Consider the following 57220-nt stretch of genomic DNA (forward strand, 5'->3'; position numbering starts at 1 on the left):
TAGGTAAAGCTGCGTTCACCGTCCGCGGATGTAGTGATTGCGTATAATCCAGGAGAGGCGTTCGGAATGATGCGGATGCCGGATGTCCCGATGCGATGGCTGTCGATGAAGTCCGCGATGCGCCCCGAAAACGGGTCGTCACCCAGACATGTCACATATTCCACCTGCAGGTCAGGCGCTGCGCGGCGCATGTAGATGGCTGTGTTCAGCGTATCCCCCGCGACGCCTACCTGTGCGCCGGTTTCCAGCATGGACAATTCGATCATTGCTTCGCCGATGCAGGCAATTCGCGTCATTTCTTTTCTCTTTTCCAGATGATGAGACCGGCGACCATGATCAGCGCAGCTCCTGCCAACGTGAATGCATCCGGTACCGTGTTAAAGAACAGATAGCCCCAAATCGCAACATAGACTAGGAACGAATAGGTGAATGGCATCAACTGGTTGGCCGTTCCGAACCGATGCGCGTTCGTCAGCAGTTGATGCCCGCCCCAGCCAAAGACGCCAAGGCCGATCAGGACAATCAGGCTCCAGGTGTTTTCCGGCTGGACCCAGAACCAGAGGGCGAAGGGTAACAGAACCACAGTCCCGGTAAGCCCGAGGTAGAATTGCATGGTGTCCACCGCAACAACTCCGGACAGCCTGCGAGTCATGATCGAGTACAGGGCCAACGCCGTGGCGTTGTAGACGATCAGCAACATGGTTGGATGAAAGGCCGAACCAAACGGCCGCACGACAACCAACACCCCCAGAAAGCCCAGGATGATGGCCGCCCAACGCCATGGGCCCACGCTTTCTTTCAACACGAAGACGGACAGGAAGCACACGATGACCGGGCTGGAAAACATGATTGCCGATACGACGGTCAGAGGCAAAAACCGCAGGGCATAAAAGTTGAAAACAGTCGCCGAGATCAGCAGCAAGGCCCGGCTTATCACCTGCCATGGGTGGTCCGTCTTGAACCGGCCAGCCTCGATCCCGCCCTTGGCGATCACGCCCACCGAGATCACGAAGTGCCCCGCATAACGCATGAACGCCAACTGAAATGCCGGCACGCCGGCCAACGCCAGCCACTTGGCCCCAAGGTCCACCAGCGAAAAGAACAGCCACGCCATCAGCATCAGCACGATGCCAAGGCGCGGCAGGTCCGCAGTGGGGTTGGCGGTGACGCCCATCGATCAGGTGTCGAAACGCTTGACGTAGTAGTCAACCATCTGGCTGACCATGTCATCCGCCTGACCGTGGTCGCGCGCGTCGTTCAGCGCCGAAAGCGCCCCCTGCGACATCACACTTTTAACGCCTGCCTCGCGCGCCATTCGATCATAGTAACCAAGGTCTTTTGCAGCGTTCTTGATGGCAAAGGCCAGCTGGTTTGGGTCATTCTCGACACCGTAGGCCTTGACGAAATCCATCATTCCGGAATGCAGCGGCCCTGCGGCCATTACGTCATACAGCTGCTTGCGGTCAACGCCGGTGATATCAGCCATGGCAAAGGCTTCGGCCATCGCGTTCGCAACGGTCATTCCGAAGAAGTTGTTGATCAGTTTGATGGTATGTCCCGATCCGACCGGGCCAAGGTAAAAGACGTTCTCGCCCAGGTCCTTTAGTGTCGGCTCGGCCTTGTCAAAGGCCTCCTTGTCGCCGGAAGTCATGATGTTGAGCTTGCCTTCCAGCGCGTGCGAGGGCGTCCGGCCAAGCGGAGCATCAAGATAGCTTCCGCCGGCTGCGGCAACCTCCTTGGCCAGCGCGCGCGTGCTGCCCGGAAGTGAGGTGCCAAAGTCGATGAGGATCGCCCCGGGTTTCAATCCCGCGATCACTCCATCAGCACCGCGCATACGGCCTTCGACCTGTTCAGAGGTTCCCATGCACAGCATCACGATGTCGCTGGCCTGAGCCAGCTCCCGGGCGTTTTGCGCCTCGCGGGCGCCCCGGTCAATGGCGACGTCCAGATGTGTGCGGTCTCGGTTTCCCAGCACGGTGACCGAGTATCCCTGGTCCAACAGCCGGCTCACCATGGCTCCGCCCATGAGACCCAGGCCGATAAACCCGATTGATGGTTTGCTCATTGGTTTCCCTTTCCGTGAATGTGTCTGGTTTTCATTCTTGTGTCTGGCGTGTGCGGTTTCGCGGTTTGGATGCTAATTCGCCCCGGAGGACAATCGCTGGTTCTTGAGTGGCAGGTATATTGCCGGACCGCATGTACATCAGGCCGGCGCCCGCATTCGAGCTGATCGCGCCTTAAGCTCCATTTCGATCCTTGATGTGACTTCGAGCGTCCGGGCCGCATCCTCGACGTCGATCAGTGGAGACGCGCCGTCGATCACGTCAAGAAAGTGATCCAGTTGCGCCTCCAGCGGTGCGCGTTGCTGTTCCGTTCGTGTAAGTTGGTTTTTTTGGGCCGCAGTGCTCCAATCATTTCCGCGCCACAGGGTCATGGAGGGAAAACTGACAGCGCCGCTGGTTCCCGTGATCCACATCATGTCCTGGTGGGTCGTGCCGATGTTCGGATTTTCGCCGGTTCCGGCTTCAAACCCCCAGGGACTGGGCGCGGTGTCAGCAAAGCTGATGGCGCCCGTCGCGCCGTTTTCGAACGCAATCGCGACCGCGCCGCTTTCTATCCGATCCGATCCGCGGATCGACGCGCCGGGCAGGGCGACGACATCCGAGATTTCTCCGATCACAAAGCGCAGAACATCGATATCATGCACCAGGTTGATCATGACCGGGCTGCCATCCGAAGTCCGCCAGTTCTGTTCAAAATAGCTTTCGGGCTTGCGCATGGCCCACAACAACGAGACGTTGATGACTTGTCCGATCGTACCGTTCTCGATCACTTTTTTCAGGTGCTGCAAGGTGCTGTGATACCGCCGGTGGTGCCCCACCAGGCTGCGGATCTCGGCTTGACGAACGGCCGTCTTCAGGCGCAGGGCATCCTCCACCGACGCGGCAACCGGCTTTTCGATCAGCATGTGCCAACCGCGGGATGCCGCCAGAATGCCATGTTCGGCATGCAGGCGGGTCGGCGTTGCAATGATGACGCCATCCACCGGGTCCCGCACCTCATCCATGCTGACAAAACGCGGCGCGTCGATCTGGATCGAACCGTCCGGATCGGCCAACCCGACCAACATGCAGCCGGGATGCTCAATCACGGCGCGCACGTGGCGGATACCTATCAATCCGCCGCCGGCTACAAGGATCCGTTTCACATCACCGCTCCGATCTGCCATGGAACGAATTCGTAATCACCCAAGCCCTGCGCCTCGGACTTGGTCCGCGCGCCAGAGGCGACTTGGAGCAGCCGTCGGTATATTTCCTGTCCTTTTTCTTCGACGCTGGCGCCTTTGGTCAGAATGTCGCCCGCATCCACGTCCATGTCTTCGGGCATGCGTGCTGCCAATTCAGAGTTGGTAGCGATTTTCAGCGTGGGTGCCGGTTTGGACCCAAATGCAGAGCCGCGTCCCGTGGTGAAGCACACAAGGTTGCACCCAGCCGCGATCTGCCCGGTCACCGAGGCCGGATCATATCCGGGGCTGTCCATGAAGGTGAAGCCTTTGGCGGTGATGGGTTCGGCGTATCTGAATACACCGGTCAAAGGGGTGGTGCCGCCCTTCGCCGCTGCCCCCAGCGACTTCTCTAGGATGGTCGTCAGACCCCCTTGCTTGTTGCCGGGGCTTGGGTTGTTGTCCATCGAACCGTGATTGCGAGCGGTATAGTCCTGCCACCAATCGATCAGTCCGATCAGTTTTTCTCCAGTTGTGCGACTAAGGGCGCGGCGAGTCAAAAGGTGTTCGGCTCCGTAAATTTCGGGTGTTTCCGCAAGGACACCTGTGCCGCCTTGCGCAACCAACAGGTCGCAGGCATGTCCGAGCGCCGGGTTCGCGGTCACGCCGGACCAAGCGTCCGAGCCACCGCATTGCAGCGCAACCATCAGTTCGGACGCCGGGGCTTCGCTGCGCCGCGCCTCATTGGCAATGGGCAGCATCTGGTTGATCTTGCTGATGCCCATTTCCACGGTCCGGCGCAATCCGGCGACGTTCTGGATGTTCATCGTCTGGAAGGTGGGACTTTGCTTCAGCCCATACGCGTCCAGCAGCCAGTCGATCTGGTTCATCTCGCAGCCCAGACCGACCATCAGAACGGCAGCGTGATTGGGATGTTTGGCAAACCCCCACATGACCCGTTGAAGAGCTTCGAAACCGTCGCCTGAATCGGCCATTCCGCAGCCTGTTCCGTGGACAAAAGCCACCACGCCGTCGACATTTGGATACTCGGCCAGCTTGTCCGGCGTGAAGTGATTGGCGATCATGCGAGCCGCCGTCGCCGAACAGTTCACGGTGGTCAGAACCGCGATGTAATTGCGCGTACCGACCCGACCGTTGTCCCGGTGGTAGCCCATGAACGTATCAACCGAAGCGGCGGGTCTCATAGGCCTGTGATCCGTCGCAAACTCATAGTCCACGCTGGTGTTGCGGAACTCGACATTGTGGGTATGCACATGATCGCCGGGGTGGATCATTTGGGTCGCGTAACCGATGATCTGGGCATATTTTCTTACCGGATCGCCCGGTACAATCATCTGCGTGGCGACCTTGTGGCCCGAGGGGATGCGCGCATTGGTCGTGACATCCTCGACCAAACTGCCGGCCTCCAGAGGCCGAGTTGCAACCACCACCCTATCCGTTCGATCTAAACGTACAAAAGTCATAATCAGCTTTCCTGGGAGCCGAGTCTAAGCGCAAAAGGGCGAGTCCGATGTCCACCGGTGAATATCTATGTGCGGCTGCCCGGACAGCCTTGCCCGCGCCGCCTCCCAATTTGACTTGCAGACACGCCAATCACGCAGCTCGGTTTCGGGGCGCGATCTGGACCTCGCGATGAAGCTTGGTAAATGGTCTCGACCGGTGGGTTGGCCTGCTGGACTGAAGCGGATGTCGAACGACCAGCGGAACCGGTCCGTTTCATTGACCAGCGACGCATGTGGTGTCAGAGGGTGAAACAGGATGATCCCGCCTGCCTTGACAGGCAGGGGCAGGGCGCGGTCTTCGTCAATGAACCCGTCGGCAATGCCTGTCTGCGTCCGCGCGCAATGCGGCAGGATGGATTGGTCCTGTGCCTTCGGCAGCACTTGCAGGCAGCCGTTTTCGACCGTTGCATCGTTGACGGCAATCCAGACCGTGACCATGTCGGTCTGGTCCGCATCCTCCAACGCAACTGCCCGGTCCTGATGCCAGTCCGTTGCGGTGATATGCGCCCGCACCTCGTCCTTGGACAGCTTGAGGGCAGGGGGCTTCAGCCGAACATGCTGGATCGGATTGCTGACCAACTCTGGCCCGATCAACTGCTCGACGATGTCCAGCATGGGTTGGGCCGTCAGCAAGTCGAACACGGCGGGCCCAATATGGAAAGGTGTGTCCGCCATGATCCGGTCGCCGGGCAATGAGATGTCCAGCGGCTGGAAATAGTCGCAACCGGCCTGATAGGCGGACAGGAGTTTGTCCCAGAAGGACATCCCGGATGGCTCGTCCTTGACCAGCCCTTTTTCGTACCAACCGTCATATAGCCGGCTCAGGACATCCGAGTATTCGGACTGCACCCGATCCAGGACATCGCCGGGAATTACATCCTCGACCACGAGGTATCCATCGGTCTGGAACTTGCCAATCTGATCTTGTGTCAGCATGTGTGCAACCTCACAAAAGCAGCGCGATGATGCCCGGCCAGATCAGAAGAACGGAAAGTGCCAACAACTGGATCCCGATGAACGGCAGGAAGCCGCGGAAGATATCCGTCAGGCTGATATGCGGCGGAGCTACAGATTTCAGATAGAACGCAGCCGGGCCGAACGGGGGGGACAGGAAGCTGACCTGCATGTTCATACAGAACACGACGCCAAACCAGATCGCGACATGACTCGGTTGCAACTCGCCAATGAGACCGATTTCCTCGATAGGAAGGCGCAGGACGATCGGCAGAAAGACCGGAATAATTAGCAGCACGATGCCGACCCAATCCATAAACGCGCCCATGAACAGCAGGATCAGCATCATCACCAGAATGACCAGCATCGTCGGCAGGTCCTGCCCGACGATCAGATCGGCAACGTATTGGGGCCCGCCGGCAATGGTGTAGGCACCCGCCAGCGCGGCGGCCCCGATGGTGACCCATATGATGGTGCCTGTGGATTTGAGCGTCCGCATCAAGCTGTCCCAAACCAGCTCGAACGATCCTTCGCCCCGCAGGATGGCGATGATTAGAACGGCGAAGGCGCCCATGCCTGCAGCCTCGGTGATGCCGGTGATCCCGCCATAGATCGAGCCGAGTACGACGCCGATGACGACCAGCGGCGCGACGAGACCTTTGCCCATTTCCCACCCGATTTTGGCGCGCTGTCTGCCAAAGACGAAGAAGATCAGCAGTAGCGCGATGATCGTGATGCCGGCAAACCAGGGCAGGTAGTCAGCCGTACCCAACCGTGCGGGCTCGCCCTGGCTGGCAGCGTTCGAGCCGGAAAGCTCGAAAAACGCGGCCCGGATAAAAAGAACAGTAGAAAACCCAGCGACGACGATGCTCATGAAGGCCGCAAACAGTTTGCGCTTTTCGGCCGGTTCGGGGTCGCTCGGGTCCGGTTCCGGCAGCGGCGCGTGGTGAGGATTCAGCTGCGTGCGAATGATGATGTACAGGATGATCATCGAGGCCAGCATGAAGCCTGGAATGAAAGACGCGGTGAACAGCGACTTGATCGAGGTTTCGGTGATCAGCCCATAGATGATCAGAACGATCGAGGGCGGGATCATGGTCCCCAGCGACCCCGAGGCGCAGATGACGCCGATGGCGAGGTTCTGATCGTAGCCGAGGCGCAGCATCTGGGGCAGGGCGATCAGGCCCAGCAGGACCACCTCACCGCCGATGATGCCGGACATGGCCGCCATGATCACTGCCATGATCGAGGTCACGATCGCGATACCGCCACGCGTTCTGGACAGCCAGACATTCAGCGACGAATACATGTCGCGCGCGATCCCGGACCGCTCTAGCAGCGACGCCATGAAGATGAACAAAGGCACGGAAATAAGCACGTAGTCCGTTAAGAGCCCGTATATCTTTTGCGCGAGGATATAGAGCGGCCCAGTGCCTGGCCGCCCGGTGAGAATCCCGTCGCCGAATGAAAACGGGTTCAAAAGGAGTGTCGGTTCGAACTTCAGGACAAGAACCAGAACCGCAAGCGAAGCCGAGGCCAGACCCAGGGGCATCCCGATCGCCAGGAGAATGATCAGGGCGACCATCAGGATGAGTGAGATTGTTCCAATATCCATCAGTCTTGTCCCACCGCCCTTTTGATCATTTCAATTTCGTCTTCGTCCGGTTCATCTGTATGGATTTCCGGTTCTTTGTTCCAATCCGCAACCAAGTTCAAAATTGCCTGCATTGCGACGAGCGTAATCACGATCAGTACCATCGGCTGCAACGTCGCCGGGATCGGAGGATTGAAGGCGGAGCCGTAAAGCTCCCATTTATAGAGCTTGTTGACGAACACCTGTTTGTAACTGCCGTAGACCAGAAAGAAGGCAAACAGGACGATCAGTATTGTTGAAACCGTGTCAAAAACGCGCTGAAGCCAACGTGGAACTGCGTCGTAAAGCAGGAATATTCGTATGTGACTGCGTTGCTGCATGGCATAGTAGCCAGACATCAAAAACACAAAGCTGGCGAACCACAGTGTCATTTCGTTGGCCCACTCGGTCGGCTTCTCAAGGATATAGCGCATGAAGACTTCGTAGAGCATGACGACAGTCATGATTGCGATCATCATCATCGTAACTCGGCCGATGAACAGGGCGAAACGATCCATAACCGTCGAGCCTTCGAACTCCATCGTCGCCGGGCGCACGGTCTTTGTACCAATCACTGCAAGAAACGGCAGAAGGACGAGCGCAGCCACGTCGATGATGTCGACAAACCCCCCGAACACACCAGGCAATTCGGGCGTGACGTCGCTGCGTAGATATATTTCCGTTACCTGACTTTTGAGGGATTCAGAGGTGTAAGGCAGCCAATCCAACAGGAATGCTGGAAGATGCCAAACAAGCCAACTGGCAGTCGCGACGAAGGCCAACGGTATGAGCCATTCAATTGGTCCGCCTGAATTCTTGTGCATCGCGTAACCCTCGTCCCTATCCTTCGATCCTGTAGTGATCGATAAAGTCTCGATCCGGCTCGACACCCAGTCCGGGGCCAGTCGGGATCATGACACGGCCGTTATTGGCCTTGACCTGATTTTGAATTTCCAACGGTACGGTCAGCAGATCGTCCCGAAACTTGTTGTCCGTTGTGTCGAACTCCAGCATCGGCTCCCATGGATGCAAACCGCCTGGAATTGCTGGCATGGCCGCCAGTAGGTGCAGATTAGTTGCGACGGCGATGGCGCTGCCCCAGACGTGATTTACGACCGGAGTGAAATGTGCGTGGCATAGGGCCAGTACCCTGAGATACTCTGAAACACCGCCCAAAGCGCATACTTCTGGCTGCGCTATATCAATGCCGCGATTTTCAAGAAGACTGCGCCAGGCCCAGCGATTGAATACCGCCTCTCCGCCCGAGATGCTGACTTTAAGCGAGGTGCGCAGTTCGCGGTACCCGTCAATGTCTTCTGGCGCGACCGGTTCTTCGAACCAATATGCGTCCAGCTCTTCCAGCGCCCGACCGACAAAAAACGCGTCCGAAGTCGTATAGGCATGGTTCGCATCGACCATAAAAGGAAAGTCGTCACCAACTCCGCGTCGAACTGCTTCGCACAGCTTCACATCAGGCTTCGGGCCAAAGCCCGTTTTCATTTTGGTGGCGGTAAATCCCATTGCCTTGATCTTTGCGGCTTCATCCTCAAAACGGCTGGCCAGATGAGAAATCGGTTCATCCCGGAGCATCATGCCGTAGCCGTAGCAAGGAACGCTTGTGCGATGCGCGCCCCCGACAAGTCTATGGAGGGGGAGGCCAGAGATTTTTCCGGTGATGTCCCAAAGTGCGATGTCCACCCCGGACAAAGCCTGTATTGGCATTCCGCCTTGGCCATGGTCTCGCAAAAGGTTGTACACCTTGTGCCAGATCACGTCTTTGTCCAAGGGGTCCAAGCCGAGGACCATTGGTTGGATTACCTTTTCGACGATGGACTTGTTGGCTATGGCTACGTTTCCGGGACCAAAGCACTCGCCCCAACCGGTTACCCCTTCATCTGTCTGAATCTCGACCAGATGGGTTGTGCGCCTGTCATAATACTGTTGCGAGTAGCCCAGAACTTCCGGCATGTCGTACTGCAGTACATGACTTATAATTCTGGTAATTTTCATGAAGTTCTGAACCCTGGCGCAGATGCGGAGAGGCCGCTGATGCGGCCTTTCCGAGTGTCCTAATGCGGTCGAAGCCTGATTACTGCATTGCGCCCAGGTCACGCAGGAAGTTGATGTGGCTTTCCAAAAGCGCCTGTGCCTCAGGAGTCGTTGCGAACTCAGTCCAACCAACCTGAACGGCCGCGCGATACGCTGCCAGGTCTTCAGGCGACCATTCGTACAACTGAACACCTTTTGCCTTCAGGTCTTTTGCAGTCTGAGCGTTCTGCACTTCATTGATTGTCGCATTGTGCAATGCCAGGCTATCCATTGCGACTTCCATGATCTTCTTGTGGTGCGCAGGCATCGCTTCCCAGACGTCTTTGCGACAGGCCAGATGATCTGCGGGCATCGAGTGGAAACCGGGATAGTTTGTATGACCTGCGATCTCGTACAGACCGAGGCCCACGTTGTTAGTCAGGTTCGCAGCATCCGCACCATCAATGATGCCGGTTTCCAAAGCCGTAAAGATTTCGTTGAAGTCCATCACGATCGGAGAAGCCCCAAGTTCCGCGAACACTTTGGTTGCAAGGCCCGGAGGCGAGCGGAATTTCCAATCCTTGAAGTCTTCCACTTTTGCAATCGGCTTGGTCGAAGAAAGCGACTCCGGCCCGGGAATCCACCATCCGATGAACTCCATGTCGTAGCCGTTGTATAGATCGTTTACAGCTTCTCTTCCGCCGCCATGAAGAAGCCAAGCCATTTGCTGGTATGGGTTCTGATATCCGCCGAGCAGGTCACCCGCAAACTGGAAGGCCGGGTTTTTCCCGGTCTGATAGCCGCCGCCCGTCATGTCGCAATCCAGAATTCCCGTGGCTGCGGCATCGAAGGTTTCAACTGATTTGACCACCGAAGAGGAATAGAACATTTCAACTTCGATTTCGCCGTTCGACATTTCCTGAATGTCTTCAACGAATTTTGCAGCCATCTGGCCAGACAGAGTTTCGGGCGAAAAATGGGTTTGAATTCTAAGCTTCGTTGTTTCGGCCATCGCGAAACCGGCTGCCATTGTCGTGGCTACGGCCGCCACGGCCGCTGTCTTGACTATTTTCATATTGTCCTCCCAGACGTTGTGCGTTGCGCGGTGTGGAAGATCTTGCCGCCTCCTTTGCTGTCACGCAGGTAAACGTTAAGCCGACGAATCGAATGCAACAAGAAAAAATTGAAATTTCTAAAAATTTCGAGATTCTTGCGATAATTCGAAAATAAGGTTAGGACGCTACTTGGACAAAACTTTAAGGTGCATGCTGGGATGAACGAAGAAATAGATATTTATCAAGACCTTAAAATGCGCCTGATCTCTAATGGATTCGTGCATGGAGCCAAGGTGCGGGCCGAAGAACTACGTAAAGTGTATGGCTGTTCCGCAAGTGCGGTTCGTGAAGTCCTTTTTCGTTTGGCTGCTGTTGGTTTGGTGGACTTTCAGGAACAAAAAGGTTTCCGCGTACCAATGCGTTCACCGCAGAAGCTTATCGAATTGACACATGTCCGTGTTCTGTTAGAGGCCGAAGGCACCGCAATGTCGATCCGAAATGGCGGGGTGGATTGGGAAGCAAGACTTACGGCTGCACATCACAAACTCAGCCATATCGAAAAACGCATTCACGCCACGGACGACCCAAGCGACCTTGTCGAGATCTGGTTTGCCTCGGAGAAGGAGTTTCACCAGACGCTTATTTCTGCCTGTGGCTCGGAAACCTTAAAACAATTGCATAGCCGGATTTACGCGCAATTCAGACAACAGTTGATGGTGGCAGACCGGAACTTTGAGTTCATTTCTCAGAACATAAGGCATCATGCAGATATACTTGAAGCGGCATTGTCGGGGGATGAGCAGTTAACACGAGAGAAAATCCACAATCATCTGAAACGCCATCTAACCGGAAAGACGATGGGCGATTAAGGCGGAAAATCGTCTTCCAAATAGACCTGAATGATTTCATCAAAACTTGATTCCGCCTCAAACCCCAGCTTCAGAGCGCGATCTGTTTGAAAGTCGCGCGGCCAATTCTTGACAATTCCTTCAATTGCCTTGTCTGGTTTTCGCCTGATTAGGCCAACTGCGTCTTGACCGGCGACATTGCGCAGAGCTTCGATTTGTTCGGCGACGGTGCAACTGACACCTGGCATGTTCAAGGCGCGTCGGTCATTCAAAAGCTGCGTGTCCAATGTTGCGGCGTGGGTCAAAAAAGTCGCAGCGGCGCGGGGGCTAGCGTGCCAGTGTCGAACAGTTTCGGCAACTGGCAAGACAGCCTCATCCCCATTCAATGGCTCGCGGATTATTCCTGAAAAAAAGGACGAAGCGGCAGCGTTGGCCTTGCCCGGGCGCACACACAATGTGGGTAAGCGCAAGGAAACACCGTCGATATATCCTTTCCTGCTGAAATCAGTGATCATCAGTTCAGACGCCGCTTTCTGCGCTCCGTAACTGGTCAAAGGTGCCGAAAGGAACTCATCGGTTATCTTTTCAGGGAACGGTGACCCGAACACCGCTATGGATGAGGCAAAAACCAGGCGAGGAGTGTACTCCCTTCCTGATGCCTCGTGCTCATCCTTAAGCGCATTCAGCAGTACCCACGTCGCCATAAGGTTTACATCCCAGCCCAACGCAAAGTCTGTCTCGGCTTGGCCAGAAACGATCGCTGCAAGATGGAAAATGACATCCGGTCGCTGCGCGGCAAAAGACTTAGCCATGCCTGACGCGGTGAAGTCCCCTACAATTTGATTACCTGCCGCACTATCGGTCAGGAACGAGAGATCGAACAGTGAAACTTGGGCATCCGCTCCAAAAGTTTCATGGGTCGAAATGCGATGGGCCAGTTTCTGACCCAGCATTCCTCCACCGCCTATGACAAGGATCCGCGTCATAGCAATCCGTTCCGTTTTTTGAGTTCCAGATACAAAGCTGAATGATCCAGTTCGGCCCCATCCATTTCGTCTATCAGATATTCGAAACGGTCGCGCACAGATTGGGTGCTAGGTAGCTCAACGCCAAGGCTTCGCGCTTCCTCCAGCGTGTTGTCCAAATCCTTCAACTGAAACTTGGACAAACCTCCGGGTACAAAATTTCCGTCAGACATGCGTTCGCCATGTTGTTGCAAGATAATGCTATCAGCGAATCCCCCCTTCAGTGCGGCCCTCAACGCGGCAGGGTGAGCCCCGCCTCGCTGAGCCAGTAAAGTCGCTTCGGCGACAGCCGATATAGTCACAGCGACAATCGTCTGATTGGCCAATTTGCACAATTGACCAGAACCACTTGGGCCTACATGCACAGGGCGGCCCATTGCTGACAGAACCGGTCGCACGCGCTCCATAACGTCCTGATCACCACCGACCATGATCGCAAGCGTGGCAGCTTCGGCACCTTTGGTGCCGCCGGAAACCGGGGCATCCAGATGCTGCAACCCCATCGAAGACAATTGCGCGGATTGTTCACGGGCGTGTTCGGGTTTGGCGCTGGACATATCAATCCAGATCATCCCGGGTTTGAGTTGTTTGCAGAAAGCCTCGTCAGAAAGTAGCGCGCCGGTCGCGTATCCATCCGACAGCATGGTTACTATTACGTCTGCACCCGAAACCGCCAGCGGGGCAGTTTCCGCCAATGTCGCGCCTTCCGCCGTCAACGGTTTTGCCTTATCCAAGCTGCGGTTCCATACAGTTAACGGAAATTCGGCGCGCAAAATATTCCTCGCCATAGGAGCGCCCATCAGGCCGGTTCCCAATAGAGCTACTTTGAACTGCTCGCTCATAATCCTCTGTCCTTCCGAAGATGCGCCACGCATGGTTATGGCCAAACCAAAATCTCTGTCATACGCTAACGGCTCTGGGCCCACATGCCAGAAGTCGTTGCAAATCCACCAAGGTTTCTTTGCTTCTCGGTTGATCTGTGGGACGAAGCAACACTTGTCCAGTCGCCACTTTTAGGGTCGGAAAATATATATGTCAGAGAGACTTACGGGAAAAAACGTGCTGGTTACAGCCGCCGCACAAGGGATCGGACTTGCAAGCGCAATCGCAATGGCAAGAGAGGGTGCGAAAGTCTATGCGACGGATATTAACCCTGAAAAACTAAATTTGATTCGCGATCGGAATCTCGAAAATCTCGAAATTTTCGAGATGGATGTGACAAATAATGACAGTATTCATGATGGGGTCGCGCGAGCGAAGCCGGATGTTTTGTTCAACTGCGCCGGGTTCGTGCATCACGGAACTATTCTGGATGCAACCGACGAAGAATGGGACTTCGCCATGGACCTGAATGTGCGCTCAATGGTGCGCACGACAAAGGCTGTATTGCCGGGGATGCTAGAGCGCGGAGGAGGCTCGATTATCAACATGTCTTCTGCACTGGGTTCCATAATCGGTGCGCCAAATCGTTTTGTATATGGAACGACTAAGGCTGCCGTTGTTGGGCTGACGAAATCGGTAGCCGTGGACTTCATAACACAAGGAATTCGGTGCAATTGCATTTGTCCGGGAACAGTCGACAGTCCCAGTTGGCGTGACCGCGTAGATGCGTTGGGCGAGCAACTGGGCAGCAGAGAGGAAGCCCTTGCACAATTTGTGGCGCGTCAGCCCATGGGGCGTGTAGCGAAGGCAGAAGAGATTGCTGCATTGGTCGTCTATTTGGCGAGCGATGAAAGTGCATTCACCACGGGACACACGCACATAATTGATGGGGGATGGTCAGGCCAATGACTAAAATATCAAAAAATGATCTGCGATCTCGCAAGTGGTTCATGAATTCTGAGAACCTTGAGATGACGGCATTGTATCTTGAGAGATACCTGAATTACGGATTGACCCGCGCTGAACTGCAATCGGGCAAGCCGATCATTGGGATTGCTCAGACCGGGAGTGATTTGAGCCCCTGCAACCGGCATCATATCGAGTTGTCCAAACGCGTTCGCGACGGGATCATCGCCGCCGGGGGAACGTGCATCGAAATACCGGTCCACCCGATACAAGAGACCGGTAAACGGCCAACGGCCTCTCTCGATCGCAATCTGGCTTATCTGTCCCTGGTTGAGAGTCTATTCGGGTATCCGATTGATGGCGTTGTTCTGAACATTGGTTGCGACAAGACCACGCCCGCACTTCTTATGGCCGCTGCGACCGTCAACATCCCAGCGATTGCCCTGTCGGTCGGCCCAATGCTCAACGGCTGGTGGAAAGGTGAGCGCGCCGGATCAGGAACGGTTATTTGGAAAGCGCGCGAAGACCTTGCGGCTGATGAAATCGACACCGATGAGTTCATGGAGATCGCAGCCGCCGCGGCACCTTCGGTGGGGTATTGCAATACGATGGGAACAGCAACGACCATGAATTCGCTTGCTGAAGCCTTGGGTATGCAATTGCCAGGATCAGCAGCCATACCAGCCCCGTACAGAGAGCGCGGTCAAATCAGCTATGAAACGGGTAAACGCATTGTGGACATGGTCTGGGAGGATTTACGCCCCAGTGATGTGATGACACGTCAGGCTTTTGAGAATGCGATTGTCATAAACTCGGCGATCGGTGGATCGACGAACGCGCCGATACACCTGAATGCGATCGCCCGGCATCTTGGTGTTCCATTGAACAACGATGATTGGCAGAAACTTGGCCACGACGTTCCTCTGTTGGTTAACATGCAGCCTGCGGGTAAATATCTGGGCGAAGATTACCAACAGGCCGGGGGTGTTCCCGCAGTTGTCGGAGAGCTTCTTGATGCTGGATTGCTGCCGCATCCCGATGCGATAACGGTGAACGGTAAGACGATAGGCAAAAATTGCTCGACGCGCCGGTCTCAGAATAGCGACGTAATCAAGCCTGTCAGTAGCCCGGTTAAGCCACAGGCGGGGTTCATCAACCTCTCAGGCAACTTGTTCGAGAGTGCGATTATGAAGACATCTGTGATTTCGCAGGCGTTTCGAGAGACCTACTTGTCGAACCCGGATGATCCTAATGCATTTGAAGGCAGGGCGGTTGTGTTTGATGGGCCCGAGGATTTTCACCATCGGATCGATGATCCCGCCGAAAAAATCGATGCAAACTGTATTCTGATTATGCGCGGAGCAGGACCAAAAGGGTACCCGGGTGCCGCAGAGGTCGTGAACATGCGTCCGCCTGCATATTTGTTGAAACAAGGCATCGAAGCCCTTCCTTGCATCGGTGATGGCCGGCAATCCGGCACATCAGGAAGCCCGTCTATCCTGAATGCTTCACCAGAAGCTGCAGAGGGCGGTGGGCTGGCCTTGGTGCGAACTGGCGACCGACTGCGCATCGATCTTGGCAAAGGCACAGCAGATATGCTGGTTTCGCTTGAAGAACTGCATGAACGCGCCCGCGATCTGGAGGCAAAGGGTGGGTATACAATGCCGCCCAATCAATCCCCATGGCAGGAAATATTCCGCGAAAAAGTAGATCGGTTGGATCGCGGTATGACGTTCAAGGGTGCCGAAAACTACCGCGATATCGCGCGAGGCTTCATGCCACGCGACAATCACTAAAAGGAACAGAAATGAAACTTGTTCGTTACGGAGCCGAGGGCTCGGAAAAGCCTGCTTTGGTCGATTCCCAGGGTCAATTGCGGGATTTGTCCGCCCACATCAATGATGTTACGGGCGATGTTCTGGATGACGGAACGCTTGATAATCTGCGCTCATTGGATCCAAATAACCTGCCAATTGTCGAGGGGGATCTTCGTATTGCACCGTGTGTCGGCGGCATCGGAAAATTTCTTTGCATCGGTTTGAATTACTCGGACCATGCCGCAGAAACCGGCGCAGATATTCCAGAGCATCCGATACTTTTTTTCAAGGCAAACTCAGCCGTCATTGGTGCCTATGATGATGTTGTCATGCCGCGCGGATCTACTCACACCGACTGGGAATGCGAACTGGGCGTCGTCATCGGCAAAACGGCCAAATACGTGTCCAAGGCTGATGCGCTCGAATACGTTGCCGGTTATTGCATCGTGAACGATGTGTCTGAAAGGCACTTTCAAACTCAATTGACCGGTCAATGGACCAAAGGCAAGTCTTGCGACACATTTGGACCCACAGGTCCTTGGCTAGTGACCCGGGATGAGGTGCCGGATCCTCAAAGTCTTGGTATGTCACTGGATGTAAACGGTCAGCGCATGCAAACCGGGAATACTTCTACGATGATCTTTTCCGTTGCCGAGATCATTGAACATCTAAGCCAACTTTTCACACTGCACCCCGGTGACGTCATTTCAACTGGAACACCGCCCGGCGTCGGAATGGGGATCAAACCGGAACCAGTTTACCTGAAAAAAGGCGACGTAATGGAGCTTCGCATCGATGGGCTTGGTGTTCAGCGGCAAACGGTCGGCCAAGATGACTGACTTATTGCAAATCGGCGGGATCACTGAACGGATGCGAGAACGCCTGTCCGCAGCGTTCGACATTCATCAATTGGACGATTTCAACGCGGATAGTATTACGCATATCGTAACGAACGGGCACGATGGTGTTCCGCATGACCTGATGACATCACTCAGTAATCTGAAGATGATCAGTGTCTATGGGGTCGGTTACGACGCCGTCGACGCCAGTGCTGCGGCTAAGCGCGGAATTGTTGTGACACACACACCCGATGTTTTGAACAAAGAAGTCGCAACCACCGCCGTTCTGCTATTGCTGTCATGTTACCGAGAGCTTTTACGTGACGACAATTACGTTCGGTCCGGACGGTGGGAGGTTGAAGGCAATGCCCCTTTGACCCGATCAGCAGACAATCAAAAGATAGGCATTCTTGGTCTTGGTCGCATTGGTCAGGCGATCGTTGATAAGTTAGAGCCGTGGGCCCCCGAAATCTCTTATCATACCCGCAATCAAAAGGATGTCCCGTACCGCTATTTCGACAATTTGGTTGAAATGGCTGAACATGTTGACGTCCTCATATGCATCACGCCCGGCGGTCCGTCGACCAATAGGCTGGTCAACGCTGAGGTGCTTCGCGCGTTGGGGGCGGGCGGCACTCTGATAAACGTTAGTCGAGGTTCGGTCGTCGACGAAACTGCCCTTATCAACGCATTGCAAAACGGCGAGCTTGGGTGGGCGGGGCTTGATGTTTTCGAGGACGAACCGCGTGTTCCAAAAGCGTTGCGCGAGATGTCCAATGTCGTTCTGCTCCCTCACGCTGGTAGCGCGACTATTGAGACGCGTGCAGCTATGGGTGACCTAACCGTCGACAATCTTCTGCAACACCTTAAGGACGGATCTGTGATCACAGCTGTGCCAGAATGCAGAGATCTGTAAAAGGCCAATCTGAAGAGTGTTTGAGTTTGCTGTCGCGGTTTTCTTTCTGCTGATTACGCCGGGCCCAGGTGTTCTAACAACTGCGGGTATTGGATCAGCATTTGGTTTTCGAGCGGGTCTCGCCTTCGTGGCTGGTTTGATGCTGGGCGGGTTCATCAATATGATGTTGGTTGTCTCTGGAGTCGCTGCGGTAGCTTTGGCTACACCGGCGCTCAGAACTTTGCTGCTATTCGCCTCAGTCGGGTATTTGGTATTTCTGGCCTGGCGAATTGCCAGCGCTGGCTCAAAGGTCGGGTTTTCTCCAGCGGTTTCGCCACTTGGTTTTGCGAATGGGCTGACACTTCAGTTCATTAATCCCAAGGCTTACGTGGTCAGCACAGCATTGTTTTCAGGGTTTGCCTTTTTGCCCGATGCGCCCGTTTGCGAGGTTGTCATAAAAATCCTTGTTTTCAATATGATATGGGTGCCAGTGCACATGATCTGGCTGGGTGCTGGCGCAAAACTGGGCAGCCTTGATTTAAGCCAAAGATCGCATCGAAGGATCAACTTTGCGATGGCGGCTTCCTTGATTGTTGTTGTGGTGATTGCTTTGGCGTCGGCGCTGTAAACGATATCTACGGTCAGTCGCATTTAGCAGAGGATTGAAAGCCACAAATCAAAGTGACGCCGTTATTCCACCATCGACATAGAGAGTATGTCCATTGACGAAACTGGATGCAGGGGACGCAAGGAATATGGCGGCACCGACAAGTTCTTCTACACTTCCCCAGCGACCGGCTGGAGTACGTTTCTCGAGCCATGCACTAAACGCTGGGTCGGCAACCAAGGCGGCGTTCAAAGGTGTATCGAAATATCCGGGCGCAATGGCATTGCAGTTCAGACCATACTTGGCCCAATCAGTTGCCATGCCTTTTGTAAGGTTGGTCACGGCACCTTTTGTTGCCGTATAAGGCGCAATGCCCGGTCTTGCCAATGCGGATTGAACCGACGCAATGTTAATGATCTTGCCAGACTTTCTTTCAATCATGTGTCGTGCCACTGCCTGACCGACATGAAAGACGGAAGCCACATTTGTCTGTAGTAGGCGCTCGAAGGCATCAGCGGGGAAATCCTGTAACTCCGTCCTGTGTTGCATTCCGGCGTTGTTTATCAGGATGTCTATCGGGCCAACCTTTTCTTCAAAGTCGTCCACAGCAGATCGGACGCCTTCATGATCGGTCGCATCGAACGCAAGTTCCCGTACCGAGGCGCCTGTTTCACTTAGTTCGGAGGCTGCTGCCGCCAGTTTTGTGGTGTTGCGCCCGTTCAAAACGACCTGCGCACCGGCAGCAGCCAAGCCACGAGCCAACGCAAATCCAATGCCTTGGCTAGAGCCTGTTATCATCGCCCGAGTTCCATTTAGGCTGAACATTTCAAGCGTCATGCAAAAATCCCTTGGTTGTCGGCACCGACTATCCGTATCTTTTGGCGATGTGTATAGGGAGTCTGCGCAATGTCGTCGGCCAGTGTTGCTGTTGTTATCCATGCTGCGAAAGATCTGAGGTTGGAAAACCGGGATGTGCGCGACCTGGGACAAGACGAAGTTTTAATTGCATTGCGTGTGGGTGGGATTTGCGGCTCTGACCTGCATTATTACAACCACGGTGGCTTCGGCGCCATCAAGTTGCTTCAACCGATGGTGCTTGGACACGAAGTGTCCGGGGAAATCGTAGAATTCGGGTCAAGTGTGCAGGGGCTTAACCTAGGTCAATTGGTTGCAGTTTCCCCATCCCGCCCCTGCCAAGCCTGCTACTATTGTCTGAACGGGCAGCAAAACCATTGTCTTGATATGAAATTCTATGGCAGCGCAATGCCGTTCCCGCATATCCAAGGCGCTTTTCGGAGCAAACTCGTGGCGAAAGCCAGTCAATGTGTTCCGGCAGACGGGTTGAGCCCTGCACAGGCCGCTATGGCAGAACCGCTGGCGGTTTGTTTGCACGCGGTTAAACAAGCTGGAAGCCTGGTAGGTAAAACGGTGCTTATCACCGGATGCGGCCCGATCGGCTGCCTTACGACCTTGGTGGCACGTCGTTCTGGGGCGGCCAGAATAGTCGCGACAGATATCTCGGACCAGACCCTAGCCATAGCGCGTGAATGCGGGGCAGACGATGTCATCAACACCTACACTGATCCGCAAATGTTGGAACGGTTTGAAAAGGACAAGGGCCAGATTGACGTCCAACTGGAATGTTCCGGGGCTCAATCGGCCCTGGCTTCTGGCGTCGCATGCTTGCGCCCGCGTGGAACTTTGGTTCAGCTTGGCCTGGGCGGAGACATGACAGTGCCGATGCAGGCGTTGACTGCAAAAGAGATTGCACTTCGCGGATCTTTCCGTTTCCATTCCGAGTTCGCGGTCGCTGTCGAAATGATGCGAAACGGACTACTAAACGTCGACCATCTGGTGACGCATTCCTTCGAAGTTGGGGAGGCTGTCACTGCTTTCGAGGTTGCGTCTGATCGAAGCCGATCAATGAAGGTGCAGTTAACATTTCCGGATAATAACAATGGTTAAACGAATGCCTGATATAGCGAAGACTTATGAAAGAGATGGTTTCGTGGCTCCGCTGGATATTCTGACAGTTTCCGAGGTTCAAACGCTGCGCGATGATTTTGAGAAAGCAGAGCGCACCCTCAGAGATGACCCAGAGAAACTCAAGCTTCTATACTCGTATCCGGACAGGCTGATACCATCATTCGATGCACTTCTCCGCCATTCGAAGCTGATTGAGGCTGCTTCAACGGTGTTGGGGCCGGACCTCATGGTTTGGAGCGGTGCACTTTTCGTAAAAGAGGCGCGATCATCGAAAATCGTCTCGTGGCACCAGGACTTGACCTATTGGGGATTGGACGATGCAGAAGAGGTTACTTGTTGGGTTGCGATTTCAGAAGCGTCTGAGCAAAGCGGGTGTATGAAGTTTGTTCCCGGCAGCCATAAAAACCGTATCGTGCCTCACGTAGACACCTTCAGCAAAAACAATCTGTTATCACGCGGGCAGGAAATCGCAGTCGATGTGAACGAACAAGATGCAGTGGCTGCGGAATTGCGTGCAGGGCAGGCATCCATGCATCACGGGCATCTCTTTCACGCATCGGGACCCAATAACACAGACGACAGACGCATTGGCGCGGCGTTGCGTTTCATAAAGCCCTCAATGAAACAGAAAAACGGCGTGAAAACTTTGGTTGCGCTAGTCGCAGGGCGAGATTATTTTGGACATTTCTTAGTTGCGCCTTCCCCTCGGGGCTTTTTACATGAGAACGATTTCGATTTGTGTCAAAGGGATGCAGACCGCAAGAAACAAGTACTTTTCGCCGGAGTGCAATGATTTCCTTCGCAAGCTCTGAACCATTATTGCACCAACCCCAAAGCAGACCTGAATTGCGAAAACAGGTGGATATCTAAAAGGGTCTTGTCAGAAGAACTCGGGTTGAAACGGGCAGGGGCTTTCGAAGCCTCCACCTATGACCAACTCAAGCCCATTCAAGGAATTCAAGACCAATCCCAGGATCATTCGTCGGGCCGTGATACTGTACCTTCTGTTTCCTGTGCCTTTTACAATGTCGAAGACCTGATGAATGAGCGTAGGATAAACGAACACGCACCTTCGCTCTTGCCGGGCCGCGCGAACTTGGTGTGACAAAAAGGGCAGCTATACTGGCTTAGCAGAGACTGGTTCCAATTTGTCTTACAGCACCGCCATTTGTATCCGTTTCGCATCATTTCCATTCGACGATCTGGATTCATGCTGCAATTTTCGCGCGTTGCATAGCGTGATTCCGAGCACAGGTTGGTCTGATCACGTCCGACGAATGCCAAAAGAACTCCGGCGACGTGTAAGTGTCGGATCAATTGGGCCACTTATTCCTGCGGGCATTTTCCTTTTTGGCCAGCAAAGAGGGTGCCGCCATCCAGCACTTCTACGTAAACCCCCATATCCATATGGCCCAGATGGGTTCGAAGTAAGAACGGAATGTTCAAGTCTCGTAGGGCCGTCTCAGGATTCACCTCGGTAGCGGCGCATCTTTTCGTCCGCGAGAGTATCCGCAGCCTGACATCGCCAAACACAAAGGTGGAACCGACAGAGTTCAGCTCGGAAAACGGTGGCAATCCGTCAATTTCGATATTCGCCCGAAATCTGTCCGGGTGAATGTCTGTGCGCAACTTTCTGCTTAACGCATCAACAGAGCTTAAGTTGAGAACTGATATCGCATTCATCATCTTCGGTGAAACGACTGAAACATCCGTGAAACGATGCGGGTGCGAAGACACGAATCTAGGCGGTTCAGGATCCTGTAGTTCCAGCGTATCGTAGAGGAGTCTGGCGGCATCCGTTTTTCCTTGGGGCTCGCTCATGCGGAAGCAGTGGGTGCGGCCGTCCACATCAATTTCCAACTGCTGAGTTGTTGCGTCGAAACGTGTCCTGAGACCCGCAAGCCCAGCTTCTTTCAGCAAAACAACAAAGCGGTCTTTAGGAAGTGGCTTTGGGTCAGTCGGGTCAAAGCCGGAATTGTAGCGAGCAAAGCCGAAAAGGCGATCACCAGGTACACCCTCACCCGCGCTCAGGTTGACTGTGTTCAGCGGCTCCGGACTCAGACCCTTGATAGGGTAACGCTTCATTCTGACAATGGTGAGTTCGCTCATGCGTTGGTTTCCGATCCGTCGTGTATAGCCGAATTTGGCTCGTCTTGCGTCTTCTGGGCCATCGATTTCCACGCGTTCGGGCGGGGGGCGGAAAGCCGAAAATCCAGCAATGCAGGGCCTTTGAGAACTGGCTATCCAAAGCTGCCAGCAGGTCAGTTTCAAAGAACTGTTTTGAGACTAGCGGTTTTTCCAGTGGATTGTTGCAAAGTATGCAGAAGGAGATGACGCGCCGTAAATTTCGTAAAAACAAAGGAATAGGGGATTAATTTAAAGTCACATGGGGCATTTTGAGGTACGAACCTCAAAATTTTCTAGACTTGAGGTGCGTACCTCAAATAGCCTTGGAACTATGCCGCGATTCGCACATCCTCGATTGACGGCGTTAAAAAGGGAGGAATGGATGACTTACTCAAAACTGGCGTCTGCCAGCGCAATAGTCCTTGCCGCTACTACTCTTTCTACCAAGGCAAATGCTGAAGACCTGACACTGTGTTGGGCGGCATGGGACCCGGCCAACGCGCTGGTTGAGCTATCCAAAGAATTCGAGGCCGAGTCTGGCCACACAATGAACTTCGAGTTTGTGCCCTGGCCGAACTTTGCGGACCGCATGCTGAACGAGCTGAATTCCGGAGGGAAGCTTTGTGACCTGCTGATCGGGGACAGCCAATGGATTGGCGGCGGAGCTGAGAACGGTCACTATGTAAAGCTGAATGACTTCTTTGATGCTGAAGGCATCAGTATGGATGATTTCGCGCCGGCAACTGTGTACGCTTATTCGACTTGGCCAAAGGGCACGCCAAATTACTATGCGCTGCCTGCAATGGGTGATGCGAACGGTTGGTTCTATCGCAAGGACTGGTTCGAAGATCCCGATATCCAAGCCGCTTATAAAGAAGCAACCGGTCAAGATTTGCGTGAACCGGAATCCCAGAAAGAGCTGTTGCAGATTGCGCAATTTTTCCAAGGTCGCGAGATCGACGGAAAAACCGTGTACGGCGCTGCGATCTTTACCGAGCGCGGTTCGGAAGGGATAACAATGGGTGTGACGAGTGCGCTTTACCCATGGGGGTTCAAGTATGAAAATACGCCGGGCTCGTATGACATGGAAGGCGCCGTGAATTCACCCGAAGCCGTCGAAGCGCTGGAATTCTACAAAGAGTTCTACAAAACAGCGACACCTCCGGGGTACACAAACTCTTACATGGGTGAAAGCCTGGACGCCTTTAAGTCAGGTCAGGTCGCCATGGCCATGAATTGGTTTGCATTCTTCCCGGGCCTCTATGCCGATCCCAATACCGGTGGCGACAAGATCGACTTCTTCGTGAACCCGCCGCAAAATCAGGCAGGTTCAACGTTGGGCGGGCAAGGGATTTCTGTCGTCAGCTATTCTGACAAACAGGATGCCGCGCTTGAGTACATCAAATGGTTCGCGCAACCCGAAGTTCAGGCCAAATGGTGGGAACTGGGCGGTTATTCAGCACATAATTCCGTGCTGGAAGACCCCGGCTTCGTGGACAGCCAACCCTTTGCCGGTGACTTTCTGGAAGCCATGGCAGGTGTGCAGGACTTCTGGCAGGAGCCTGCCTATGCGGAACTGCTGTTGGCCATGCAGAAACGTATCCATGACTACGTTGTCGCTGATCAAGGCACCGCCCAGGAAGCGCTTGATCTTTTGATCGAGGATTGGACCGAAGTCTTCGAAGACGAAGGCAAGCTTTAATCCGGAAGCAGGGCAGGAGCGGGTTCAAGCCCGCTCCACCATGACCCGTGTGTCCCAAACCGACAAGAACTGGCAAAGAAATGTCTGACAGGACCATAGATCGCGTTGCGCAGGCAACGCCCACGCGAGTTGCGCGCAAAATCAGAGGGTTATCCGATCGAGCAATTGCTTGGATATTCATTTCCCCGACGATCTTCCTGCTGCTTGCAATCAACATTTTTCCGTTGATTTGGACAATCCAGCTTAGCTTTACCAACTACAAAGCCAATCGGATAGGGCGCGAGGTCAAGGATGTCGGGTTCAGGAATTACGAGCGTATCCTGACGGATTCCGACACCTGGTTGAATATGCAGGCGACGGCGCATTTTCTGTTCTGGACGATCTTTTTTCAGGTTCTGATCGGGTTCACCTTGGCGTGGCTAATCAACAAGAAGTTTAAGGGAAACGACCTTTGGACCACGATTATTGTCTTGCCAATGATGCTGTCCCCTGCTGTCGTCGGGAACTTTTGGAAGTTTCTCTATCAGCCTCAGATCGGCCTGTTCAACTATATCGTTTCGTGGTTCACCGGCAAAGACCCGTCAAGTTTTGAGATGCTGGGTTCTGTGACGTTGGCGCCCTGGGCCATCGTCATCGTCGACACTTGGATGTGGACGCCGTTTGTGATGCTGATCTGCCTGGCCGGGCTGCGCAGTATTCCCGATTACATCTACGAGGCGGCCGAGATCGACAGGGCCAGCAAGCTGCGGCAGTTCTTTACGATTACGATCCCGATGGTGCTGCCATTCCTGATGCTGGCGGTGCTGTTTCGAGGGATCGAGAACTTCAAAATGTTTGATCTGGTGGTGCAGTTGACCGGCGGTGGGCCGGGGTCCGTTACGGAACTCACTTCGATCAATCTCAAGCGGGAGGCTTTTGAAAAGTGGCGTACGGGCTACGCGTCAGCCTATGCGATCATCCTTTTCGTCACCGTGTTCGGCCTTGCGTCGATCTACGTCAAAGCCCTGAACAAGGTGAAACAGAGATGAGTAGCTTTTCCGTCACTGAACCTTCGAACCGGTCCAAGTGGATCGCAGGAATCCTGGTCATCACTTATGCGCTGATCACAATGATCCCGCTGGTGTGGATTTTGCTGACCGGGTTCAAATCCCCTGCCGACGCGATCAGCTACCCGCCCAAAGTGGTCTTTGACCCAACGCTCGAAGGTTACGTCAATCTTTTCACCACGCGCACCAGGCAGACGCAGGAGTTTCTGGAAGCCAACCCGCCGCAGAACTGGGCCGATGAGATCGTCCGCCAATATGACATGGTGATCGTTGGGCCCTCCAAGTTCGGCGAGCGTTTCATGAATTCGGTCATCATCGGATTTGGCTCCACGTTCTTGAGTATCTTCCTCGGCACGCTGGCCGCCTATGCGTTCAGCAGGTTCAAGGTACCGCTCAAAGACGACCTTCTGTTCTTCATTCTTAGTACAAGGATGATGCCTCCGGTCGCTGTCGCCATCCCGATCTTCCTGATGTTCAGAAACCTTGGGCTGAGCGACACGCATCTGGGAATGATCCTCCTGTATACGGGCGTGAATATCTCTCTGGCGGTCTGGTTGCTGAAAGGGTTCATCGACGAAATTCCAAGAGAGTACGAGGAAGCCGCCCTTATAGATGGCTACACGAGGTTTCAGGCCTTCTACAAAGTGGTGCTGCCGCAAGCCGCCACAGGCATTGCGTCAACTGCGATCTTCTGCCTGATCTTCGCATGGAATGAATATGCTTTCGCCGTGCTGCTGACTTCGGCCAACGCACAGACAGCGCCCCCGTTCATCCCCACCATCATCGGTATTGGCGGTCTGGATTGGCCTGCGGTTGCGGCTGGTGCGACGATCTTCCTGATCCCCGTCATGATTTTCACCATCCTGATGCGCAAACACCTGCTGCGCGGGATCACATTCGGAGCCGTACGCAAATGAGCGAGTTTCTTACCGGATTGATGCGGCTCCGCCGCGGCCCGTGGGAGATGGTCGCCACCATCCTGATCGCACTAGGTGTCTTCATGCTGATGCAGCCCTTTGTCCTTTGGGCGTTCACCTATTCCTTCATCGTCACGCTGATCGGAACCGTCATGTTCATCATCGTCAGCCATTTTCCGGAGTAGAAATGGCCCAAATCATAGTCAAAAACGTAAAGAAGATGTTCGGCGATTTCACTGCTGTGCGCGAAAGCTCTTTTACAATTGAGGACGGTGAGTTTTTCATGCTGCTTGGGCCGTCGGGATGTGGAAAGACGACAACGCTCAGGATGATTGCGGGGCTGGAACTTCCGACTTCCGGCGAAATCTATCTGGATGGTGAGGAAATCAGCCAAAAGCCGCCTTCAGAACGTGACATAGCGTTCGTTTTCCAGATGTTCGCGCTGTATCCGCACATGAATGTTCGCAAGAACATCAGCTATCCACTGATTTCACAAGGCATGTCACGTGCAGCCGTCAAAGCCAAAGTCGAAGAAGTTGCCGGAATTCTGGGGATAACTGACATTCTGGAAAGCCCGGTGGGGGGGCTTTCGGGTGGCGACAGGCAGCGCGTTGCACTTGGGCGGGCGATCGTTCGCGAGCCCAAGGCGTTCATGATGGACGAACCTCTTGGCGCTTTGGACGCCGAATTTCGCGAGCATATGGCCGAAGAGTTGCGCGCGCTTCACGATCGAATGGGAGCGACAACGGTTTACGTCACACACGATCAGCTAGAGGCCATGCAGATGGGCGACAAGATTGTTGTCATGAATAACGCAGTGATCGAACAATTCGGAACGCCGCAAGAAATCTACGACAAACCTGCGACCATGTTTGTGGCGGATTTCATAGGATCTCCGTCAATGAACTTCTTGCCGTTTCAGGGAAAAGTGGCACCCGGCTCTGAAAGGGTCAGGCTGAACGGCCATGACGAAGCGGTCCCGAAGCTGATGGAGGGGGCGGAAGGGGAACTGGTCTTCGGTGTCCGGCCGGAACATGTATTTTTGTCCGACGACAGTGACTATCGGGCCAAAGTTCTGGCAGCTGAATACCTGGGGACAACCCAGATCGTGACATTGCAAAGCCCGAACGGTGAGTTGAAGGCCCGCATCGGCGCAGGTGAAAAGGTTGCGCCGGGTGAAACCGTGGGATTGGATTTCCGTTCGACAACGGTGACTCTTTTTGAGCGCTCCACGGGCCGGGCGCTGAAATCCGCCCTGAACGAAGAGGTGCTGAGCAATGGCTGAAGTCATTTTGCAGAACATCTCGAAGTCATTCGGAACTGTTCAAGCCGTCGACGGTATCTCGATGACAATTCCCGATGGCGCCTTCGTCGTGCTTTTGGGTCCGACAGGTGCGGGAAAAACGACAACGCTTCGATTGATTTCCGGACTCGAGAAGATGGACTCGGGATCGGTACGCATCGCCGGCCGAGATGTTGGCCTGGAAACGCCTGCCCAACGCGATGTGGCGATGGTTTTTCAGCAATATTCGCTGTACCCGCATATGACGGTGCGCGAGAATTTGTCGTTTCCACTGCGTTCGCCGATCCTGAAAACTCCTGAGGATCAGATCACGCAGAAGGTGAACGAAGTCGCGGAAATCCTGCAAATCCCGCACAAGCTGGACAACAAGGCCACGGAATTGTCCGGCGGAGAGATGCAGCGTGTTTCGATTGGCCGCGCATTGGTGCGGGATCCCCAAATTTTCTTGATGGACGAGCCGCTCAGTTCACTGGATGCCAAGCTGAGAGCGGATCTGCGCGTTGAGCTCAAGAGAATTCAGGCCGACCTTGGGTCCACGCTTTTGTATGTGACTCATGATCAGGTTGAGGCCATGACAATGGCAACGCATATCGGAGTTCTGGAAGAGGGCAGGCTGGTTCAGTACGGCACGCCAAGGGACATCTATGAAAACCCGTGCAGTGTTTATGTTGCCAGTCGATTGGGTCTGCCGCGGATAAATATCCTTCCGTCGGAATTGTTCGGAGGAGATCACAAGGGCCCGCAGATTGGTCTTCGCCCGGAAAACATCATTGAAGGCGAAGGCAGTGATGCGCGCGTGATACGTGCCGAACACCTGGGTGACCAAACCCGACTTCATCTGGACTTGAATGGCCATCCGGTCGTGACGCTGATCGATGTCCATCAAGATTACCCCGCAGGTAAGACTATCAAAATTAGCCCACGAAACCCGTTGTATTTTGACGCGTCCGGCGCGCGCGTGAATTAAGGAGCAAAAGCATGGCCCAGTTCCTCAACACAAAAGAAACCCTCGTGACCGAGGCGATAGATGGTCTTCTTGCATCCTCAGGTGGGGCACTGACCAGATTGGATGGGTACCCTCATATCAAGGTTGTCTACAGATCGGATTGGGACAAATCGAAAGTCGCCCTGGTTTCGGGCGGAGGTTCCGGCCACGAACCTGCCCATGCCGGGTTTGTGGGCGCCGGAATGTTAACTGCGGCCGTATGCGGAGAGGTTTTCGCTTCCCCATCGGTAGAAGCTGTCCTGGCGGGCATTCTGGCCGTGACCGGTGAGGCGGGGTGTTTGCTGATCGTCAAGAATTATACTGGCGACCGGCTGAATTTTGGACTGGCGGCCGAGCGCGCCCGCGCATTGGGGCGCAAGGTGGAAATGGTGGTGGTCGATGATGACATCGCCCTTCCTGACCTTCCGCAACCGCGTGGCGTGGCAGGGACCTTGTTCGTGCACAAGATTGCCGGAGCATTGGCAGAACGTGGGGCTGATCTGGAAACTGTAACCAAGGCCGCTAAGAACGTAGTCGAGAAAGTAGTCAGTATCGGGATGAGTTTGGACACCTGCACCGTTCCGGGTTCCCCGAAAGAAGACAGGATTGCCCCCGGCAAAGCAGAGCTCGGGTTGGGTATTCACGGTGAGCCAGGTGTTGAGCAGGTGGAGTTCGCAAATGCCGTGACCGCAATGTCCACCGTCGTGGAAAAGTTGAAGCAGCGAGTGGGGGCGGGTGACTGCGTGGCGCTGTTAAACAACTTGGGGTCTACAACACCGCTTGAGATGTCTGTTTTGACGCACGCCTTGTCCGAAACCGGTATCGCGGGACATATTATCGGTCCGGCACCGATGATGACTTCGCTGGACATGCATGGATTTTCTGTGTCGATTCTGCCGGTTGATCCGAATGACTTGTTGGCGCTGGAAGAACCGGTCGAGTTGGCGGCATGGCCAGGGGTCAAAACGATAAAGTCGGTTCGAATTGCCCCTTTGCCAGATGGTTTGACCCCGATTGACCCCATCCCGTCGAACAATCCGGCGACCAAGGAAACAATAAATCGCTTGGCAGAGCTGCTGATCCAAGCCGAGAAAGACCTGAACGAATTGGACGCGAAATCCGGAGATGGAGATACGGGCAGTACCTTGGCGACAGCGGCCAGATCTTTGCAGGGAAGCCTGGATCGAATGCCTCTTGCGGACCTGACGCAATTGTTTCCCGCGCTGGGCAACGAACTGAGCCAGACCATGGGGGGATCTTCCGGTGTGATCCTGGCGATCTTTTTCAATGCCGCCGGAGATGCCTGTGCCAGTGGCGCTTCTATATCAAAGTCTTTGGTCGAAGGCCTGAACCGGGTCAGCCAGGTAGGTGGGGCCAAAGTTGGCGACAGGACAATGATTGATGCTCTGGCACCTGCGCTTGAGGCGCTGCCTTCAGGGCTGGTGCAAGCCGCGAAAGCCGCGCGCGAAGGTGCTGACAAAACCGCAAATATTCACCGTGCCAAGGCAGGCCGCGCAGCCTATGTTCCCGAAGAAAACCTGATCGGACATAACGACCCGGGTGCAGAAGCTGTTGCATTGTTGTTCGAAGGCTTGGCACGGGAGATTGAGGGCTGAAAGACACGTGGAAGACCAAAAGCAAAAACTAGAATTGGTGAAAAAGCCAACCGTAAACGACATCGCGCGCGTTGCGGGTGTCAGTCTGGCGACTGTTGACCGGGTCTTGAACAGGCGTCCCGGTGTGCGGGCGGTCACCGTGCAGAAAGTGCAAAAGGCGATTGATGAGCTTGGGTATGTGCGCGACACCGCTGCCGCCAACCTCGCGCGGAACCGTGTCTACAATTTCGTCTTTATTCTGCCGGATGCCGGCAATGAATTTGTCGAGGCCATATGCGATCAGATAGCTGAACAATCGCGCGATCAGTTCATAGAAAGAACGCGGGTCACGATAAAAAAGGTCGCTCCGTTCGAGCCTCAGGACATTGTCAACATTCTGGATGGGGTCGACCACCTGAGCGTCGACGGGGTGGCCGTATTCGGGCCGGAAACGCCTTCGGTCCGCGACGCTGTGAAGAGGGTCAGGGATAAAGGCATTCCAGTGGTTGCATTGGTGTCGGACTTGCCAAGCTCGGACAGAGATCATTTTGTCGGGATCGATAACGTTTCGGCCGGGCGAACCGCAGCTCAGTTGATGGGGCGCTTTGTGCATCGTCCGGGTAAGGTTTTGGTTCTGACGGGTTCACGTTTGGCACGTGATCATCTGGAGCGGCGCCAGGGATTTGATCTTGTTGTCGCTGAAGAATTCCCTCATCTCGAAGTCGTGGCGTCTGTCGAGGGCAGGGATGACCCGGATCTGATCTACAAGATGATGCCTGGGATATTTGAGACCTACCCCGACCTGGTCGGAATATACTCTTCCGCCGCGGGCAATGCGGGTTTGGTTCAATTTCTGTCAGAGAGCAGGATCAGCAAGGATCTGGTCATTATCGCGCATGAACTCACGCCGCTTAGTCGTGATGCGCTTCGCCGTGGCACCTTTGACGCGCTGATCTCGCAGGACTCCGGGCATCTGGTGCGGTCCGCCGTGCGTCTGTTGCGTGCAACATCGGACAAAGTCCCGTTCAACAAATCACAGGAACGCATCCGCATCGACATCTATCTGAAGGAAAACTTGCCGCCATAGAGGCATTGGTTTCGGGGAGGAAACTGAATGAAGACGATCAAAGGGCCTGCATTATTTCTTGCACAATTTGCCGGTGACGAAGCGCCGTTCAATTCATGGGACGCCATAACCAAATGGGCGGCGGATTGCGGATACAGGGGCGTTCAAGTGCCCAGTTGGGACGGGCGGTTGTTCGACCTTGAAACGGCCGCGACAAGCAAAGACTATTGCGATGACTTCAAGGGCAAAGCCCAAGAGAACGGCGTTGAAGTCACGGAATTATCGACGCACCTGCAAGGCCAACTTGTCGCTGTTCACCCGGCCTATGATACGGCGTTTGATGGTTTTGCGGCCGAAAGCGTCAGGGGAGATCCCAAAGCCCGGCAGGAATGGGCCGTTGATCAGGTCAAGAAAGCGCTTTCAGCTTCTCGGAATTTGGGAATCTCGGCTCATGCAACATTCTCTGGCGCGCTGGCCTGGCCTTACGTGTATCCTTGGCCCCAACGTCCTGCTGGTCTGATTGAAACCGCATTTGATGAGCTTGCCCGTCGTTGGGTGCCGATTTTGGACCACGCCGAAGACTGTGGCGTTGATGTTTGCTATGAAATCCACCCCGGCGAGGATCTTCATGACGGGGTGACATACGAAATGTTCCTTGAACGAACAGGCAACCATGCGCGGGCGTGCATGCTGTACGACCCGTCGCATTATGTCCTGCAATGCCTCGATTACCTTGACAATATCGACATCTATAAAGACCGCATCCGGATGTTTCACGTAAAGGATGCCGAGTTCAATCCGACCGGAAGGCAAGGTGTCTATTCCGGCTATCAAAGCTGGGTCGATCGGGCAGGGCGGTTTAGGTCACTTGGCGATGGACAGGTGGATTTCGGGGCTGTCTTTTCCAAGATGGCGGCAAACGACTTTGATGGCTGGGCCGTGGTCGAATGGGAATGCTGCCTGAAACATCCCGAGGACGGCGCGCGTGAAGGTGCGCAGTTCGTTTCTGATCATATTATTCGCGTGACCGAGAAGGCCTTTGACGACTTTGCCGACGGCGGCACCGACGAAGCGGCCAATCGGAAAATGCTGGGGATAGGCTGATGGTAACAGGACGCAACGAAGAAAGAGCGGGGCGCATTCGCCTTGGTATGGTCGGCGGCGGAAACGATGCTTTCATCGGCGGTGTCCACCGCATAGCCGCGCGACTGGATGACAAGTTCGAGCTGGTTGCAGGCGCGTTGTCCTCGACGCCCGAAAAATCCCGGGATAGTGGCGAGGCGCTGGGCCTCGAGCGGGTTTACGATGACTTCAAGCAGATGGCGATGCGAGAAGCGCGTTTGAAATCCGGGATCGAAGCGGTTTCGATCGTCACGCCAAATCACGTTCACTATGCTGCCGCGCGTGAGTTTCTGAAACGCGGCATTCACGTGATTTGCGATAAGCCGCTTACGTCGACCCTTGGTGATGCGAAGAAACTGGTCAAAACCGCTGAAAACTCAAACGCGCTGTTCATCCTTACCCACAACTACACGGGCTATCCAATGGTTCGGCAAGCGCGTGAGATGGTTGCCAACGGGGATATCGGCAAAATCCGCGTGGTTCAGGTTGAGTATCCGCAAGACTGGCTGACAGAGCCGCAGGATTTCAAGCAGGCCGAGTGGAGGACTGATCCGGAACGCTCCGGTGCCGGAGGATCAACCGGTGATATCGGAACTCATGCGTATAATATTGCCTGCTTTGTAACCGGATTGAGGGCAGAAAGCCTTGCGGCGGATTTGCAGGCTTTTGTGCCGGGTCGTCAGGTCGACGATAACGCGCATGTGTTGCTGAGGTTCCAAGGCGGAGCCCGTGGCATGCTGTGGTCTTCGCAGGTTGCGCCCGGTAACGAAAACGCTCTGCGATTGCGTGTTTACGGCGAAAAGGGCGGCATCGAGTGGGCTCAGGAAGACCCGAACTATCTTTGGTTTACTCCTTACGGAGAGCCAAAGCGTCTGATCACCCGAAATGGGGCTGCGGCAGGGGATGCGGCCAATCGGCTCAGCAGAGTGCCCCCGGGACACCCCGAAGGTTACCTGGAAGGGTTCGCCAATATCTATGGCGAAGCAGCCGAAGCCATTCTGGCGTTCAGAAACAGAAGTTCACCTGACGCATCCGTTGTCTATCCAACGGTCCAGGATGGGCTTGAAGGCGTCAGGTTTGTGGCCGCATGCGTGCAAAGCTCTGCCAGAAATTCGGCCTGGGTCAAGCTGGAGTGAGGCTTTCTGCTTTGCGGGTTGAATTGTAGGCCTTGAATGAAAAACCGGGTTGAGGCGGGCAGGCGCCTCATCAATCGACGCGGCCATTCTGTATAAGCAAACTTAGGCCGTGTCACAAACAACGTGCTGTTAGCGTTTCCACGGCGTCATCAAAGGTTTGGGCGCTCTTCTCGGCCCGCGCCGTCAGATGAGCGCCTTCCAGCAAGGCCAATGCCGCGCGTGCCTCTGCTTTCGGATCCTCAACGCCCGTGATCGAATGATCGGCTTTGCCAAGCGCAAAGACATTCTCGATCCACCGGGTCATCATGCGCCGGAACTCGCGGATTTTGTCGGTGACCTCATTCGACAAGCTTTCCCGGCTGATGATCAGCGACACACATAAGCACAGGGTTTTCCCGTCGTTCAAAGCCGCGCGATACAGCGCGATCAATGCACGCATGCGCCCGCCCGCCGTGTCACAAGTTTCCTCGATCTCGTCGCAGCGCGCGGTAAATTCGGAATGGTAGCGTGTCATCAAAGCGGCAGAAAGCGCGGCTTTGGTCGGGAAGTGATAGTGGATCGATGCCTTGCGGATGCCCACATCATTGGCAAGGTCAGCATAGCTGAAGCCGTCGAAGCCTTTGCTGCGTACGGCAAATTCGGCAGAATTCAGCAAAGCGGTTTTTGTATCTATTTCCATGCCACGTTCATCTTATTTGCGCTCAACAATGCCGCTGTGTTTTCTGCTGCTTCCAATGCACCTTCCAGATATCCCCCAAATTGCGCGGCTGTTTCGGTGCCACTGAAAATGATCCGGTCTTCCCAGATCCGTGTCATGGCCTTCGGCATGCCGTACTGCGGATGGGCATATACGGGCTGAAGGTCTAGGTCGGTCGCTGTGAAGCGATCAAACGCCCAGTCTTTTAGCAAAAGCGCGCTGGGGCTGGTCGCCTTGCGCCCGAACAAGCGCCCCAGCTGAGCCAGAACCTGCTGCCGCAAATCCCCTTCATCCCGGCGCGCTTGCGCAGGGATGCCGATGAAACCGAACAGCGCGAAGGAACCACCGCTGGCAGGCGACGCGTCGTGGATTTCCACCATGGGACCGCGCCGGCTCATTGCATCCCCTGACAGTCCGTCTTCGCGCCAGAACGGAGTGTCATAGACCGCAACCGCTTTGGCCTGGCCGGCCATCCAGGTCGCGATGTGCCGCATGGCTGACAACGTGCCATCGGGCAGGGCGGGCTCATAGATCAACTCGGCCGCGATGCGTGGGGGCATGGCAAGTACCACACGGTTCGCCAAAATATGCTGCCCAGATTGCGTGGTGACCCGAACCCCGCCTTCGGTGCGGGCCAAGGCGGTGATCTGCGTGGACAGGTGAATTGCCCCATCCGGCAACCGTGCCGACAGCGCATCTGTCAAAGCAGCGAGCCCCCCGACCAGACGATATGACCCTTCCATGGATGAAAACCCGCGGCCCCGCTCAACACGGCCCTGTTCATCTTCGAAACTCAGTGCGCCGGAACTGAATTGGTCAAACCGGTGCAGGCCCAGCCGGTCTGTCAGCGCTGCGATACGTGGCTGGCCGGGCCAGAACCAAGCCGGACCCACGTCCAGGTGAGCGTTCCCCTGAATCTCGGTCAGAATGCGTCCGCCCAGACGGCTGCGCGCCTCAACAACCAGTACTTCCTGACCCTGATCCACAAGCTGTGTCGCCAGGCTGAGCCCTGAAAGCCCGCCGCCGATGATGAGCGTATCGGTGCGCATGGATCAGAACCCCTCAGTTGAAGGACGCAGGTCCAGCTCTTGGGTCCAAGTCGACCGGGGTTGTTGCGCCAGTTGCCAATATACATCGGCAATATCTTCGGGCTTCATCATTTTGGCTGGGTCCAGACTGTGCCGGTCGCGTGACCGGGCCGTGTCGATTATGCCGTCCAGAATGACATGCGTGATATGCACGCCCGCCGGTTGAAACTCTCGTGCAAGCGATTGTGTCAGCCCGCGCAGGGCAAACTTGGCCGAAGCAAATGCTGAAAACTGTGCACCACCGCGCAGAGAGGCGGTTGCACCCGACACGATCAAGGTTCCGCCACCGCCACGGACCATCGGCTGCATCACCGATTGCGCCAGCACGATCAGCGTTTGCACCATCGACGTCCAGCTGCGCTGGTAATCGTTCAGCGTTGTTTTCAAGAAGGGTGAGATCACCAGTTCTGCGGTGTTGTGAACCACGATCTTGGGCGGCCCGTAAGCGGCAATCAAATCGGCTATGACCGGTGCCGTTTCGCCGGGGTCGGACAGATCGACCTGATGAAAGGAACCGATTGGGTTGTCGGGTTGGGTTCGGCCCAGACCCACAGTCACCATGCCTTCGGCCTGGAAACGCGACACCAACTCCTGGCCAAGCCCAGCCCCCGCTCCGGCGACGAGCGCCAAGGGTTTTTGTTCAGACATCGGTCACACCGCCGGCGGTTGGGCGTAAGGCAGGTGGCCTGTTTTCATCCAGATCTTGGCCCCGTTCGCCCCCGCAACGGCCGTCAGGCTGTGGCCTTCAGGCAGGCGCAGCCAATCGTTTTTGACCAGTTCGTCCCCGCCTTCGGTGACCGACCCGTCGATTATCAGAACCTCGATCCCGCCAGGGGCGTCCGAGCGCAGCGTCGCGCCCGCGTCCAGATCGGAGTAGGTCACTATCTCGCGCGCATCCTCATGCAGGACTGCGGTGGCGATGCCGTTCGCGGGCGCGCGCAGCTCATCCACCATGTTTTTGCGAAACTGGGTTCGGTCGTTCATGTCGAACTGCCAGAGCTTGACGAAGATCGTGCATCCCGGTTCCGACCCCGGTGTGTGTTGCGAGGTTGGCGGATTGCGCACATAGGTCCCCGCCGGATAGTCACCGTGTTCATCCTGAAATACACCGTCAAGGACAATGAATTCCTCACCGCCGGTATGGGTGTGGGCAGAGAAATGACTGCCCGGCGCATAACGCACGATAGTGGTGGCCCGTGCGACCTCGCCTCCGATCCTGTCCAGCATCCTGCGATCCACACCCTTCATAGGAGAGGCCTGCCATTCCAGCTGGTCCGAGCGAACGACAACGCGGTCAGAGAAGTCCGAATTGATTTCCATGGGTTCAGTTCTCTTCCTTGGTAACGACAAGAGTGACTATCTACCAGTAGGTAGGCGAATGCCAGCTGAAATGTTGGAATAGGCGACATATTTCACAGAGTGTTGAACGGTTTCTTGTCAGTGGGGCTTGCTCCTACGATTAGGTGGCGGAACCGCCAATGAGAGGTTTCACGCCTCGTTTTGAGGGCGGGGCGTGCGCGACACGCTGTATCAGGGGCAGCAATATCTGCTTGATATCAATTGCTTCGTGCAAAAGGAAAGCTTCAAAAGCCGTTTTGAAACTGGCTGTGGTTTTCGCGCGAGGCAATTCAGTGCTCATGAAAACAGCGGGTATCTTCGGTTTCGGAGGTTTCGGAAGTACCGTATTGAATTGCAAGAAGCCGAAACAAACTTATGATAATATCGCATTCATGAGGTAGAAAGACGTAACCCTTGATGGGCAACGCATCCGCATGCTTCACTTTCGGGGCTATGTCAGCATTTGATTTTGCTGGCCCCAAAAAACCGAAAGGCACTACTTTTCCACACCAAAAACCTGAGCGCACCGCTGCCCGAGAGGGTGAGAAAAACAAGCGCGGAAGCTACCCAACACGGAGATATCAGATGAAAAAAATTGCAACGCTACTTGGAAGCGCATCTTTCGCGATTGCCGGGCCGGCCATGGCCGCGGATATCGTGATCGGTGTGCCCAACTGGGCCTCGGTGAACGCCACGGCACATATTCTTGAGGTCGTGATCGAAGAAAACCTCGGCCTGGACGTGGAATTGCAAAACGGCACCAACCCGATTGTCTTCGAAGCGATGGACAGTGGTTCGATGCACGTCCATCCGGAAGTGTGGATGCCCAATCAGCAGAACCTGCACGATACCTATGTCAAGGAAAACGGCACCGTCGTCATGAACCAAAACCCGGTTCAGGCCGAGCAGGGCATGTGCGTGCCGACCTATGTCGCGGAACAGTATGACATCAAATCGATCGATGACCTGAGCGACCCCGACAAGGTTGCGATCTTTGACACCGATGGCAACGGAACACCTGAGGTATGGATCGGAGCACCGGGTTGGGCGTCGACCGTTGTCGAGAAGATCCGGGCCAAGTCCTATGGCTATGACCAGATCTTCGAGCTTACGGAATACGAAGAAACCATTGCCTATGCCAATCTGGCAAATGCGACCAAAGCGGGCGACCCGTGGATCGGGTTTTGCTACAGCCCCCACTATATCTTCGTGACACAGGATCTGACGGTTCTGGAAGAACCGCCTCATGATCCGGCCACCTGGACAATCGTTCAGCCCACGGATGATCCGGATTGGTTGTCCAAGTCCGAGGCGTCCTCGGCCTGGAACGGAGCAACGCTTCACTTGCACTACGCCAAGGAACTGGAAGAGAGCTATCCCGAAGTGGCCGCCCTGTTCAGCAACTACCAGATGACAGGCGACGATCTGAGCGCGATGGGCAAGGCGCTGGCCGTCGACAACATCGAAGCTGCGGATTTCGCCAAGGAATGGGTGGCTGCGAATGAAGACACCGTCATTGGCTGGCTGACCAACTAAATCACCAATCTTTGGGCCGTCGCGCAAAACCGCGGCGGCCTTTTTCTGTCGGGCAGGGCATCGCCCTGTGGGGGATAAATGGACGAACCTGTCGTAAAATTAGAAAACGTTTGGAAGATATTCGGCTCGCGTGCGGAAGAGGCAATGGAAGCGGTCAGAAACGAAGGCATAGGCAAGCCGGAGGTTCTGGAGCGGTTCAACTGTGTTGTCGGCGTTCAGGGCGCCACGTTCGAAGTGCCGAGGGGTGAGATTTTCTGTATCATGGGGCTGTCCGGCTCGGGCAAGTCCACTTTGGTGCGACATGTGAATCGATTGATCGAACCCACGGCGGGTCGGATCGAGATTCTGGGTCACGATGTTTCGAAACTGTCGGAATCCGAGTTGCGCCGCATTCGCGCCCAGCAAATCGGGATGGTCTTTCAGCACATGGCGCTGATGCCGCATCGTTCCGTACGCGATAATGTGGCCTATCCGTTGGAGATCCGAAAGGTGTCCAAGTCAAAGCGCTGGGCCGTCTCGGATCACGCGCTGAGCCTGGTGAATCTGACAGGTTACGAGGACCGCCTGCCCAAAGAGCTTTCGGGCGGGATGCAGCAACGCGTGGGGATCGCGCGGGCGCTGGCTTCGGACCCGGAAATCCTGTTGATGGATGAACCTTTCTCGGCCCTCGATCCGCTGATCCGCCTGCAATTGCAGGACCAGTTCAAAGCGCTTGTGGCACAGCTGAAGAAGACCACGCTGTTCATCACCCACGATCTGGACGAAGCCATTCGGATCGGCCACCGGATTGCGATCATGAAGGACGGCGTCATCGTGCAGATCGGAACACCCGAAGACATCGTCATGAACCCGTCCGACGATTACGTACGCGAATTCGTTCAGGGCATCTCAAAACTCAAACTGGTCAAAGCGCATTCCATTATGGAGCCGGTGGACAGTTATTCAGGGCCGCTCGACGGTGCGCCCCGAGCGGACGAGGGCGCGGATCTGGATCAACTGATCGACCTGGCCGTGAATTCTGATCTGCCGGTCGTCATCACGGATGCGGGCGTTGATGTGGGCGTCGTGACCAAGCCGCGCCTGTTGCGCGGTATCCAGGGGGGCAAAAATGACTGATGCTGCAACAGAGATGAAAGTAACCGCCGCCTCTGATATCGAGGTCGATCGCGAGGCCCTGGACCTTTCCATCAAAGAGTTCGCGGGTCCGAACGGTGACTACTATGTCAACGCCTTCCACAAGATTCATGATGCGACCAGCGCGATTCCCAACACATTCAACAAGTGGGCCGCGTTGCTGGGGCCGTTCTGGTCTGCGTCACGCGCCATTTGGGGCATGTTCTGGACCTTTCTGATCCTTGAGATCATCGCGTGGGTTCAGATCGGCAGGGGCGCGTGGGGCAATCCCGGCGCCGATTTCGCGGACCGCGCCGCCCGTCAGCAGGAACGCGCGGCCGAACTGTTGGCGCGCGCAGCGGATGCCACGGAACAGGCCGATATCGACCGTTTCACCAAACTGGCCGAGAACATACAGAAAGCAGCGGCCACAAGTCTGGAAAGGGCTGCCGCCGCGCAGTCCGAGGCGGCAGGAATCCTGATTACCGGGTTGTTGATGTTGCTGGTGTTCAAATTGGTTCAAGGGTTCTATGCCGACCGCGTCTACGAGAAACAGTATTCGAACTGGCGTATCGATCCGGACAGCACGGAAAGTGGGCGTTCGACCCGTAACATCGTCATGGGCGCGATCCTTGTTGCAGCAATTGGACCATTGATTGTGTACAAGTTCACCGTGAACGCATCCCTTCCATTGTTGGACGCGTTCCCGGAACAGCAAGTGTCTGCGATGTTTCTTGGGGAAGGCAACGGCACGCTGTTCTCGAGCCTGGCAAACTGGATGGAGGCCAGGATTGATGCGGCCGCTGCGGCGGGCGGCGACATCTTTGACGGGATCGTGGCGGGCGTGCGATCGGTGCTTGATGCGCTGACGATTGCACTGATCGGGTCGCCCTGGCCGGTGGTCATGCTGGTCATCTGTGTGACGGCCTGGCGTGCGGCGGGACCAAGGGTTGCCATCTTCACCGCGTCTTCCCTGGCCTATATCGCGTTGCTGGGGTATTGGGACGTGGCGATGGAAACGGTTGCTCTGGTCGGTGCGGCGGTGTTGCTGTGCGTCGTCTTCGGCATTCCGCTGGGTATCTGGTTCGGAAAGTCGCAGCGCGCTTATCGCGCGGCGGAACCGGTTCTGGACCTGATGCAGACGCTGCCCGCCTTCGTCTACCTGATCCCGATCATCGCCTTCTTCGGCACCGGCAACCCGCCGGGGATTCTGGCCACCATCATCTTTGGCATGCCGCCGGTGATCCGCCTGACGGCACTGGGAATGCGGGGGGTGCCTGAAAGCATCAAGGAAGCTGCCGTCGCCTTTGGCGCGTCGAAATGGCAACTGTTGAAGGATGTTGAAATCCCGCTGGCGCTGCCATCGATCATGACCGGTGTGAACCAGACGATCCTGATGTGCCTGTCCATGGTCGTGATCATCTCGCTGATCGGCGGGGGCGGTTTGGGCAAGGAAATCCTCGAGGCGCTGCAATATGCTGCCAAGGGGCCGGGCCTGCTGGGGGGCTTTGCGATCCTGTTCCTTGCCATGGTAATGGACCGGATCGTGCAGGGCGCGTTCCGACGAGAAGACGAAAAACTCTGAACGCAAGCGCCCCCGGTTCTGATCGGGGGCGCTTTTCTTTGATCCGAGGAAATCATGACCGACCCGTATGAACAATCGATGATGGACAACCTGTATTGGTGGGGCGTGCCCACACTGTTCCGGTGTCCCAATGTCGGGCCCGAAGGGCAGGATATCGCACTGGCGGGCGTGCCGCATTCGACGGGCAACGGCACGACCGAAAGGGACCAGCACCTGGGACCACGCGCGTTGCGGCATGTCTCGGCCGTACAACGCAGGGTGCATTCGGTCTTTGAAATTGATCCTTGGCAGAGTGCGCGGATCGCCGATGTTGGTGATGTGCCTTTTCCAAAGGCCAACGACAACGAAGACTGCATCGAACGCATCACTGAATTCTACAAGACCATAGACGCGGCCGGAGCGCGCCCCGTTTCCGTCGGAGGCGACCATTCCATCACCGGTGGCATTGTTCAGGCCCTGGGTGGCGGCAAGCTTGCAGGCGGGCAGCCGGTCAGCTTTCTGCATCTGGACGCGCATACGGATGTCTTCACCAAGGTTGATCACTTTCTTGGTGCCAAGAAATCAGCGGCTCACTGGGGGGCCTATCTGGCCGATCAGGGGCAGGTGGATCCAACCCGGTCGATGCAGATCGGTCTGCGGGGCCATCCACGCAGCCTGGACTGGCTGCAACCGTCTTATGACTACGGGTACAATATCGTCACAATGCGAGAGTTCCGACAGCGCGGGTTGGCCGATGTGGTCGCGCAGACCAAAGAGGTTTTGGGTGACCGCCCGGTTTACATCACTTTCGATCTGGACTGTCTTGACCCAACCGTCGCGCCGGCCGTGTCCAATCTGGAACCGGGTGAGAAGGGGTTTGACATCGATGAGGCGGTCGGCATCCTGCGCGCGGCGCGCGGATTGAACATCGTCGGCGGCGATGTGGTCTGCATGATGCCCACCAAGGACAGCCCCAACAACATCACCGCGCTGACGGCGGCGGCCGTGATGTTCGAGATGATTTCGATGATCGCCGAGAACGTCGCGCGGGCCTAGCGCCGCGCGTCGATCGCCTGTGCCAGAACACACAGCAACTCGAACATCAGCGAGATGCCAAGCCACGCCGTCCCGCCTTGGGGGTCGAATGGCGGTGACACTTCGACAAGATCGGCGCCAACAAGGTTCAGACCGGACATCCTGCGAATGACCTGCTGGGCCTGAAAGCTGTTGGGCCCGCCGATTTCAGGTGTTCCTGTGCCGGGGGCGTAAGTTGGATCGACAAAATCGATGTCATAGGTGCAATAGGTCGGCTGCATGCCAACGATATCGCGTACCTCGTTAATGACGTCGTCCATGCCCCTGTCGAACAGTTCTTCGATACGGATGATGCGGATGCCCTGCGCCTCGCCCCATTCGATATCTTCAGTGTTGTAGGCCGTGCCGCGAATCCCGACTTGTACAAAACGCTTCGGGTCCACCAACCCTTCCTCGACCGCTCGGCGGAACGGGGTGCCGTGGGTGAATTTGTGACCTCCGAAATAAGTGTCGAACAAGTCCGTGTGACTGTCGAACTGGATCAGACCAACCGGACCCGAAGCGGCCAGGGCTCGCAGGACGGGCAGGGTGGTCAGGTGATCCCCTCCGGCGGTCAATGGTGTGATGTTGCGGGCTTGAAGATCCGTGTAGAAACGCGTGACCCGATCCAGCGTGTCTTCTATGTCGACGGGATTGGGGGCGACGTCTCCTAGATCTGCGCAGTTCACCATTGAAAACGGTGCCACACCCGTAACCGGGTTCATCGCCCTGATCATGGTGGAATAATCTCTTAATTGCCGCGGACCATGCCGGGCGCCGGGGCGATTTGTAGTTCCGCCGTCCCAAGGGATACCGACGATGCCCAGTTCGACCTCCGAGATTCGTTCGTGCGCCAGATCCAGCATGGGCAGGCGCATGAATGCGGGAATGCCGGCAAATCGGGCCAGTTCCATGGCGGACACCGGTTGAAAAAATGAATCGGCCATGATGCCCCATCCTCTGCAAGTTTCCTCAGTGACCCTAACGGTTCAGGACCGGGCTGGAAATGCCCGCCGCTCTTCAAGACAGGATATGAAAACGCCGGCGGATTTCGGCGTCTTGTTCAGGGGTGAGATATTCGGGGTAATGCGTGCTCAACACCTCTTGAGCGAAGCGCCGTGCGGATGACCACGCATCCATCGCGCCATCGGTTTGCCAGGTGCGGGGCTCCTGGCGATCGGCGAGTTTCGGATAGAAATAGTCTCGTTCCATGGCTTCATAGGTTTGCTCGCTGCCCAGAAAATGCCCATCGCCCAGAACCGAATGGCATATGGCGTCAAAGCCAAGATTCGCTTCGGTGACCTCGATCCCGCGCAAGACACGATAGGTGTGCGAGTGCATTTCGTTGTCCAGAACGAAGGCCTCGAAGCTGACCCCAAGCAGAGATGCCGTCATCCCCGAGCTTTCATAGATCAGATTGCCTCCTGCCAGCGCTGCCGCCAGCGACGTGATGCCTTTTTCTGCCCCATGCTGGGCGTCGATGGCCTTGGCATCGGCCATCGAAGCGGCCACGCCCGACGGCAAACCCAGCCAGTTCGTGATTTGCGCCGACGCCGCATTCAGGATTGCGGTCTCGCCGCTGCCCCCTGCGAATGAGCCGGTCCTGAGATCCACGATGAAGGGCCAGTTGGAAAAGACCATCGGAAAGCCAGGTTTGATCGCATTGACCATCACGAGACTGGCCAGTGTTTCGGCCAGTGATTGCGCCAGAAATCCGGCCAGAGTTGCCGGGGCGGTTGCGCCCGCCTGCGCGGCCGTGATGCAGGACATCGGAATGTTATGGGCGATGCATTCATAAACTACGTCCACGGCATCCTCGCCGTATCGCATTGGCGAAATGATCGGACTTATATGCGCTTTCAGGAAGGGGCGTTTGGCGAATTCCTCGACCCCTCCGGCGACGATGTCCAGCATCTCGACGATCGGGCCGACATGTTCCGCCAACGTGAAAGACGTTGCCATTGGCTTGGTTGTGTTGCGTACCAAAGCGTAAACGGTGTTGACGTCCAGATCGAACACATCCGGGACATCGGTTGCCACGCAGCATCGGGTGAACCAACTGACATTGGCCAGCGTGTCCTGTAGCCGGGTGAAATCATGCAGATCGGCCAGGGTGGAGGGGCGATAAAGCCCACTGTTGATATCAAGGGTCTGAACCGCAGCACCGCCGGTGCCAAAATACACGCGGTCGCCACCCACCTCGATGGATCGTTTTTCATCCCGGCCATGAAAGGTAAAGCTCTTCGCGGCCGAGGCGATGGCCTGTTTAACCATTGAACGGGGAAAAACCAGGCGGTTCTGTGCCCGATCCTGGGCACCCGCCGCCCTGAGGTCGATCGCCAGCCTGTCCGGCACGTCTCCCATCCCCAGCTCTTCCAGCAAACGCAGCGCCGTGTCATAGATTTTCTCGATTTCCGATAGGCTCAAGGGCTTGAATGCCCCGCCTTTCTGACCGGGGGGGCAAGGATCAATGACGGGTTTGGCCGCACGCTGCGCATGCCGTGCTTTGCGTCCGCTTCGTTTGATGCTGTCGGATGGCATGTGTTTTCGTCACCTTGCGTTTTCCTGCACCGTAGGACCCAAGTTGTCCCGGTATCAAAGAAGAAGTGCCGTTTTCAGAATCCGAAATCGCGGTTTCGATTTTCCGGCACCCGCATCTGCCCTGTTGTCTGCCCATCCCGTTATTCAGCAAGACTGGTGCCGAAGTTGAAGGAGCAATGCCATGAAGTCGCGTACCAGAGCCGTTGTGATAGGGGGCGGGATCGCCGGATGTTCGACGCTCTACCACCTGACCCGGCAAGGGTGGACCGATGTGGTTTTGGTCGAACGGAATGAGCTGACCTCGGGCACGACATGGCATTCGGCGGCGCAGGTCACCAATTTCGGCATGAACCAGACGATGGTCGGCCTGAAATCTCATTCGATCCGTCTGTACAAGGAACTGGCCGACGATCCGGATTACCCGATCAACTATCACCACGCAGACGGTGGGATCCGTCTGGCCAACACCGAAGGGCAGATGCAGGGCTATCGTCACTTTGCGTCCATGGCGCGGGGAATGGACGTGCATTTCGAGGTGATAGACGCGGATGAATGTGCCCGGAGACACCCGTTGATTTCGACCGACAATCTCATCGGTGGGCTTTGGGATCCGCTGGACGGCGACATCGATCCGGCGCAATTGTGCCAGGCCCTTGCGCGCCGGGCACGCAAGGCGGGTGCCGAGGTGTATCGAAATACGCCGGTGACCGCGCTGACACAGCACAGCGATGACACCTGGACCGTGCATACCGAGCACGGGGATATCGACTGTGATGTCGTCGTCAACGCCTGCGGCTACAGGGTCAACGAAGTCGGCGCGATGATGGGTGTTCATCATCCCGTGTCGTCCATGGAACATCAGTATTTCCTGACCGAAGAAATCGAGGCCATCCGGGATGCCGGACACCGGATGCCGCTGCTGCGCTGTCCGATCAGCGATTACTATTGCCGGCAGGAAAAGAACGGCCTGTTGCTTGGGTTCTACGAGCAGGGATGCAAAACCTGGGGTATGGACGGGATCGATCCGAACTTCGTGAACGCATTGTGCCCGGATGATCTGGACCGCGTGACCGATGTGCTGGAAGGGGCCTTTGCGCGCATGCCCGCCTTGATGGAGGTTGGTATCCACACCGTGGTCAACGGACCGATCACCTATACCATTGATGGCGCCCCATTGGTCGGTCCGATCCCGGGCAAGCGCAACGCGTACTGCATCATTGGGCTGCGGGCCGGGCTGGGTGAAGGGGGCGGTCACGGATGGTTGCTGGCACAGCAGATCGTTCATGGTGAGGCATGTTATGACACGTGGTGCCTCGACCCGCGGAGGTTTTCGGGTCATGCCAATGTGGAACTCACCGCGCTCAAGGCGATTGAAGATTATCGGAACGAATTCAGGTTCCACTTTCCGCATGAACATCGCCCCGCGGGCCGACCCGCCAAAACGACACCTCTGACGCCTGTTCTGGCATCCGAAGGGGCCGAGTTCACTGTGGTCAACGGATGGGAAAGGGTGGACTATTTCAAACCCGATCCCGATTTCTCGCCGACGCTCAGTTTCGATTTTGACGAAACCTTCGATTTGGTGGCCGCCGAAGTCGAAAGCATTCGAACCGGCGTCGGGCTTGCAGAGGTAAACGGGTTCAACCGCATCGAGATCACGGGATCGGACAGGCACGCATTCCTGGATCGGTTGTTTTGCGGGCTTGTGCCTCGGCGTGAGGGGCGTGTCGGGTTGGGATACCTGTTGAATCACCAGGGTATGATCAAGGCAGAAGCGACGATTGCCAATCTGCCCGCCTGCGACAGGGGGCCGGCCCGCGTTTGGTATGGTTCCGCCGCGGCGAGCGAGTTTCACGACATGGATTGGTTGCGCTTGCATCTGCGCATCGATGAGGACGTTCAGTTGCGCAGCCTGACAAATGATCAAACCATTCTGGTTCTGGCTGGCCCGAAGTCGCGTTCTGTCTTGTCAGCCTGCGCCAGAGGAGATTGGTCGGCAGATGCATTCCCGTGGCTCAGCGTGCGCGAGTGCTTTGTCGGTATTGCTCCGGCCACGGTCATGAACCTGAGTTACTCGGGCGAGCTGGCCTATGAAATCCATGTTCCAAACGCCTCGCTTTATGCGGCCTATCTTGCCTTGCGCGAGGCCGGCGAAACGCATGGGCTGAAACTGTTCGGTGCCAGGGCCGTTGAATCCATGCGCATGGAGAAGAGCTTTTTGCACTGGAAAGCTGATCTGATCACCGAATTTGATCCTTTTGAAACCGGGCTGGATCGGTTCGTCCGACTGGACAAGGGCGCCTTCGTGGGGCGTGATGCCCTGTTGAGACGGAAGTCGGAAGGACCGCGACGCATGCTGGTCCCCTTGCGCATCGATTCAACCCTTGGCCCGGCGCATCCCGGCGCATCACTGATGCAGGATGATACTGTCGTTGGCACCATCACGTCGGGCGAATGGGGGTATCGCACGGAGCTGAATCTGGCGCACGCTTTCATTCATCCGTCACTGGCGCAGCTTGGCCGCGAAATGGAGCTGGACAGCTGCGGGAAACGGATTGGTGCGACGGTTATCAGCCCAAGCCCGTACGACCCTGATTTTGTGCGAATGAAAGCCTAGAATCGACCCTTTCGATCAACTTCTTCATTGCCGCATGGGCAAAACTTTGCTTCGCTAGTTTCGAACAAATCGAAACAATGGTCGGTTACCGTGTCCAAATCTCTGAGTCTTCGATGGCTGGAAGTGTTTCAGCTGATCGCCAAATCCGGATCGATTCAGCAAGTCGCATCAGAAACAGACTTGTCGATCAGCACGGTTTCGAACCACCTGCGCAGCCTTGAACGCGCGTTGGGGATTGAATTGGTCGACCATGGGCGTCGCCCGATGGGCCTGACGCCGGCGGGCGAGGTGTTTGCCCGCTATGTGCGTGAGGGTCTGACTGTGTTGAAACGCGGTGAGGCCGAGATACGAACGGGAAACTGGCAGCATGCGACGGATCTGCGGCTGGCTTTGATCGATGATTTCGACAACCAGATCGCGCCCGATCTTGTTCGTTTTCTGGCGCAGGCTCTGCCGCGGTGCAATTTCCGGCATTTCACGCGCCCAAGCCACGAAATTCTTGCCAAACTTCAGGAACACAAGCTTGATGTGGGCGTCGCCACACGACCGCTGGGCCGTACCGAGGGGCTGATCGAATATCCGTTGATGAGAGACCCCTTCATCGTCGTGGTTCCCAATAAGTTCGAAGGGTCCCCGGACGAGCTGTTCAACCCGGATGCCGACCTGCCATTGTTGAGGTATTCGCGTGACTATGTGATCGGCAAGCAGATTGAAACTCAACTGTCCCGAAGCAAGTTCAGCCTGCCCAACCGGTTTGAACTGGAGTGCAACCAATCCATCATCGGCCTGGTCGCGCAGGGCAGTGGCTGGGCAATCACGACAGCGGCGTGCTTTCACCGAACGCAGAGGTTTCACAACAGCGTAAAGGCCATGCCCTTTCCCGGCAGCAACTTCGTTCGCACGGTGTCGCTGTTTACAACCGAAGTATACCCGGCAACAACTTCGGTGCTGATCCAGAAGGCCATGAGCAAATTGATACGTCAGCATTTCACAAGACCGATGTGTGCCCGACACAATTGGCTGAAGAATGAGTTCCGCACCATGGAGATAGAGGGCGTCTAGCCCAATCTGACCGGGGTGCCGAACGGCTGATGGTTTAGGGCGGATGCTCGCAGGGCTTAAACTGGACTTGCCGTGTTGGTGTTTCGGGAAACCGAGCCGATGTTCGAATTGCGGTCTGTGCTGGTCCGGGTTCTTTCTGACGGGGTGTCGAATTCGTCTCGCCTCGGGCTCAAAGCGCTTCTAGTCTTTGAAGGACAGGCAATCACGTCAACAGGAAGCCAAATGAGCTGGATCAGAACCATCCCATTCGAGCAGGCCACAGGCAGGCTGAAGAAACTCTATGACCGCGTCACGGGCCCGGGCAACAATGTGGACAATATCATGATGGCGCATTCGTTGCGTCCGCATTCGATGGAAGGGCACATGGCGATCTACAAGGCGGTGCTGCATCACTCGGGCAACAAGATACCGAAATGGTTTCTCGAGGTGCTGGGCGTGTGGGTCAGCTCTCTGAACCGATGCGGATATTGCGTCGAACACCATTTCGCAGGGTTGCAGCGGTTGCTGGGCAACGAAGAACGGGGAAACGCGATCAGGGCGGCGATCGAAGCCCGCGATCCGGCCGCCGCGCCATTGGATGCAGCGCAGGTGGCGGCCATGGCCTATGCGCGCAAGCTGACCGAGGATCCGGGCGATCTGGTCGAAGCGGATGTGACGGCGCTGCGCACGGCAGGGTGGGATGATGGAGAAATCCTCGAGATCAATCAGGTCTGTTCGTACTTCTCTTATGCGAACCGCACGGTTCTGGGGCTGGGATGTTCGACGGAAGGCGACGAATTGGGTCTGTCGCCCAACAACTCTGACAACCCTGACGATTGGGGGCATAGATGAAGCGTGAAACAAGGGGATCAGCGATCCGGTGCGCCAAACGGGCGCCAGCCTTGGCCATGTTGGCCGAGGTCGATTAGACGATCCTATTGAGGATTCAGGCAATGGCCGCTCGGGCACAGCTTGAAAAACGGCGTTTGTATCGGAACCTTGCATCCAGTGCGGAATTCATGGGTTTTTGAGGCATCAATTTGACCCCAATCAAAGCGCATCCTTGGCCTTTCTGCTAGCTCCTTTCCGGGACAACAGAAAAGGAAAGATTTCATGGAAGCCATTGCTCGGGTCGAAACAAATTCAACTCAGGTCAAGACCAGGCCGACGCCGGTTGCAGAGGTCGCAGAGCCCAGCCCTGAAAAGATCCGGCAGGCGTTTGAAAGCGGCAAGTACCCCTATGGCCGCAAGATGGCGCGGTCGGTGTACGAAGAACAGAAGGCCAAGCTTCAGGCAGAGTTGCTGAAGGTTCAGTTGTGGGCGCAGGAAACCGGGCAGCGTTTCGTTCTGCTGTTCGAAGGGCGCGATGCTGCCGGCAAGGGCGGTACGATAAAGCGGTTTATGGAGCACCTCAATCCACGTCAGGCCCGAGTCGTGGCCTTGAATAAACCCACTTGGGAAGAAAAGGGGCAGTGGTATTACCAGCGCTATATTCAGGAACTGCCAACAGTTGGCGAAATGGTGTTCTACGACCGGTCCTGGTACAACCGCGCCGGTGTCGAGCGGGTGATGGGCTTCTGCTCTCCCAATGAATATCTGGAATTCATGCGGCAGACGCCAGAGTTGGAGCGGATGCTGGTACGTTCGGGCATCCAGCTTTACAAATACTGGTTCTCAGTCACGCAGGAAGAACAGCAGCGTCGTTTCAAAAGTCGCGAGACGGATCCTCTGAAACAGTGGAAATTGTCACCGATTGACAAGGCCAGCCTCAGCAAGTGGGACGATTATACCGAAGCAAAAGAGGCCATGTTCTTTTACACCGATACCGCGGACGCGCCGTGGACGATCATCAAGTCGAATGACAAGAAACGCGCGCGGCTGAATTGTATGCGCCATTTCCTGTCGACGCTGGACTACCCGGGCAAGGATCACGACATTGTGGGTGAGCCCGATCCGTTGATCGTGGGGCAGGCGCATCACGTGATTCACCGCTCCGAGCATATTCTGGGTACAGCACTGCATCCGGACGCTCGTTAATCACGCCGGTGCCCGCCTGGACTGCGCAAGCGGGCACCGAAGTATCATGTTGACATTTTAGCGATCGTCTCTTGTCTCGCGCCAAGCCCGCGCATATGGCTGGGGCAATGACAAAAGTGATGACATATCCGGCCCACTTTCGGGCAATTGCCGTGCTTGGCCTGCCGTTGATCGGTGGTCATCTGGCGCAGTTTGCCATCGGCCTGACCGACACGATCATGCTGGGCTGGTACGGGGTCGAGGCGCTGGCGGCGGTTACCCTGGCCAGCAGCTATTATTTCGTTCTGTTTTTGTTTGGTGCCGGGTTTGGCTGGGCCGTCATGCCGATGGTTGCCACCGCAGCGGCAGAAGGGGACGAAACCAGCATTCGCCGCTCGACCCGCATGGGGCTGTGGTTGTCGCTGCTATACGCTGCGGTGGTCATGCCGTTGTTGTGGTGGTCCTATCCGATCCTGATCGCCATGAAACAAGAGCCGCATATCGCTGAAACCGCGTCGGAATATTTGCGCATTGCCGGTTGGGGGTTGTTTCCGGCGCTCATCGTGATGGTGTTGAAATCCTACCTTGCGGCTCTGGAGCGAACTCAGATCGTGCTGTGGATCACGGTTACGGCGGCGGTTGTGAACGGGTTTACCAACTATGCGCTGATCTTTGGCAATTGGGGCGCGCCGGAACTGGGCGTGATGGGCGCTGCGATCGCTTCGATCGCGACGCAGGTCGTTTCTCTGGTCGCGGTTGTCGTCTATGTGGTCCGGACCTTGCCGGAACACAGCCTGTTCCAGCGCTTCTGGCGTCCGGATTGGGAAATGTTCATCAGCGTGTGGAAACTGGGCGTGCCCATTGGCCTGACCACCCTGGCCGAGGTGTCGCTGTTTGCAACATCCGCCGTGATGATGGGCTGGCTGGGTCAGGTCCCGCTGGCCGCGCACGGGATCGCCCTGAATCTGGCTTCGGCCACATTCATGGTACATTTGGGGCTGTCAAATGCGGCCACCATCCGGGCCGGCAACGCGTTGGGCCGCCGGGACAAGGCGCATCTGGAAAAAGGTGCGATTGCCGTGACGGGCATGTCGCTGGTCATGTCCGTCGTGACCGTCATCCTGTTCCTGACATATGCCGAGCCGCTGATTTCCCTGTTCATGGAGGCCGATGATCCGCAGCGCGGACAAATTCTGGCAATCGGGACAGGATTGCTGGCCATGGCTGCCCTGTTCCAACTGGTCGACGGGGCGCAGGTGATTGCGCTGGGACTGCTGCGTGGTTTGCAGGATGCCAAGATACCGATGGTTATGGCGGCGCTCAGCTATTGGGTGGTGGGAATTCCGGCGTCCTACTATTTCGGCTTCGTCCGTCAGATGGACGGCATCGGTGTCTGGCTAGGGCTGGTGCTTGGCCTGGCTTTCGCGGCGGTGCTGCTGATGGCCCGGTTCTGGATGCATTCGGTGCGGCAGATGCAGGCGCCGGCGGAACCTGCCTAGTCTTTGCTCAACCGGTCGGCCTTTTTCCGAACCAGAACCGTGCGCAGATCGTGCATCGCCATCAGCAACCTGTCGGTTACATCCTCAAGCTGTTCGTCGCTTGCCTTGGACTGCGCCCATTGCGTTGTCAGATTCAGATAGTCGACAGCGCGGTGAATGTCGTCGATGTCGCGCTGGGCCAGTACGGCCCGGCGCTCGTCCATCCATTGGGCGATCTCTGCCTGATCCCGTTCGGACAAAACCCGTTGGCCGTGCGGCTTGACCTCACCGTTGCGGATGTTGATGACGGCGATCTGGTCCATCTCGATCCGGCGCTGGCGGTTTTCCGTATCGATCCGAAACACCGCGGCCCCGTTTTCACGGATGCGAAAATAATATTCGGGCAGGTCGGCAGACATGTTTACCTCAGAGATGCACAAAAGCGCTGTATACGAGCGCAAGCTTCGGTCAGGGCTGCATCGGACGTCGCATAGCTGACCCGGAAGTTGGGTGACAGGCCGAAGGCCGCGCCAAACACGACGGCGACATCCGCCTCTTCCAGCAGGGCCGTGGCAAAGGCTTCATCGTTTTCGATGACGGTTCCCGCGGGTGTCGTTTTGCCAATCAGCCCGGCGATCGAGGGGTAGACATAAAACGCGCCCTCGGGTGTCGGGCAGGTTATGCCATCAATCTCGTCCAACATGCGCACCACCAGATCACGGCGGCGTTTGAACGTTTCATTGTTCGGCGCCAGAAAATCCTGTGTTCCGTTCAGCGCTTCCACCGCCGCCCACTGGCTGATCGAGCAGGGGTTCGAGGTGGATTGCGACTGGATCTTGCGCATCGCCGAGATGAGTTCAACCGGACCGGCCGCATAACCGATGCGCCAGCCGGTCATGGCGTAGGCTTTCGAAACACCGTTGCAGGTGAGCGTCCTGTCATACAGGCCGGGCTCCACCTCGGCAGGCGTGCAGAATTCAAACCCGTCATAGGCCAGGTGTTCATACATGTCGTCCGACATGATCCAGACATGCGGATGGCGCATCAGAACATCGGTGAGGGCCTTGAGCTCATCCCGGCTGTACCCTGCGCCTGTCGGGTTCGAGGGCGAGTTGAAGATGAACCACTTTGTCCTTGGGGTGATGGCGGCTTCCAGTTGTTCTGCCGTCAGCTTGAAGCTGTTGGCCAGCGTCGTTTCAACAACAACCGGCGTTCCACCTGCCAGCAAAACCATGTCGGGGTAGCTTACCCAATATGGCGCGGGGATGATCACCTCGTCACCGTCATTCATTGTTGCCATCAAGGCGTTGTACAGCGTCTGCTTGCCGCCCGTTCCAACCGAGATCTGCGCGGGCGTGTACTCAAGCCCGTGATCGCGCTTCATCTTGGCGCAAACCGCCTGCTTCAGTTCCGGAATGCCATCTGGAGCAGTGTATTTTGTTTTACCCGCTGCAATCGCTGCAACAGCAGCGTCTTTGATGTTTTGGGGGGTGTCGAAATCCGGCTCACCCGCGCTCAGGCCGATCACGTCGCGCCCGGCGGCTTTCAACTCGGCGGCCTTGGCTGTCATGGCGATCGTGGGCGATGGTTTGACGCGTGACAGTGTCGCAGACAGGAAACTCATGGATGGCCTCGGTTTGTATGTTCAACCCGACTGTCATAGGGTGCGCCGGAATGACGATCAAGCCGAATGGACAATGTGAATTGGAGACCCCGATGAATGATAAAAAAGACTGGTATGGACCTGAGTCTGCGACATTCGGGGACCGTTTGGCGGGCGCGCGCGAAGCGGCCGGAATGACCCAGGCAGAGCTGGCGCGCCGCCTTGGCGTCAAGAAGACGACGATTGTCGATTGGGAAAACGATCTGTCCGAACCGCGTGCGAACCGGTTGTCGATGATGGCGGGGCTGGTCAATGTCTCGATCATGTGGCTGCTGACCGGTGAGGGCGAAGGCATGGATGCCCCGGTGGAAGAGGGCGAAGGTGGAATGGAACTGTCGACCGCGGTGGCCGAACTGCGCGCCATCCGAGGAGAGATGCGGGTTTGCGCTGAACGTGCGGCGCGACTGGAAAAGAAAATGCGTCTGATGCTGGAGCAGAAGAATTGAGTGAACCCCGGGACGTACGCATCAAGCGAATGAAAATGCGATCCATGCGGCGCGGGATCAAAGAGATGGACATCATCCTGTCCGCTTATGCCGATCGCAACCTGGCCGATATGGATGCCGCCGGGCTGGATGTCTTTGACGCGCTGCTGCACGAAAACGATCAGGACCTTTATCAATGGGTCACAGGTCAGGTGCAGCCGCCGGCGCAGTTTGCCAGTTTGATTTCAAACATCGCGCAGACCTTTCAGAAATAAGAAAAAAACCGGCTTAACCGATTTTTCGGACTTTCAGGTCATCGTGTCTCAAACAGCACGACTGAATCGGAGGGTCGGATGAGTATGGAAATGCAGGTCTCCGGGCTGGAAGCCAAGGGGTTCATGACCAGCTATCTTGAGGCGCTGGCCCTGGTGGAGCGGCTGCACCGGTTGCTGCTGGACGTCATCAAGGATGAATTCGAGCGCGTCGGCGTGCTGGAAATCAACGCGGTTCAGGCGTTGCTGCTGTTCAATATCGGCGATCACGAAGTGACGGCAGGTGAGCTGAAAAGCCGCGGCTACTATCAGGGCAGCAATGTCAGCTACAACCTCAAGAAGCTGGTTGAGATGGGGTATATGCACCACCAGAGATGCGAGATTGACCGCCGCTCTGTCCGTGTGCGTCTGACACCACGAGGCAGGGAAATCCGCAATATCGTGTCCGACCTGTTTGCGCGTCACGCCGAAGGATTGCAAAGCAGGGGCGTGTTGGAGTTGGAAGGTATCGAAGACATCACCACGTCGCTGCGCCGGGTGGAGCGATATTGGACCGACCAGATCCGATACATCTACTGACCGGGGTTGTGCGTCGCGCAGAACCAAACCCGTCCTGCATTGATGTACAGGCCTGGCGGCCTTGTTCAAATGCCGGTCCAGAGAACAGGCCCGCAAAAGCAGCACTCCGGCGCGGATTTATTGCGGGTCTTCATCAAGTGCACCAATCTGCAAACCACTCAATTCCCGTTTCAGCTTTTTCCGCATGGCCCGTTCGAAATCTTCGAACCCCTGAGCGACCTCCAAAAAGGCACCGGGACCATACAGGACGTTGTTTTCAAAAAACGGGATAAGAAAAAGTTCGCCTTCAAAATCAGCCGCGTTGATCACGAGGCCATTGACCACCACATTCTGAAAAGCGAAGTGACGATAGGCTATCTGCGGTCCATAGCCATCGTTGTTTGAACCATCTCCGGACAGGTCAATCGTTTGAAACAAGCAGTCGGGTGCCTGGTTCATCAAGGTTGACCCGTAAGCCAGGGCATAGCCCATGGCTGTCGCTGATCCGGTATCTGATCTCACAGAGGCACTTATCTGACCGGAGGCGAAAAGCAGGTCGGCAACATCTTCTATCAGCAACCAATTCAAAATGACGTGCTGCGTGGAGCGACCGCTCCATTCGTAAACAGCCAAAGCAACCGGCATAGGAGAGGAGAAAAAAGCCTCCTGCACTTCGGGTGCGATCAGCGCAGCCGCCAAACCCTGCCGTTGCAGCAAGTCCTCGGCCTCATCGACCGACACTGAAATGTCCATGGCCAGTGCAAGGGCCAGACGACACGTCTCGGCCTTGATCGGGCTGGCCAGCGCGGCCAACCCAAGCGTTATGACCCACCGGATCACCAGTGGCCAACGCTTTCCATGCTGGCCCAGGGTTCCTTCGGCTCCAACGCATCGCCGTTTTGCAAAAGCTCGATCGAGATATTGTCGGGTGAGCGTACAAAGGCCATGCGACCGTCACGCGGAGGGCGATTGATCGTGACGCCATTGTCCTGAAGGTGCTGGCAAACCTCGTAGATGTTGTCGACGCCGTATGCGAGGTGACCGAAATGGCGGCTGTCGCTGGGAAGGCCGTCATCACCGTCCCAGTTGTAGGTCAGCTCGATCGGCGCATCCTCCTGCTCCGGAGGCGCCATGAATATCAGAGAAAACCGCCCGGCTTCACTGTCATAGCGGCGTGTTTCCTTCAGGCCCAGAAGCTTGTAAAACGCCATGGATTTTTCCAGATCCTTCACGCGGACCATGGTGTGAAGATATGTCAGCGCCATTTTGGCCATCCTTTTCGACTCAGTTTGCAAAGAGCTTAGCGCGCCGACCTGATGTGTCGAGGTCGCCGGGTCTGGCGAAGTGAATTTTGCGTGGGTTGCGGCATATATCGCGGTTTCGATGTTGCGGCTGGCGAGATATAGTAGGGGGCGACTCATTGCCAGAAAGGAAAACTTGATGCCGCTGTCCGCTGACCAACAGGCCGAGATCGAAGCGCAACGTGCGCAATCGCATCCCACTCGTCGCGTCGTTTCAGCGGGAATGGAAGATCACCTGTACACCGCGCATCAGGTTCTGGATCACGGCTTTGTCCGCGTGATTGATTACATGGGCGATGATGCGGCCATCTGTCAGGCCGCGCGGGTGTCTTATGGCAAGGGAACCAAATCGGTTCAGAATGACGAAGGTCTGATCCGGTACCTGATGCGGCACTGGCATTCGACCCCTTTCGAAATGTGCGAGGTCAAACTGCATGTAAAGCTGCCGGTCTTCGTGGCGCGGCAGTGGATTCGGCACCGTACGGCCAATGTAAATGAATACTCGGCGCGGTATTCTATTCTGGATCGTGAGTTCTATATTCCCGCACCCGAACATGTGGCCGCCCAATCAGAGGTGAACAATCAAGGCCGTGGATCCGCTCTGGAAGGTGAAGAGGCCGCGCGTGTTCTGGACATCCTCAAGGCCGACAGCGCCCGGTGCTATGACAATTACGAGGCGATGATCAGCCAGGACGGGCAGCAGGGGCTGGCACGAGAATTGGCGCGGATGAACCTGCCCGCAAACATCTATACGCAGTGGTATTGGAAGGTGGACCTGCACAACCTGTTCCATTTTCTGCGGCTGCGCGCTGACCCTCATGCTCAATATGAGATCCGAGTTTACGCTGATACGATGTGCAAGATCGTCGCCGACTGGGTGCCCTTTGCCTACAAAGCCTTCGAGGATTACCGTCTTGGGGCCGTCAACCTCTCGGCTCAGATGGTTGAAAGCCTGCGCCGCATGCTGGCGGGTGAGGACGTCACGCAGGAAAGCTCGGGCATGACGGCTCGGGAGTGGCGCGAGTTCGAAGAGATCATTCGCAAATAGAATTCTAATTGCCGCGCACCAATTTCTTCGGAGTGTCATGCCAAGCGGCCCATCGCCTGGGCAGTGTGTGGGTTCTTGCGACGCATGCACGATGACCTGAAATCGGAACGATGGGCGTCGCAACGTGCCAGCGCCGCCTCGAGCACACAATGAAAGCCTGGGAAATCCGGTTCGCGGGCGGGGCTGGAGGCTGGTCGCAGGAACCTTGGGTATCCGACACCACCGCGGCGGATATACACCATAGGCGCCGCGCAAATGAACAATCCGCGCGCGGGTAATGGAACAGGCCCGGTAGGGGGTGGTTGACGGCCGGAAATTGGCCGCCAACCTTAATGGATCCATCCCGCGATCAGCGGGGATGTCGTTACAACGGCTTCAATTCCGCAGCCATTTGTCGGCCGTCGCGTCCGTCCTGCAACTCGTACGAGACTTTCTGATTGTCTGCGAGTCCGGTGAGGCCGGACCGTTCTACGGCCGAGATATGTACAAACACATCTTTGCCCCCTTCATCAGGGGCAATAAAACCATAACCTTTAGTGGTATTGAACCATTTCACGGTGCCGGTTGGCATGTCCCGTGTCTCCTTCTACTTGCGCATTGTCCCACAAATTGGTGGGGGCTGTGGTCAGC

General features: G+C 56.1%; 55 protein-coding genes and 1 pseudogene (1 of these 56 running past the window's edge). 31 read left to right on the forward strand and 25 right to left on the reverse strand.

The features are described from left to right. The 10 genes and pseudogenes from ACR0A2_RS00255 to ACR0A2_RS00300 form a co-directional block, all read right to left on the reverse strand. Positions 1-296, reverse strand: the 5' portion of a protein-coding gene (locus tag ACR0A2_RS00255) for a sugar kinase (protein WP_480833679.1). It extends 568 nt beyond the left edge of the window; only the first 296 of its 864 coding nucleotides appear in the window; the start codon lies at positions 294-296; its stop codon lies off the left edge, out of view. Beyond that, positions 293-1174: a DMT family transporter gene (locus ACR0A2_RS00260; RefSeq protein ID WP_171227993.1), complete on the reverse strand. Its 882-nt coding sequence runs from the start codon at positions 1172-1174 to the stop codon at positions 293-295. The genes ACR0A2_RS00255 and ACR0A2_RS00260 overlap by 4 nt, the downstream gene beginning before the upstream one ends. 3 nt (positions 1175-1177) lie before the next feature. Further along, a pseudogene (locus tag ACR0A2_RS00265) lies at positions 1178-2101 on the reverse strand (NAD(P)-dependent oxidoreductase); the annotation flags it as partial. 102 nt (positions 2102-2203) lie between these two features. Further along, the gene (locus tag ACR0A2_RS00270; protein ID WP_480833680.1) at positions 2204-3208 is read right to left on the reverse strand and encodes a Gfo/Idh/MocA family protein; all 1005 of its coding nucleotides are present in this window, start codon (positions 3206-3208) and stop codon (positions 2204-2206) included. Next, entirely contained in the window at positions 3205-4707 is a 1503-nt protein-coding gene (locus ACR0A2_RS00275; RefSeq protein ID WP_480833681.1) for a UxaA family hydrolase, read from the reverse strand. The genes ACR0A2_RS00270 and ACR0A2_RS00275 overlap by 4 nt, the downstream gene beginning before the upstream one ends. Positions 4708-4731: 24 nt before the next feature. Further along, a complete protein-coding gene (locus ACR0A2_RS00280) occupies positions 4732-5682 on the reverse strand; it encodes a phytanoyl-CoA dioxygenase family protein (RefSeq protein WP_480833683.1) in 951 nt (316 codons plus the stop codon). Positions 5683-5692: 10 nt separating this feature from the next. After that, on the reverse strand, positions 5693-7315 hold the full coding sequence (locus ACR0A2_RS00285) for a TRAP transporter large permease (RefSeq protein WP_480833684.1): 1623 nt from the start codon (positions 7313-7315) through the stop codon (positions 5693-5695). Beyond that, positions 7315-8157 carry a TRAP transporter small permease subunit gene (locus tag ACR0A2_RS00290; RefSeq protein WP_174829330.1) on the reverse strand — a complete coding sequence of 281 codons (843 nt, stop codon included), beginning with the start codon at positions 8155-8157 and terminating at the stop codon, positions 7315-7317. Before ACR0A2_RS00290 ends, ACR0A2_RS00285 begins: the two co-directional genes overlap by 1 nt. 16 nt (positions 8158-8173) lie before the next feature. Continuing rightward, on the reverse strand, positions 8174-9343 hold the full coding sequence (locus ACR0A2_RS00295) for a mandelate racemase/muconate lactonizing enzyme family protein (protein WP_480833686.1): 1170 nt from the start codon (positions 9341-9343) through the stop codon (positions 8174-8176). A 79-nt stretch (positions 9344-9422) separates the two neighbouring features. Then, positions 9423-10436: a TRAP transporter substrate-binding protein gene (locus ACR0A2_RS00300; RefSeq protein ID WP_152458529.1), complete on the reverse strand. Its 1014-nt coding sequence runs from the start codon at positions 10434-10436 to the stop codon at positions 9423-9425. A gap of 198 nt (positions 10437-10634) precedes the next feature. Here ACR0A2_RS00300 and ACR0A2_RS00305 point away from each other — a divergent pair, with 198 nt between their 5' ends. Continuing rightward, the gene (locus ACR0A2_RS00305) at positions 10635-11285 is read left to right on the forward strand and encodes a GntR family transcriptional regulator (protein WP_171227999.1); all 651 of its coding nucleotides are present in this window, start codon (positions 10635-10637) and stop codon (positions 11283-11285) included. Here the strand turns inward: ACR0A2_RS00305 and denD are convergent. Both denD and ACR0A2_RS00315 read right to left on the reverse strand, forming a co-directional pair. Continuing rightward, on the reverse strand, positions 11282-12250 hold the full coding sequence (denD, locus tag ACR0A2_RS00310) for a D-erythronate dehydrogenase (protein WP_480833687.1): 969 nt from the start codon (positions 12248-12250) through the stop codon (positions 11282-11284). The genes ACR0A2_RS00305 and denD overlap by 4 nt on opposite strands. After that, on the reverse strand, positions 12247-13164 hold the full coding sequence (locus ACR0A2_RS00315; RefSeq protein ID WP_480833688.1) for an NAD(P)-dependent oxidoreductase: 918 nt from the start codon (positions 13162-13164) through the stop codon (positions 12247-12249). The genes denD and ACR0A2_RS00315 overlap by 4 nt, the downstream gene beginning before the upstream one ends. 157 nt (positions 13165-13321) lie before the next feature. Here ACR0A2_RS00315 and ACR0A2_RS00320 point away from each other — a divergent pair, with 157 nt between their 5' ends. From ACR0A2_RS00320 to ACR0A2_RS00340, 5 genes are read left to right on the forward strand one after another with little or no spacing between them, the layout of a single operon-like run. Further along, entirely contained in the window at positions 13322-14080 is a 759-nt protein-coding gene (locus ACR0A2_RS00320; RefSeq protein ID WP_480833689.1) for an SDR family oxidoreductase, read from the forward strand. Further along, the gene (locus ACR0A2_RS00325) at positions 14077-15873 is read left to right on the forward strand and encodes an IlvD/Edd family dehydratase (RefSeq protein WP_480833690.1); all 1797 of its coding nucleotides are present in this window, start codon (positions 14077-14079) and stop codon (positions 15871-15873) included. The genes ACR0A2_RS00320 and ACR0A2_RS00325 overlap by 4 nt, the downstream gene beginning before the upstream one ends. Positions 15874-15884: 11 nt before the next feature. Next, complete coding sequence (locus ACR0A2_RS00330; protein ID WP_480833691.1) at positions 15885-16733, forward strand: fumarylacetoacetate hydrolase family protein; 849 nt, start codon at positions 15885-15887, stop codon at positions 16731-16733. After that, positions 16690-17649 (forward strand): 2-hydroxyacid dehydrogenase, encoded by a 960-nt coding sequence (locus ACR0A2_RS00335; protein ID WP_480833692.1) that lies wholly within the window; start codon positions 16690-16692, stop codon positions 17647-17649. The genes ACR0A2_RS00330 and ACR0A2_RS00335 overlap by 44 nt, the downstream gene beginning before the upstream one ends. A 16-nt stretch (positions 17650-17665) precedes the next feature. Further along, a complete protein-coding gene (locus ACR0A2_RS00340) occupies positions 17666-18256 on the forward strand; it encodes a LysE family translocator (protein ID WP_480833693.1) in 591 nt (196 codons plus the stop codon). 48 nt (positions 18257-18304) lie between these two features. On the opposite strand, the gene ACR0A2_RS00345 is transcribed toward ACR0A2_RS00340, so the two are convergent. Next, positions 18305-19072: an SDR family oxidoreductase gene (locus ACR0A2_RS00345; protein ID WP_480833694.1), complete on the reverse strand. Its 768-nt coding sequence runs from the start codon at positions 19070-19072 to the stop codon at positions 18305-18307. Between the two features lie 69 nt (positions 19073-19141). Between ACR0A2_RS00345 and ACR0A2_RS00350 the strand changes: the two genes are divergently transcribed. Together ACR0A2_RS00350 and ACR0A2_RS00355 are read left to right on the forward strand one after the other, a co-directional pair. Then, positions 19142-20200, forward strand: a complete 1059-nt coding sequence (locus ACR0A2_RS00350; protein WP_480833695.1) for an L-idonate 5-dehydrogenase — start codon at positions 19142-19144, stop codon at positions 20198-20200. Beyond that, entirely contained in the window at positions 20193-21014 is an 822-nt protein-coding gene (locus tag ACR0A2_RS00355) for a phytanoyl-CoA dioxygenase family protein (RefSeq protein WP_480833696.1), read from the forward strand. The genes ACR0A2_RS00350 and ACR0A2_RS00355 overlap by 8 nt, the downstream gene beginning before the upstream one ends. A gap of 533 nt (positions 21015-21547) precedes the next feature. Here ACR0A2_RS00355 and ACR0A2_RS00360 read toward each other — a convergent pair. Then, positions 21548-22330, reverse strand: coding sequence for an MOSC domain-containing protein (locus ACR0A2_RS00360; protein ID WP_480833697.1), 783 nt, complete (start codon positions 22328-22330; stop codon positions 21548-21550). A gap of 400 nt (positions 22331-22730) precedes the next feature. Here ACR0A2_RS00360 and ACR0A2_RS00365 point away from each other — a divergent pair, with 400 nt between their 5' ends. The 10 genes from ACR0A2_RS00365 (at position 22731) to ACR0A2_RS00410 (ending at position 33220) form a co-directional block, all read left to right on the forward strand. Next, positions 22731-24050, forward strand: coding sequence for an ABC transporter substrate-binding protein (locus ACR0A2_RS00365; protein WP_152458518.1), 1320 nt, complete (start codon positions 22731-22733; stop codon positions 24048-24050). An 80-nt stretch (positions 24051-24130) separates the two neighbouring features. Then, the gene (locus ACR0A2_RS00370) at positions 24131-25078 is read left to right on the forward strand and encodes a carbohydrate ABC transporter permease (RefSeq protein ID WP_171115163.1); all 948 of its coding nucleotides are present in this window, start codon (positions 24131-24133) and stop codon (positions 25076-25078) included. Then, a complete protein-coding gene (locus tag ACR0A2_RS00375) occupies positions 25075-26013 on the forward strand; it encodes a carbohydrate ABC transporter permease (RefSeq protein ID WP_152458516.1) in 939 nt (312 codons plus the stop codon). Before ACR0A2_RS00370 ends, ACR0A2_RS00375 begins: the two co-directional genes overlap by 4 nt. Then, positions 26010-26198 carry a hypothetical protein gene (locus ACR0A2_RS00380; protein WP_058274732.1) on the forward strand — a complete coding sequence of 63 codons (189 nt, stop codon included), beginning with the start codon at positions 26010-26012 and terminating at the stop codon, positions 26196-26198. The genes ACR0A2_RS00375 and ACR0A2_RS00380 overlap by 4 nt, the downstream gene beginning before the upstream one ends. Positions 26199-26200: 2 nt before the next feature. After that, positions 26201-27298, forward strand: coding sequence for an ABC transporter ATP-binding protein (locus tag ACR0A2_RS00385; protein WP_152458515.1), 1098 nt, complete (start codon positions 26201-26203; stop codon positions 27296-27298). Continuing rightward, on the forward strand, positions 27291-28283 hold the full coding sequence (locus ACR0A2_RS00390; protein ID WP_171115168.1) for an ABC transporter ATP-binding protein: 993 nt from the start codon (positions 27291-27293) through the stop codon (positions 28281-28283). The genes ACR0A2_RS00385 and ACR0A2_RS00390 overlap by 8 nt, the downstream gene beginning before the upstream one ends. Before the next feature lie 11 nt (positions 28284-28294). Continuing rightward, positions 28295-29917: a dihydroxyacetone kinase subunit DhaK gene (locus ACR0A2_RS00395; RefSeq protein WP_480445571.1), complete on the forward strand. Its 1623-nt coding sequence runs from the start codon at positions 28295-28297 to the stop codon at positions 29915-29917. 37 nt (positions 29918-29954) lie between these two features. Beyond that, positions 29955-30983 (forward strand): LacI family DNA-binding transcriptional regulator, encoded by a 1029-nt coding sequence (locus ACR0A2_RS00400; protein ID WP_367397080.1) that lies wholly within the window; start codon positions 29955-29957, stop codon positions 30981-30983. Positions 30984-31010: 27 nt separating this feature from the next. Beyond that, a complete protein-coding gene (locus ACR0A2_RS00405; RefSeq protein ID WP_171167441.1) occupies positions 31011-32066 on the forward strand; it encodes a sugar phosphate isomerase/epimerase family protein in 1056 nt (351 codons plus the stop codon). Beyond that, a complete protein-coding gene (locus ACR0A2_RS00410; protein ID WP_480833698.1) occupies positions 32066-33220 on the forward strand; it encodes a Gfo/Idh/MocA family protein in 1155 nt (384 codons plus the stop codon). The genes ACR0A2_RS00405 and ACR0A2_RS00410 overlap by 1 nt, the downstream gene beginning before the upstream one ends. A 112-nt stretch (positions 33221-33332) precedes the next feature. Here the strand turns inward: ACR0A2_RS00410 and ACR0A2_RS00415 are convergent, their stop codons facing one another. Genes ACR0A2_RS00415 through ACR0A2_RS00430 form a run of 4 tightly spaced genes read right to left on the reverse strand, consistent with a single transcriptional unit; the run spans position 33333 to position 36325 of the window. After that, positions 33333-33899 carry a TetR/AcrR family transcriptional regulator gene (locus ACR0A2_RS00415; protein WP_480833699.1) on the reverse strand — a complete coding sequence of 189 codons (567 nt, stop codon included), beginning with the start codon at positions 33897-33899 and terminating at the stop codon, positions 33333-33335. Further along, positions 33890-34966: a flavin monoamine oxidase family protein gene (locus ACR0A2_RS00420; protein ID WP_480833700.1), complete on the reverse strand. Its 1077-nt coding sequence runs from the start codon at positions 34964-34966 to the stop codon at positions 33890-33892. The genes ACR0A2_RS00415 and ACR0A2_RS00420 overlap by 10 nt, the downstream gene beginning before the upstream one ends. Positions 34967-34969: 3 nt before the next feature. Continuing rightward, a complete protein-coding gene (locus tag ACR0A2_RS00425) occupies positions 34970-35653 on the reverse strand; it encodes an SDR family NAD(P)-dependent oxidoreductase (protein ID WP_480833701.1) in 684 nt (227 codons plus the stop codon). Positions 35654-35656: 3 nt separating this feature from the next. Beyond that, a complete protein-coding gene (locus ACR0A2_RS00430; RefSeq protein WP_480833702.1) occupies positions 35657-36325 on the reverse strand; it encodes a cupin domain-containing protein in 669 nt (222 codons plus the stop codon). Between the two features lie 603 nt (positions 36326-36928). Between ACR0A2_RS00430 and ACR0A2_RS00435 the strand changes: the two genes are divergently transcribed. The 4 genes from ACR0A2_RS00435 (at position 36929) to ACR0A2_RS00450 (ending at position 41612) form a co-directional block, all read left to right on the forward strand. Continuing rightward, positions 36929-37879, forward strand: a complete 951-nt coding sequence (locus tag ACR0A2_RS00435) for an ABC transporter substrate-binding protein (RefSeq protein WP_480833704.1) — start codon at positions 36929-36931, stop codon at positions 37877-37879. Positions 37880-37957: 78 nt separating this feature from the next. After that, the gene (locus ACR0A2_RS00440) at positions 37958-38995 is read left to right on the forward strand and encodes a quaternary amine ABC transporter ATP-binding protein (protein WP_480833705.1); all 1038 of its coding nucleotides are present in this window, start codon (positions 37958-37960) and stop codon (positions 38993-38995) included. Next, a complete protein-coding gene (locus ACR0A2_RS00445; protein WP_171362601.1) occupies positions 38988-40577 on the forward strand; it encodes an ABC transporter permease in 1590 nt (529 codons plus the stop codon). Before ACR0A2_RS00440 ends, ACR0A2_RS00445 begins: the two co-directional genes overlap by 8 nt. Before the next feature lie 54 nt (positions 40578-40631). After that, entirely contained in the window at positions 40632-41612 is a 981-nt protein-coding gene (locus ACR0A2_RS00450; protein WP_480833707.1) for an arginase family protein, read from the forward strand. Here the strand turns inward: ACR0A2_RS00450 and ACR0A2_RS00455 are convergent. Beyond that, complete coding sequence (locus ACR0A2_RS00455) at positions 41609-42577, reverse strand: agmatinase (protein ID WP_480833708.1); 969 nt, start codon at positions 42575-42577, stop codon at positions 41609-41611. The genes ACR0A2_RS00450 and ACR0A2_RS00455 overlap by 4 nt on opposite strands. A gap of 73 nt (positions 42578-42650) precedes the next feature. Beyond that, complete coding sequence (locus ACR0A2_RS00460; protein WP_480833709.1) at positions 42651-44171, reverse strand: trimethylamine methyltransferase family protein; 1521 nt, start codon at positions 44169-44171, stop codon at positions 42651-42653. Positions 44172-44352: 181 nt separating this feature from the next. Here ACR0A2_RS00460 and ACR0A2_RS00465 point away from each other — a divergent pair, with 181 nt between their 5' ends. The 5 genes from ACR0A2_RS00465 to ACR0A2_RS00485 all read left to right on the forward strand — a co-directional run bounded on the left by ACR0A2_RS00465 (position 44353) and on the right by ACR0A2_RS00485 (position 51344). Then, positions 44353-46788, forward strand: a complete 2436-nt coding sequence (locus ACR0A2_RS00465; protein WP_480833710.1) for a GcvT family protein — start codon at positions 44353-44355, stop codon at positions 46786-46788. Positions 46789-46878: 90 nt separating this feature from the next. Further along, a complete protein-coding gene (locus ACR0A2_RS00470) occupies positions 46879-47850 on the forward strand; it encodes a LysR family transcriptional regulator (protein WP_480833711.1) in 972 nt (323 codons plus the stop codon). Between the two features lie 222 nt (positions 47851-48072). Then, positions 48073-48681 carry a carboxymuconolactone decarboxylase family protein gene (locus tag ACR0A2_RS00475; protein WP_480445550.1) on the forward strand — a complete coding sequence of 203 codons (609 nt, stop codon included), beginning with the start codon at positions 48073-48075 and terminating at the stop codon, positions 48679-48681. A 261-nt stretch (positions 48682-48942) separates the two neighbouring features. Next, complete coding sequence (gene ppk2, locus ACR0A2_RS00480) at positions 48943-49866, forward strand: polyphosphate kinase 2 (protein ID WP_171205518.1); 924 nt, start codon at positions 48943-48945, stop codon at positions 49864-49866. 107 nt (positions 49867-49973) lie between these two features. Next, positions 49974-51344 (forward strand): MATE family efflux transporter, encoded by a 1371-nt coding sequence (locus ACR0A2_RS00485; RefSeq protein ID WP_480833712.1) that lies wholly within the window; start codon positions 49974-49976, stop codon positions 51342-51344. Here the strand turns inward: ACR0A2_RS00485 and ACR0A2_RS00490 are convergent. Both ACR0A2_RS00490 and ACR0A2_RS00495 read right to left on the reverse strand, forming a co-directional pair. After that, positions 51341-51742 (reverse strand): hypothetical protein, encoded by a 402-nt coding sequence (locus tag ACR0A2_RS00490; RefSeq protein ID WP_170343830.1) that lies wholly within the window; start codon positions 51740-51742, stop codon positions 51341-51343. The genes ACR0A2_RS00485 and ACR0A2_RS00490 overlap by 4 nt on opposite strands. Before the next feature lie 2 nt (positions 51743-51744). After that, on the reverse strand, positions 51745-52947 hold the full coding sequence (locus tag ACR0A2_RS00495; protein ID WP_480833713.1) for a pyridoxal phosphate-dependent aminotransferase: 1203 nt from the start codon (positions 52945-52947) through the stop codon (positions 51745-51747). 92 nt (positions 52948-53039) lie between these two features. Between ACR0A2_RS00495 and ACR0A2_RS00500 the strand changes: the two genes are divergently transcribed. The 3 genes from ACR0A2_RS00500 (at position 53040) to ACR0A2_RS00510 (ending at position 54262) form a co-directional block, all read left to right on the forward strand. Then, positions 53040-53432, forward strand: coding sequence for a helix-turn-helix domain-containing protein (locus ACR0A2_RS00500; RefSeq protein ID WP_480833714.1), 393 nt, complete (start codon positions 53040-53042; stop codon positions 53430-53432). 29 nt (positions 53433-53461) lie between these two features. Next, complete coding sequence (locus tag ACR0A2_RS00505; RefSeq protein WP_170344713.1) at positions 53462-53686, forward strand: succinate dehydrogenase assembly factor 2; 225 nt, start codon at positions 53462-53464, stop codon at positions 53684-53686. Between the two features lie 78 nt (positions 53687-53764). Continuing rightward, positions 53765-54262 (forward strand): MarR family winged helix-turn-helix transcriptional regulator, encoded by a 498-nt coding sequence (locus tag ACR0A2_RS00510; protein ID WP_371807722.1) that lies wholly within the window; start codon positions 53765-53767, stop codon positions 54260-54262. Positions 54263-54379: 117 nt separating this feature from the next. On the opposite strand, the gene ACR0A2_RS00515 is transcribed toward ACR0A2_RS00510, so the two are convergent. Beyond that, the gene (locus ACR0A2_RS00515) at positions 54380-55081 is read right to left on the reverse strand and encodes a DUF1194 domain-containing protein (RefSeq protein ID WP_480833715.1); all 702 of its coding nucleotides are present in this window, start codon (positions 55079-55081) and stop codon (positions 54380-54382) included. Next, the gene (locus ACR0A2_RS00520; protein WP_171639216.1) at positions 55078-55506 is read right to left on the reverse strand and encodes a VOC family protein; all 429 of its coding nucleotides are present in this window, start codon (positions 55504-55506) and stop codon (positions 55078-55080) included. The genes ACR0A2_RS00515 and ACR0A2_RS00520 overlap by 4 nt, the downstream gene beginning before the upstream one ends. Before the next feature lie 175 nt (positions 55507-55681). Between ACR0A2_RS00520 and thyX the strand changes: the two genes are divergently transcribed. Then, the gene (gene thyX, locus ACR0A2_RS00525) at positions 55682-56590 is read left to right on the forward strand and encodes an FAD-dependent thymidylate synthase (protein WP_480833716.1); all 909 of its coding nucleotides are present in this window, start codon (positions 55682-55684) and stop codon (positions 56588-56590) included. A gap of 364 nt (positions 56591-56954) precedes the next feature. On the opposite strand, the gene ACR0A2_RS00530 is transcribed toward thyX, so the two are convergent. After that, complete coding sequence (locus ACR0A2_RS00530) at positions 56955-57161, reverse strand: cold-shock protein (protein WP_152458488.1); 207 nt, start codon at positions 57159-57161, stop codon at positions 56955-56957. Positions 57162-57220 lie beyond the last annotated feature (59 nt).

It is taken from the genome of Ruegeria sp. H8, from assembly GCF_056532905.1.

Coding starts and splice junctions, on each gene's coding strand:
- ACR0A2_RS00260 (WP_171227993.1), bottom strand. CDS start 1,174: ATGGGCGTCACCGCCAACCCCACTGCGGACCTGCCGCGCCTTGGCATC.
- ACR0A2_RS00275 (WP_480833681.1), bottom strand. CDS start 4,707: ATGACTTTTGTACGTTTAGATCGAACGGATAGGGTGGTGGTTGCAACT.
- ACR0A2_RS00280 (WP_480833683.1), bottom strand. CDS start 5,682: ATGCTGACACAAGATCAGATTGGCAAGTTCCAGACCGATGGATACCTC.
- ACR0A2_RS00285 (WP_480833684.1), bottom strand. CDS start 7,315: ATGGATATTGGAACAATCTCACTCATCCTGATGGTCGCCCTGATCATT.
- ACR0A2_RS00290 (WP_174829330.1), bottom strand. CDS start 8,157: ATGCACAAGAATTCAGGCGGACCAATTGAATGGCTCATACCGTTGGCC.
- ACR0A2_RS00295 (WP_480833686.1), bottom strand. CDS start 9,343: ATGAAAATTACCAGAATTATAAGTCATGTACTGCAGTACGACATGCCG.
- ACR0A2_RS00300 (WP_152458529.1), bottom strand. CDS start 10,436: ATGAAAATAGTCAAGACAGCGGCCGTGGCGGCCGTAGCCACGACAATG.
- ACR0A2_RS00305 (WP_171227999.1), top strand. CDS start 10,635: ATGAACGAAGAAATAGATATTTATCAAGACCTTAAAATGCGCCTGATC.
- denD (WP_480833687.1), bottom strand. CDS start 12,250: ATGACGCGGATCCTTGTCATAGGCGGTGGAGGAATGCTGGGTCAGAAA.
- ACR0A2_RS00315 (WP_480833688.1), bottom strand. CDS start 13,164: ATGCGTGGCGCATCTTCGGAAGGACAGAGGATTATGAGCGAGCAGTTC.
- ACR0A2_RS00320 (WP_480833689.1), top strand. CDS start 13,322: ATGTCAGAGAGACTTACGGGAAAAAACGTGCTGGTTACAGCCGCCGCA.
- ACR0A2_RS00325 (WP_480833690.1), top strand. CDS start 14,077: ATGACTAAAATATCAAAAAATGATCTGCGATCTCGCAAGTGGTTCATG.
- ACR0A2_RS00330 (WP_480833691.1), top strand. CDS start 15,885: ATGAAACTTGTTCGTTACGGAGCCGAGGGCTCGGAAAAGCCTGCTTTG.
- ACR0A2_RS00335 (WP_480833692.1), top strand. CDS start 16,690: ATGGGCTTGGTGTTCAGCGGCAAACGGTCGGCCAAGATGACTGACTTA.
- ACR0A2_RS00345 (WP_480833694.1), bottom strand. CDS start 19,072: ATGACGCTTGAAATGTTCAGCCTAAATGGAACTCGGGCGATGATAACA.
- ACR0A2_RS00350 (WP_480833695.1), top strand. CDS start 19,142: ATGTCGTCGGCCAGTGTTGCTGTTGTTATCCATGCTGCGAAAGATCTG.
- ACR0A2_RS00355 (WP_480833696.1), top strand. CDS start 20,193: ATGGTTAAACGAATGCCTGATATAGCGAAGACTTATGAAAGAGATGGT.
- ACR0A2_RS00360 (WP_480833697.1), bottom strand. CDS start 22,330: ATGAGCGAACTCACCATTGTCAGAATGAAGCGTTACCCTATCAAGGGT.
- ACR0A2_RS00365 (WP_152458518.1), top strand. CDS start 22,731: ATGACTTACTCAAAACTGGCGTCTGCCAGCGCAATAGTCCTTGCCGCT.
- ACR0A2_RS00370 (WP_171115163.1), top strand. CDS start 24,131: ATGTCTGACAGGACCATAGATCGCGTTGCGCAGGCAACGCCCACGCGA.
- ACR0A2_RS00375 (WP_152458516.1), top strand. CDS start 25,075: ATGAGTAGCTTTTCCGTCACTGAACCTTCGAACCGGTCCAAGTGGATC.
- ACR0A2_RS00380 (WP_058274732.1), top strand. CDS start 26,010: ATGAGCGAGTTTCTTACCGGATTGATGCGGCTCCGCCGCGGCCCGTGG.
- ACR0A2_RS00385 (WP_152458515.1), top strand. CDS start 26,201: ATGGCCCAAATCATAGTCAAAAACGTAAAGAAGATGTTCGGCGATTTC.
- ACR0A2_RS00390 (WP_171115168.1), top strand. CDS start 27,291: ATGGCTGAAGTCATTTTGCAGAACATCTCGAAGTCATTCGGAACTGTT.
- ACR0A2_RS00395 (WP_480445571.1), top strand. CDS start 28,295: ATGGCCCAGTTCCTCAACACAAAAGAAACCCTCGTGACCGAGGCGATA.
- ACR0A2_RS00405 (WP_171167441.1), top strand. CDS start 31,011: ATGAAGACGATCAAAGGGCCTGCATTATTTCTTGCACAATTTGCCGGT.
- ACR0A2_RS00410 (WP_480833698.1), top strand. CDS start 32,066: ATGGTAACAGGACGCAACGAAGAAAGAGCGGGGCGCATTCGCCTTGGT.
- ACR0A2_RS00415 (WP_480833699.1), bottom strand. CDS start 33,899: ATGGAAATAGATACAAAAACCGCTTTGCTGAATTCTGCCGAATTTGCC.
- ACR0A2_RS00420 (WP_480833700.1), bottom strand. CDS start 34,966: ATGCGCACCGATACGCTCATCATCGGCGGCGGGCTTTCAGGGCTCAGC.
- ACR0A2_RS00425 (WP_480833701.1), bottom strand. CDS start 35,653: ATGTCTGAACAAAAACCCTTGGCGCTCGTCGCCGGAGCGGGGGCTGGG.
- ACR0A2_RS00430 (WP_480833702.1), bottom strand. CDS start 36,325: ATGGAAATCAATTCGGACTTCTCTGACCGCGTTGTCGTTCGCTCGGAC.
- ACR0A2_RS00435 (WP_480833704.1), top strand. CDS start 36,929: ATGAAAAAAATTGCAACGCTACTTGGAAGCGCATCTTTCGCGATTGCC.
- ACR0A2_RS00440 (WP_480833705.1), top strand. CDS start 37,958: ATGGACGAACCTGTCGTAAAATTAGAAAACGTTTGGAAGATATTCGGC.
- ACR0A2_RS00445 (WP_171362601.1), top strand. CDS start 38,988: ATGACTGATGCTGCAACAGAGATGAAAGTAACCGCCGCCTCTGATATC.
- ACR0A2_RS00450 (WP_480833707.1), top strand. CDS start 40,632: ATGACCGACCCGTATGAACAATCGATGATGGACAACCTGTATTGGTGG.
- ACR0A2_RS00455 (WP_480833708.1), bottom strand. CDS start 42,577: ATGGCCGATTCATTTTTTCAACCGGTGTCCGCCATGGAACTGGCCCGA.
- ACR0A2_RS00460 (WP_480833709.1), bottom strand. CDS start 44,171: ATGCCATCCGACAGCATCAAACGAAGCGGACGCAAAGCACGGCATGCG.
- ACR0A2_RS00465 (WP_480833710.1), top strand. CDS start 44,353: ATGAAGTCGCGTACCAGAGCCGTTGTGATAGGGGGCGGGATCGCCGGA.
- ACR0A2_RS00475 (WP_480445550.1), top strand. CDS start 48,073: ATGAGCTGGATCAGAACCATCCCATTCGAGCAGGCCACAGGCAGGCTG.
- ppk2 (WP_171205518.1), top strand. CDS start 48,943: ATGGAAGCCATTGCTCGGGTCGAAACAAATTCAACTCAGGTCAAGACC.
- ACR0A2_RS00485 (WP_480833712.1), top strand. CDS start 49,974: ATGACAAAAGTGATGACATATCCGGCCCACTTTCGGGCAATTGCCGTG.
- ACR0A2_RS00490 (WP_170343830.1), bottom strand. CDS start 51,742: ATGTCTGCCGACCTGCCCGAATATTATTTTCGCATCCGTGAAAACGGG.
- ACR0A2_RS00495 (WP_480833713.1), bottom strand. CDS start 52,947: ATGAGTTTCCTGTCTGCGACACTGTCACGCGTCAAACCATCGCCCACG.
- ACR0A2_RS00500 (WP_480833714.1), top strand. CDS start 53,040: ATGAATGATAAAAAAGACTGGTATGGACCTGAGTCTGCGACATTCGGG.
- ACR0A2_RS00505 (WP_170344713.1), top strand. CDS start 53,462: ATGAAAATGCGATCCATGCGGCGCGGGATCAAAGAGATGGACATCATC.
- ACR0A2_RS00510 (WP_371807722.1), top strand. CDS start 53,765: ATGAGTATGGAAATGCAGGTCTCCGGGCTGGAAGCCAAGGGGTTCATG.
- ACR0A2_RS00520 (WP_171639216.1), bottom strand. CDS start 55,506: ATGGCGCTGACATATCTTCACACCATGGTCCGCGTGAAGGATCTGGAA.
- thyX (WP_480833716.1), top strand. CDS start 55,682: ATGCCGCTGTCCGCTGACCAACAGGCCGAGATCGAAGCGCAACGTGCG.
- ACR0A2_RS00530 (WP_152458488.1), bottom strand. CDS start 57,161: ATGCCAACCGGCACCGTGAAATGGTTCAATACCACTAAAGGTTATGGT.